Here is a 55,518-nt window from a genome sequence, read left to right as displayed (position 1 = left end):
AAATCGCCGGTCCGGTAATCGATGACGACATCTGCGCCAATGCTCAGCACATCATCGTGGCGGGACGCGGATGCGGTGGCATACACCACCGCTCCCGAACTATGGGCAACCTGTACAGCAGCCGAGCCGATCCCGCCCGCCGCACTATGGACAAGCACCTTTTGGCCGGTGTTGATTTGAGCCAGATTTGAAACCGCCTCGACGGCGGTAACAAAGGATTCCATCACCGCCGCCGCTTCGTGAAAGGGCATACTCTCTGGAATGGGCGCCGCCATGGCGCGATCGACGCGGGCAATCTCGCCGTAACCGCCGCCGCCGACAATCGCCATCACCCGCGCGCCAATCTCGACGTCTGTTACGGCATCGCCGACTGCAATCACCTCGCCCGCCACTTCCAACCCGAGAAGCGGACTCTCGCCGAAGTGTTGCGCGCCGTAAAAGCCGGTGCGCTGCAGGAGATCGGCGCGATTGACACCCGCCGCAGCAACCTTGACCAAAAGATCGGTGGGACGGATGTGGGGTACAGGAACCTCGGCCACATGCAGAACCTCTGCCGCACCGAACTCTTCATAGACGATAGCGCGCATGGCTCTGAACCTTATTTGCGGTTGGCAAGCGCGCGCCGGGCAATGCTGGCGGCAAACATAGGGGTTTCGCGGCTGTTGTGATCGCCACCCGCGTCTTGGCGTGCCTTGGCGGCATCTTCATAGGAGAGGCCATGTTCAGCGAGGAAAGCCATGAACGCATCGGTGGGATGCGCAGTGACGCGATTGGTGTAGCGGGTGCGCCCGTCGTCCATGGCTTCAGCGATCAATTCCCACACCACATTGACCTGGGTGCGGCCATTGGCGGTGAAGACATCGGAGATCGAATTCATCCGGCAATAGTTCTTCTCGGCAACCTCGGCGATATAATGCTGGACGACCAGGCCCGAGCCGATTTGCTCGACATTGATGGACATGCGGCGACCATCATCCGTCGTGGTAACACCGGCCGCGATATGGTCAGGAACGCAGCAGCGCTGGTATTCGGCTTCCGGCAGGGTGAACAGCCAATCGGCGATGTCGATAGCCTCTAGCGGCACATCGATCTCGGCGCTATAGGCAGACCGCGACAGAATACGGTCTTCGAGAACGGCAACCATGTGTTTTTCCTTCGGTTTTGGGGGCGGAAGCATCCCGCCCGACGCGAGAAAATATGCGCTGCCGGTGCGCCGATGATAATGTCCGCTGTCTTTCAAACCGTTTTGCGCTGGCCGCACAAATGACCGATCCTCGTTTCGCCGAGCAGATGGCCATTTTTGTCGATGTCGTCCGCGGCGGCAGCTTCTCCAGTGCAGCGCGGCGCCGGGCGGTGACCCCATCCGCCATCATGCGTCAGATCGGAGCCATGGAGGAGAGCCTGGGCGTACCGCTCCTCATCCGCTCCACTCGCGCCTTGGCGCTGACCGATGCCGGTCAAAGGCTGTTTGAGCGCGCGCAGCATCTTCTGGATGCGCTGGCCGATACACGGGCGGAAATCGCTGCCTTTGATGGCGCAATAGCAGGGGTGGTGCGGATAGCCTGCTTTCCTACATTCGGGAGGCGCTATGTAATTCCGGCCCTTGGATCGTTGATGGCAGAGCACTCCGCTATCACGGCAGAAATTGATCTCACTGAAAAACTCGCCGATCCTGTTGCGGACCGTTTCGATGCCGTGATCCGCATCGGCGAATTATCCGACAGCAGCTTGATCGCCACCAAACTCGCCGACCAGAAGCGGCTTCTGGTCGCTAGTCCTTCTTATTTGGACAGCAAAGGGACGCCTGCGGACGTGGCCTCGCTCTCAAAACATGCGCTCATCGACAAACTGCATGGCGCTGACCTTCTCGGCTGGAGCGATGTGCTGGGCCGCCCTGCGGGTAGCGATGCGCTGGACAGAGTTGCTTTTCGCTCGGACGATTTCGAGGCCATGCGCTTGGCCACACTCGTAGGCATGGGTATTGGCCTATTGGCGGACTGGGTTGTTGGTCCAGACGTGCGAAGCGGAGCGCTGATCCGCCTTGGCCTTGGCGGCGAGAGTTGGAACAGGCGCCCCACCGGCATTTATCTACTGCGGGCACTCGCCAAGCCATCCGCAAAACTTGGTGCGTTCATGACAGCATTGCGCGAACAGATCGGGACGCCGCCGACTTGGGAGCAGTAACGCGCCTGTAGACGCAACACTCTGATTTCAGAACATAGCTTTCGTTCACGTTCCAATCCCGGCCTATCCGGCCAGCCGTTCATGCGGAATTCGCATCGGCTTACAGGAGGGCTATAGCGTAGACGTAGCTCTCATCATCATCCGGCGCGGTGCGCCAAGTTCTTCAAATAGTTACCGAGGCAACCCTTGTCATTGACCAAACGATCTTCACCACGCTGGATGATGTGGTGAAGGCGCTCACATCGGGCATGCCAACGACATTGCCGGACTTTGAGGGCAAGCTGTCGGGAAAGCTTGCGCCCGCCGTGTCCCTTCTACCTCCCGCCCCACCGATCGTGCCGCCAGGATTTACTGAACGCGCCGCGTAGCAGGCATTTGGATTGACGATTTCTTACACAAATCTTTGCACATCGAATGCCGATATGTCGTAAATTGCTGGTAAAACAATCGGATGAGTGAAGGCTATTCGGTCTCCAAAACCGCAGGTTCGAGCCCTGCTGCCCGTGCCATTTTCCAAGATGGCATCACAACGATTTTTGCGGGCGGCCTTTGAAAATCGGCGACCCGCTTGCCATATTAGCCCGATTGGGGCATAAGGGCGCCATAGCCGGGACGGAACGACTGGATGGTTCCGAGGCGGCGTTTGGTCATAAAGCGGACACTTGCCACTTGCGTGGATCAAGAATCGGTTTTATGTAGATGGAACAGACACGCGACGCGTGAAGCTGGGAAGCCGGCTTTACGCGTCTGATTTGCATGGGCGAAATGATTGCGCTGATTCGGCGCGAGATTGGGCTCAGGCGGCACGTCCCGGTCAGCGGGATCATCCAGGGGGCCCGGCCAACGGGTCTTGAAGACAGGCGGCATATGGCTTCGAAAACCACAAATCCTTTCGTCTTTCTCCAGCAGGTGCGCGCGGAGACAGCCAAGGTGACTTGGCCGTCGCGCCGCGAGACGATGATCTCGACGGTCATGGTCCTGGCTTTTGCTGTGATCGCGATGATCTTCTTCTTCACCGCGGATCAGCTCATGGGCCTCGCGGTCGAGCAGATTCTGGGCATTGGACGCTAAGTCCGGCGATTACGGAGAAGTCGTAAAAATGGCTACGCGCTGGTACATCGTCCACGCCTATTCGAACTTCGAGAAGAAGGTCGCCGAGGACATCGAGAACAAGGCCAAGCAGAAGGGCCTGTCCGCCGATATCGAGCAGATCGTGGTGCCGACCGAGAAGGTCGTCGAGGTTCGTCGCGGCCGCAAGGTCGACGCCGAGCGCAAGTTCTTCCCGGGCTATGTGCTCCTGAAGGCCAACCTGACCGACGCCGTGTTCTCGCTGGTCAAGAACACGCCGAAGGTCACCGGGTTCCTCGGGGACTCCAAGCCGGTGCCGATCACCGAGGCGGAAGCGCAGCGCATCCTGAACCAGGTGCAGGAAGGCGTCGAGCGGCCGAAGCCCTCGGTCACCTTCGAGATCGGCGAGGCGATCCGCGTTTCGGATGGTCCCTTCGCGTCGTTCAACGGTTTCGTCCAGGAAGTGGACGAGGAGCGGGCGCGGCTCAAGGTGGAAGTTTCGATCTTCGGGCGCGCCGTGCCTGTAGATCTGGAATTCGGACAGGTCGAAAAGGGCTGATCCGAAATCCCTGGCGTCGGTTCGGCGGTCAGGGGAGGCGGCGCGGAAGCGCGTGGCCTGAGAACGGTGGGAGGCGAAGGCGGCTTTAGCCGGCCGCAAGAACCGCACCACCAGACTGCAACCGCCGGTGTTTCCCATAGTGGGGCCGGCATAGACAAAGGCAGGAAAAGAGATGGCTAAGAAAATTGCAGGCCAGCTCAAGCTCCAGGTCTCCGCGGGATCGGCTACGCCGTCGCCCCCGATCGGCCCGGCGCTTGGTCAGCGCGGCATCAACATCATGGAGTTCTGCAAGGCGTTCAACGCGCAGACCCAGGAAATGGAAAAGGGATCGCCGGTTCCGGTCGTCATCACCTATTACCAGGACAAGTCGTTCACCTTCGTCATGAAGACGCCGCCGGTGAGCTACTTCCTGAAGAAGGCCGCGAACCTGAAGTCGGGCTCGAAGGAGCCGGGCAAGGTCAAGGCCGGCACCGTTTCGCGCGACAAGGTTCGCGAAATCGCGACTGCCAAGATGAAGGATCTGAACGCGAACGACGTCGAAGCGGCCATGCGTATGGTCGAGGGCTCCGCCCGCTCGATGGGTCTGGAAGTGGTGGGCTGAGATCATGGCAAAGATTGCAAAGCGTGTATCGAAGACCCGTGAAGGCATCGATCCCAACAAGGCTTACGCGCTCGCTGACGCGCTGAAGCTGCTCAAGGATCGCTCCTCGGTGAAGTTCGACGAGACCGTCGAAGTCGCCATGAACCTCGGCGTCGACCCGCGTCATGCCGACCAGATGGTCCGCGGCGTGGTCAATCTGCCGAATGGCACCGGCCGCTCGGTCCGTGTCGCCGTGTTCGCCCGTGGCGACAAGGCTGAAGAGGCCAAGGCCGCCGGCGCCGACATCGTCGGTGCCGAGGATCTGGTCGACATCGTCCAGAAGGGCACGATCGATTTCGATCGCTGCATCGCCACGCCGGACATGATGCCGCTCGTCGGCCGCCTCGGTAAGGTGCTCGGCCCGCGCGGCATGATGCCGAACCCGAAGGTCGGCACCGTCACCACCGATGTCGCCGCGGCCGTCAAGGCCTCCAAGGGTGGCGCGGTCGAGTTCCGCGTCGAGAAGGCCGGCATCGTTCATGCCGGCGTCGGCAAGGTCTCGTTCGACGTCAAGGCGCTGGAAGAGAACATCCGTGCCTTCGCCGATGCGGTGACCAAGGCAAAGCCGGCTGGCGCCAAGGGCAACTACGTCAAGAAGGTGTCTGTCACCTCGACGATGGGCCCGGGCCTCAAGCTCGACGTCTCGACGCTCGCCGCGTCCTGATTAGACCATTTGGATCGGCCTCGCGAAGGCTGATCCGTGACTGAATTCCGGGCCTTGGATTTATCCTGGGCCCGGTACCGGAAGCCGGAAGGCTTCCGGACATCCTGTCCGAGATTGCGGGCGGCCCGAGTCTTGATTCAAGAGGAGGGCCTTAATTCATGTGGGCCTGCATGAGACGGGTGAAAACCGGACAACGGAGCGACAAGCTCCAATGAAAGGTTCGAACCGTGTTTGCCTTTTGTCTGCGCATCGCCGGCTTGACCGTCGATGTGGCGAAAGGGGGCAGGATCCTCGAGCGTCGTTCGGGAGATCCGTTACTGGATGGCCCGGCCGGCAAAAAGGCAACCCGACGCCTGTCCTCGCAAATGGGAATGTTCCCATTGACGGGGCAGGGGTCAACTGGAGATAGGCAGTGGACAGAGCGGAAAAACGCGAACTCGTCACGGGCCTGAATGATGCGTTTTCGGGCGCAGGTTCAGTCGTCGTGGCCCACTATGCCGGTATCACCGTCGCGCAAATGAACGACCTTCGGTCGAAAATGCGCGCCGCCGGTGGCACCGTTAAAGTCGCGAAGAACCGTCTCGCCAAAATCGCTCTTCAGGGCACGGACTCCGCATCGATCATCGACCTGTTCAAGGGGCAGACGCTGATCGCCTATTCGGAGGATCCGATTGCGGCGCCGAAGGTCGCGTCCGATTTCGCCAAGGGGAATGACAAGCTCGTCATTCTCGGCGGCGCAATGGGCACCACCTCGCTCAACGCCGACGGTGTGAAGGCACTCGCCACACTTCCGTCGCTCGATGAGCTGCGCGCCAGGCTGGTTGGCATGATCGCCACGCCGGCAACCCGGATCGCCCAGATCGTCAATGCGCCAGCGGCCTCGGTCGCGCGCGTCATCGGCGCTTACGCCCGGAAGGACGAGGCGGCATGAGGCCGTTCCTCGCTATCAAAAACACACGTTCGAACCTAACGAAGGAATACAACAATGGCTGATCTCGCAAAGATCGTAGACGACCTTTCGAAGCTGACCGTCCTCGAGGCGGCTGAGCTGTCGAAGCTTCTGGAAGAAAAGTGGGGCGTTTCGGCTGCTGCTCCGGTCGCGGTTGCCGCTGCTGGCGGCGCTGCCGCTGCTGCTGCCCCCGTCGAGGAAAAGACGGAATTCGACGTCGTCCTCACCGACGCCGGCGCTCAGAAGATCAACGTCATCAAGGAAGTCCGCGCCATCACCGGTCTTGGCCTCAAGGAAGCCAAGGACCTGGTCGAAGCGGCTCCGAAGCCGGTCAAGGAAGGCGTTTCCAAGGCCGACGCCGACAAGTTCAAGGCCCAGCTGGAAGCAGCCGGCGCCAAGGTCGACCTGAAGTAAGCGTAAAAGCGGCGGGCGGCCTCGCGCCGTCCGCCACTCCCTTGGGTGACCAGGGGAGGCTGCGTGACGCGAGATGTACGAAAACCTCTTTCCTGAGGGCCGTAAACCGGCCTTCAGGAAACGGGTTTTCTCCCGTTTTAGCCGGTAGCCGCCAAGTAATTGGAAAAGGCGGCCGGAGAACAGACAGAGAGCCGCCGGCCAGGTGGCTCAGTATGCAAGACGAACCGCGGCGAGGTTCGTCCCGAGTTTAGAGCTAAGGAGCGACGATGGCCCAGACCCAGACTTTCAATGGCCGCAGACGCGTACGCAAGTTTTTCGGAAAGATCCCGGAAGTTGCGGAGATGCCGAACCTCATCGAGGTTCAGAAGGCATCCTATGACCAGTTCCTGATGGTGGACGAGCCCAAGGGCGGACGTCCGGACGAAGGGCTGCAGGCTGTTTTCAAGTCGGTCTTCCCGATCTCCGATTTTTCCGGCTCCTCCATGCTGGAGTTCGTGAAGTACGAGTTCGAAGGACCGAAATTCGACGTTGACGAATGCCGTCAGCGCGACCTGACCTATGCCGCGCCGCTGAAGGTGACGCTGCGCCTCATCGTGTTCGATATCGACGAGGATACCGGTGCCAAGTCGATCAAGGACATCAAGGAGCAGGACGTCTACATGGGCGACATGCCGCTCATGACCTTGAACGGCACCTTCATCGTCAATGGCACCGAGCGCGTCATCGTCTCGCAGATGCATCGCTCGCCGGGCGTCTTCTTCGATCACGACAAGGGCAAGTCGCACTCGTCGGGCAAGCTTCTGTTTGCCGCCCGTGTCATCCCCTATCGTGGCTCGTGGCTTGACATCGAGTTCGATTCCAAGGACGTCGTCCACGCCCGCATCGACCGCCGCCGCAAGATCCCCGTGACGTCGCTGCTGATGGCGCTCGGCATGGACGGCGAGGAGATACTGTCGACCTTCTACAACAAGATCACCTACAAGCGCGCCGGCGACCATTGGCGCATTCCGTTCAACGTCGAGCGTTTCCGCGGCCTCAAGGCCGTCGGCGACCTGGTCGATGCCGACACCGGCGAGATCGTCGTCGAGGCGGGCAAGAAGATCACCGCCCGCCAGGCGCGTCAGCTCGGCGAGAAGGGCCTCAAGGCGATCAAGGCGACCGACGAGGATCTGCTCGGCAACTACCTGGCCGAGGACATCGTCAATTATGCCACCGGTGAGATTTTCCTCGAGGCCGGCGACGAGATCGACGACAAGACGCTCAAGGTGCTGCTCGGCACCGGCGAGCAGGAGATCCAGGTCCTCGACATCGACCATGTCAATGTCGGCGCCTATATCCGCAATACGCTCGCCGTCGACAAGAACGAGAGCCGCCAGGACGCGCTGTTCGACATCTACCGTGTCATGCGCCCGGGCGAGCCGCCGACGCTTGAGACCGCCGAAGCCATGTTCAACTCGCTGTTCTTCGACAGCGAGCGCTACGACCTGTCCGCCGTTGGCCGCGTCAAGATGAACATGCGCCTGGAGCTCAAGGCCGAGGACACCGTGCGCGTGCTGCGCAAGGACGACATCCTGGCCGTGGTCAGGACGCTGGTCGAACTGCGTGACGGCAAGGGCGAGATCGACGACATCGACAATCTCGGCAACCGCCGCGTGCGTTCGGTCGGCGAGCTGATGGAAAACCAGTACCGCGTCGGCCTGCTTCGCATGGAGCGCGCGATCAAGGAACGCATGTCCTCGATCGAGATCGACACCGTCATGCCGCAGGACCTGATCAACGCCAAGCCGGCGGCCGCCGCCGTGCGCGAGTTCTTCGGTTCCTCGCAGCTGTCGCAGTTCATGGACCAGACCAATCCGCTGTCGGAGATCACCCACAAGCGTCGTCTCTCGGCGCTTGGACCGGGCGGTCTGACCCGCGAGCGTGCCGGCTTCGAAGTGCGCGACGTGCACCCGACGCATTACGGCCGCATCTGCCCGATCGAGACGCCGGAAGGCCCGAATATCGGTCTGATCAACTCGCTGGCGACTTTCGCGCGCGTCAACAAGTACGGCTTCATCGAAAGCCCCTACCGCAAGATCGTCGACGGCAAGCTGACCAATGAGGTCGTCTATCTCTCGGCGATGGAAGAGGCCAAGCACCATGTCGCGCAGGCCAATGCCGAGCTCGACAAGAACGGCGGCTTCGTCGACGAGTTCGTCATTTGCCGCAGCGCCGGCGAAGTGATGATGGCGCCGCGCGAAAACGTCGACCTGATGGACGTGTCGCCCAAGCAGATGGTGTCTGTTGCCGCGGCGCTCATCCCGTTCCTCGAGAACGACGACGCCAACCGCGCTCTGATGGGCTCGAACATGCAGCGTCAGGCCGTGCCGCTGGTGCGCGCCGAAGCGCCGTTCGTCGGCACCGGCATGGAGCCGATCGTCGCCCGTGACTCGGGCGCCGCCATCGGCGCCCGCCGCGGCGGCATCGTCGACCAGGTGGACGCGACGCGTATCGTTATCCGCGCCACCGAGGATCTCGACCCGGGCAAGTCCGGCGTCGACATCTACCGGCTGATGAAGTTCCAGCGTTCGAACCAGAACACCTGCATCAATCAGCGTCCGCTGGTGCGCATGGGTGATCGGGTCAACAAGGGCGACATCATCGCCGACGGTCCGTCGACCGAACTCGGTGATCTGGCGCTCGGCCGCAACGTGCTGGTCGCGTTCATGCCTTGGAACGGCTACAACTACGAGGACTCCATCCTCTTGTCCGAGCGCATCGTCGCCGACGACGTCTTCACCTCGATCCACATCGAGGAGTTCGAGGTCATGGCGCGCGATACCAAGCTCGGTCCCGAGGAAATCACGCGCGACATTCCCAACGTCTCGGAAGAAGCGCTGAAGAACCTCGACGAAGCCGGCATCGTCTATATCGGCGCCGAAGTTCAGCCGGGCGACATCCTGGTCGGCAAGATCACGCCGAAGGGTGAAAGCCCGATGACGCCGGAAGAGAAGCTTCTGCGCGCCATCTTCGGCGAAAAGGCTTCCGACGTGCGCGACACTTCCATGCGCATGCCTCCGGGCACCTTCGGCACCGTCGTCGAGGTGCGCGTGTTCAATCGCCACGGTGTGGAGAAGGACGAGCGCGCCATGGCGATCGAGCGCGAGGAGATCGAACGCCTCGCCAAGGACCGTGACGACGAACAGGCGATCCTGGACCGCAACGTCTACGCGCGTCTTTCCGACGTTCTCGTCGGCAAGGAAGCGATTGCTGGACCGAAAGGCTTCAAGAAGGGCTCGACGCTGTCCAAGGACACGCTCGACGAGTACCCGCGTTCGCAGTGGTGGCAGTTTGCGGTGGAGAACGAAAAGCTCCAGAGCGAACTGGAAGCCCTGCGTGGCCAGTACGACGATTCCAAGAAGGCGCTCGAACAGCGTTTCATGGACAAGGTCGAGAAGGTGCAGCGCGGCGACGAAATGCCTCCGGGCGTCATGAAGATGGTCAAGGTCTTCGTGGCGGTGAAGCGCAAGATGCAGCCCGGCGACAAGATGGCCGGCCGTCACGGCAACAAGGGTGTCGTGTCGCGCATCGTTCCGGTCGAGGACATGCCTTTCCTCGAGGACGGCACGCATGCCGATATCGTGCTCAACCCGTTGGGTGTGCCGAGCCGCATGAATGTCGGCCAGATCCTGGAAACGCATCTGGGCTGGGCTTGTGCCGGCATGGGCAGGAAGATCGGCGAGCTGATCGACACGTATAAGGCTGCCGGCGACATCAAGCCGCTGCGCAAGACGTTGGAAAGCTTCATGCCCGCCAACGACCGCAACGAACCGGTCCGCGAGTATGACGACGAGAGCATCGTTCGCCTCAGCGAGCAGATGCGCCGCGGCGTCTCCATCGCGACCCCGGTGTTCGACGGCGCGCATGAGGCTGACATCAACATCATGCTGGAGCAGGCGGGCCTGCACACCAGCGGTCAGTCGCAGCTCTATGACGGCCGCACCGGCGAGCCGTTCGATCGCAAGGTGACGATGGGCTATATCTACATGCTCAAGCTTCACCACCTGGTGGACGACAAGATCCACGCGCGTTCGATCGGTCCGTACTCGCTCGTCACCCAGCAGCCGCTGGGCGGCAAGGCGCAGTTCGGCGGCCAGCGCTTCGGCGAGATGGAGGTCTGGGCGCTGGAAGCCTACGGCGCCGCCTACACGCTGCAGGAAATGCTGACGGTGAAGTCGGACGACGTCGCCGGCCGCACCAAGGTCTACGAGGCGATCGTGCGTGGCGACGACACGTTCGAGGCAGGCATTCCCGAGAGCTTCAACGTGCTCGTCAAGGAAATGCGGTCTCTCGGCCTCAATGTCGAATTGGAGAACACCAAGCTCGACGACAACCCTGTCCGGCTGCCCGACGCGGCCGAGTAAACAAGACATCCGGTCGCGAGAGAGGCTCCCGCGACCGGATGCTTCGATTTCTTCGGCCGGTGGGCCGACCACTCAGCGGGCGTTTGGCCCGCGTTAGATGCAAGGGGTTTTCGAGGACCCCGAAAAGGAGAACGGCATGAACCAAGAGGTCATGAATCTCTTCAATCCGCAGGCGCCGGCGCAGGTGTTCGATTCCATCCGGATATCGCTCGCCAGCCCTGAGAAGATTCTGTCCTGGTCGTTCGGCGAGATCAAGAAGCCGGAGACCATCAACTACCGCACCTTCAAGCCGGAGCGTGACGGTCTGTTCTGCGCGCGCATTTTTGGCCCGATCAAGGACTATGAGTGCCTGTGCGGCAAGTACAAGCGCATGAAGTACAAGGGCGTCATCTGCGAGAAGTGCGGCGTCGAAGTCACGCTGTCGCGCGTCCGCCGCGAGCGCATGGGCCATATCGAGCTGGCGGCACCGGTCGCCCATATCTGGTTCCTGAAGTCGCTGCCCTCGCGCATCGGCACGCTGCTCGACATGACCCTTAAGGACATCGAGCGCGTCCTCTACTTCGAGAACTACATCGTCACCGAACCTGGCCTCACCGCGCTGAAGGAGCACCAGCTGCTCAGCGAGGAAGAGTACATGATCGCCGTCGACGAATATGGCGAGGATTCCTTCACCGCCATGATCGGCGCCGAGGCCATTCATGACCTTCTGGCCGGCATGGATCTGGAGAAGATCGCAGGCGACCTGCGTTCGGAACTGGCTTCGACCACGTCCGAGCTGAAGCAGAAGAAGTATCTGAAGCGTCTCAAGGTCGTCGAGAACTTCATGGAGTCCGGCAATCGTCCGGAATGGATGATCATGAAGGTCGTTCCGGTGATCCCGCCGGACCTGCGCCCGCTGGTTCCCCTGGACGGCGGCCGCTTCGCCACGTCCGACCTGAACGATCTCTATCGCCGCGTGATCAACCGCAACAACCGCCTGAAGCGGCTGATCGAACTGCGCGCCCCCGGCATCATCGTGCGCAATGAAAAGCGCATGCTGCAGGAAGCCGTCGATGCGCTGTTCGACAACGGCCGTCGAGGCCGCGTCATCACCGGTGCCAACAAGCGTCCGCTGAAGTCGCTGTCCGACATGCTCAAGGGCAAGCAGGGCCGGTTCCGTCAGAACCTGCTCGGCAAGCGCGTCGACTATTCCGGCCGTTCGGTCATCGTCACCGGTCCGGAGCTCAAGCTGCATCAGTGCGGCCTGCCGAAGAAGATGGCGCTCGAACTGTTCAAGCCCTTCATCTATGCCCGCCTCGACGCCAAGGGTTACTCCTCGACCGTCAAGCAGGCGAAGAAGCTTGTCGAGAAGGAGCGTCCGGAAGTCTGGGATATCCTCGACGAGGTCATCCGCGAGCATCCGGTCCTGTTGAACCGCGCGCCGACGCTGCACCGCCTCGGCATCCAGGCGTTCGAGCCGATCCTGATCGAAGGCAAGGCGATCCAGCTTCACCCGCTGGTCTGCACGGCCTTCAACGCCGACTTCGACGGCGACCAGATGGCCGTTCACGTGCCGCTGTCGCTGGAAGCGCAGTTGGAAGCCCGCGTGCTGATGATGTCGACCAACAACATCCTGCACCCGGCCTCCGGCGCGCCGATCATCGTGCCGTCCCAGGACATGGTCCTGGGTCTCTACTACCTCTCGATCGTCAACCAGAACGAGCCGGGCGAGGGCATGGTGTTTGCCGATATGGGCGAGCTCCAGCACGCGCTCGAGACCAAGGCCGTGACCTTGCACGCCAAGATCAAGGGTCGCTTCCGCACGGTCGACGCCGAAGGCAAGGTCGTGTCGAAGATCCATGACACCACGCCTGGCCGCATGATCATCGGCGAACTTCTGCCGAAGAACGTCAACGTGCCCTACGAGACCGCCAACCAGGAGATGACCAAGAAGAACATCTCCAAGATGATCGACACCGTCTACCGCCATTGCGGTCAGAAGGAGACGGTCATTTTCTGCGATCGCATCATGGCGCTCGGCTTTGCTCATGCGTGCCGTGCCGGCATCTCGTTCGGCAAGGACGACATGCTGATCCCGGACACCAAGATCAAGCTGGTGTCGGACACCGAGGCTTTGGCCAAGGAGTACGAGCAGCAATACAATGACGGTCTGATCACGCAGGGCGAGAAGTACAACAAGGTCGTCGACGCCTGGGCCAAGTGCTCGGAAAAGGTCGCCGACGAAATGATGGCCCGCATCAAGGCGGTCGAGTTCGAGGACAATGGCCGTCAGAAGCCCATGAACTCGATCTACATGATGTCGCACTCCGGTGCGCGCGGCTCGCCCACCCAGATGCGCCAGCTTGCCGGCATGCGCGGCCTGATGGCCAAGCCCTCGGGTGAAATCATCGAGACGCCGATCATCTCGAACTTCAAGGAAGGCCTGACCGTGCTCGAGTACTTCAACTCGACCCACGGTGCCCGCAAGGGTCTGGCCGACACCGCCTTGAAGACGGCGAACTCGGGTTACCTCACCCGTCGTCTGGTCGACGTGGCGCAGGACTGCATCGTCAACTCCGTGGATTGCGGCACCGACAAGGGCCTCACCATGCAGCCGATCGTCGATGCCGGTCAGGTCGTCGCTTCGGTTGGCCAGCGCGTGCTGGGCCGTACATCGCTCGACGACATCACCCATCCGGTGTCGGGCGAAGTCCTGGTCAAGGCCGGAACGCTGATGGACGAGCGGGACGTGGAACAGATCGAAAAGGCCGGCGTGCAGTCGGTCCGCATCCGCTCGGCCCTGACCTGCGAAGTCAGGATCGGCGTCTGCGCGGTCTGCTACGGACGCGATCTGGCCCGTGGCACCCCGGTCAACCAGGGCGAAGCCGTCGGCGTCATCGCGGCGCAGTCGATCGGCGAGCCGGGTACGCAGCTCACCATGCGTACCTTCCACATGGGCGGTACCGCGCAGGTGGTGGACTCTTCGTTCCTTGAAGCCTCGTATGAGGGCAAGGTCGAGATCCGCAACCGCAACGTGGTGCGCAACTCGGACGGCCAGCAGATGGTCATGGGCCGCAACATGGCGGTGCTGATCCTCGACGAGGCCGGCAAGGAGCGTGCAACGCACCGTGTCACCTATGGTTCGCGCATCTTCGTGGACGATGGCGACAAGGTGAAGCGTGGCCAGCGTATCGCCGAGTGGGATCCCTATACCCGTCCTGTCCTCACTGAAATCGAGGGCAAGGTGTCGTATGAGGATCTGGTCGACGGTATTTCCGTCCAGGAAACGGCCGACGAGTCGACCGGCATCACCAAGCGTGAGGTCATCGACTGGCGATCGACGCCGCGCGGCAACGACCTCAAGCCTGCGATTGCCATCCTGGACACCAAGGGCAAGGTCGGCAAGCTATCGAAGGGCGGCGATGCCCGCTTCCTGCTCTCGGTCGAGGCCATTCTCTCGGTCGAGCCGGGTGCCCAGGTTCGCCCCGGCGACGTGCTGGCGCGTATCCCGATGGAAAGCGCCAAGACCAAGGACATCACCGGCGGTCTGCCGCGTGTTGCCGAACTGTTCGAGGCACGTCGTCCGAAGGATCACGCCATCATCGCCGAGATCGACGGCACGATCCGCTTCGGCCGCGACTACAAGAACAAGCGTCGCATCATTATCGAGCCGCATGACTCGACGCTCGAGCCGGTCGAATACCTGATCCCGAAGGGCAAGCCGTTCCATCTCCAGGACGGCGACGTCATCGAGAAGGGCGACTACATCCTCGACGGCAATCCGGCGCCGCACGACATCCTGGCGATCAAGGGCGTGGAGGCGCTTGCGTCCTACCTCGTCAACGAGATCCAGGAAGTCTACCGTCTGCAGGGCGTGTCGATCAACGACAAGCACATCGAGGTGATCGTTCGCCAGATGCTGCAGAAGGTCGAGATCACCACGCAGGGCGACTCGACCTACATCCCGGGCGACCACGTCGACGTGATCGAACTGGAAGAGGTCAACGAGCGCCTGGTCGAGGACGGCAAGAAGCCGGCTGAAGGCCAGCCGGTGCTCTTGGGCATAACCAAGGCTTCGCTGCAGACGCCGTCCTTCATCTCGGCCGCCTCCTTCCAGGAGACGACCAGGGTGCTGACGGAGGCCGCGGTTGCCGGCAAGACCGACATGCTGCAGGGCTTGAAGGAAAACGTCATCGTCGGCCGGTTGATCCCGGCCGGTACCGGCGGCACGATGAGCCAGATCCGGCGCATTGCCACCTCGCGCGACGAACTCATCATCGACGAGCGCCGCAAGGCCTCCGGTGTTGAAGTGGCCGAGCCGATGCTCGCCGACATGACAACCGCCGCGCAGTAAGCGCGACGGCAAGAAATCTCAGGCAACAGAAGCCGTCGGGGCAACCCGGCGGCTTTTTCGTTTCAACGATCGGAGGAAAGCAGATGAGCACGAAGACCTGGACGGCTGTCGACGACTACATCGTCTCCTCGCTCTTCGAGGCGGATCCCGTTCTCGACGCGGTTCTGGCGGCCAACCGCGACAATGGCCTGCCGGCGATCGATGTCTCGGCGGCGCAAGGAAAACTGCTCTCGCTGCTGGCGCGCATCGGCGGCGCGAAAAAGGCGCTCGAGATCGGCACGCTGGGCGGCTATTCGACCATCTGGATGGCGCGGGGACTGCCCGCCGACGGCAAAGTCGTGACGCTCGAACTCGATCCGCATCATGCCAAGGTCGCACGCTCGAATTTCGAGCGGGCAGGGGTATCGGACCGGGTGGAACTGCGCGTCGGTCCGGCGCTCCAGTCACTTGCCGCACTCGGCAATGAGAATGCCGGCCCGTTCGATCTGATCTTCATTGATGCCGACAAGCCGAACAACCCGAACTATCTGTCCTGGGCCTTGCGGCTGTCACGCTCCGGGACGGTCATCGTCTGCGACAACGTCATCCGTGACGGCGCCGTGCTGGATGAGGATCGCCGCGATGCCAATGTCGAAGGCGCCCGCGCGGCGTTTTCCTTCATCGGCGGCGAAAAACGGCTGGACGGCACAGCCATCCAGACCGGGGGCGCCAAGGGCTATGACGGCTTTGCCATCGCGATTGTCGACTGACGTCAGGGCGCACCTGGCGATCTTCAGTCGAAAAACGCCTCGACCACATTGCGCTTGCCGAGCATGAAGGCGTCGGCGACGTGCTGCAGCGGTGCAAGGTCCACATCGGATACGCCGGCATGCACAATCTCGGCAAATCGCCGGTAGAGCATCGGATATTCCGCTTCCGGTTCCTCATGGACGACACGGCCGTCGACGGCGAGCTTCGAGCCGCCACCCGAGAGCACCATCTGCCCGGCATCCGTGTCGGCCAAAATGTCCCAGCTCTGCGGTCCGGTCTGCAACCAGTCGAGATCCATGGTCACATCGGATCCGTTCGCCGCGTGGAACGCGACCTGGGCCGCGATCGGTGCGTCGCGATTCTCCGGAAAATCGAGTACGGCCGAAGTGATGTACATGGCCGGCAGGATATAGGTTGCAATCGACAGCGCGTTGATGCCGGGATCGAAGACGCCGAAGCCGCCAGGCTGCCAGATCCAGTCCTGGTTCGGATGCCAGCGGCGCACATCTTCCTTCCAGACGATCGCCGCCGATTTGATTTTGGTCGAAGCCAGGAATGTCCGTGCCGCTTCGACAGCCGGCGCGTAGCGCGAGTGCCAGCTTGCGAACAAGGAGACGCCTTGTTTCGCCGCGAACGCCTTCAGGTCCTCGACTTCGCTGACCGTGGCACCCGGCGGTTTTTCCAGGAAGACGTGCTTCCCGGCCTCGAGCGCCTTGCGCGCGGCGTCATAGCGGAACTGCGGCGGCATGCACAGCGACACCGCGTCGAGTTCGGCAACCGCGCCAAGCATCGTCTCTATATCGGGGAAATTCGCGATGCCGTCGACCTTGCCGTGCCGGCTGGCCGCTGCGATCAGCTGGTAGTCTCGATCCTTGGCCAGTGCCGGAAGGTGCTGGTCGCGGACGATCTTGCCGACACCGACAATGCCGATTCTTATGGGCGAGATGGATGAGGACATGAGGCTCCGCCGGGTTGGGACGTCTGCGCGTCTCTTAGCAGATCGGCCATGACGGGCAAGCGTCGGCCATGCCAGCTATTCGAACGAATCGGCATCATGACGCTGGGCAGGCGAGGGGCGCCACGCTGCGATCAGATCGGCACGTCGAAGGTCACGATCGACACTTCGCCTTCAAGCGCGCCCTGGAAGGCCGAAAGATGCGGCTCATCGTCGGGCTCGCCCTCCATGTCGCCGATCTGGTCGAGTTCGGCCTCGGCGTAGCCTTCGGCAGCCAGCGATTCGAGCGCACGGCGCACCGCCGAATCGTCATCGGGCGCCACCAGCATGACATGCACGCCTTCCGGCTTGCCGCCTTTCTTCTTCCACACCCGGCCGGTGATGATGGTGACCGGGCGTTCTTCATTGTCGTTCACGGGCCGATTCCTTCGCGGCGAGGGATTGTCAGTGTTCATGCGGCCTTTTCGCATGAAGCAAGGCCCCGCAACAGCCAAAACTCGGTCACTTTCTTCCTCGCCCTTGCCAAACGGCGAAAGAAAATTACATGCGGTTTTCGCATGGCTGCCAAGCCCCGGCTTCAATGCAATATTTGCCGCTGCGGGGTTGACGGTTCGCGGGCTTACGAGTAGAAGCCGCCCAGTCAGAACCGATGTGAGGCTCTCCCTTCCGAAGCGACACGCTTTGGAGTTTGCCTCAAACAGGGTTCGTTTTACGAGCGAAAAGACATTTCCGGCGTGCACGAAGCGGCTTCCGCTTCCTCTGCGATTTGTTCGGGCAAGACCGCGAGGCGCGGTTTGTGGCCCGAATTTGCGTATGGAAATGACGCTTTGAGCGAGCCTTGACCGGCACGAGACACGGAATTGAGAGACAAGAGGGTTTAATGCCTACCGTCAACCAGCTGATCCGCAAGCCGCGCATTGCGCCGGTGAAGCGCAACAAGGTCCCGGCCATGCAGCAGAACCCGCAGAAGCGGGGCGTCTGCACGCGCGTCTATACGACGACGCCGAAGAAGCCGAACTCGGCGCTGCGCAAGGTGGCCAAGATCCGCCTGACCAATGGTTTTGAAGTGATCGGTTACATTCCCGGCGAAGGTCACAACCTTCAGGAACACTCCGTGGTCATGATCCGCGGCGGCCGCGTCAAGGATCTTCCGGGCGTGCGCTACCACATCATCCGCGGCGTGCTCGACACGCAGGGCGTGAAGAACCGCAAGCAGCGCCGTTCGAAGTACGGCGCCAAGCGTCCGAAGTAAGATTTTCCGGCCTTGGCGCTGCTTGAACGCGCCGGGCTACGAGATTGAGAGACAAAAGCCATGTCGCGTCGTCACAGTGCAGAAAAGCGTGAGATCAACCCGGATCCCAAGTTCGGCGATCTGATCGTCACCAAGTTCATGAACGCCGTCATGTATGACGGCAAGAAGTCGGTTGCCGAGACCATCGTCTACGGCGCGCTGGACCAGGTCCAGTCGAAGACCAAGCAGGAGCCGGTCACCGTCTTCCACCAGGCGCTCGACAATGTCGCGCCGCATGTGGAAGTGCGTTCGCGCCGCGTCGGCGGCGCCACCTACCAGGTTCCGGTCGACGTTCGTCCCGAGCGTCGCCAGGCATTGGCGATCCGCTGGCTGATCGCCGCGGCCCGCAACCGCAACGAGACCACCATGGTCGACCGCCTCTCCGGCGAGCTGATGGACGCGGCCAACAACCGCGGCACCGCCGTGAAGAAGCGGGAAGACACCCACAAGATGGCTGAAGCCAACCGCGCTTTCGCGCACTATCGCTGGTAAAGCGCGAACAGGACTGAGAGGCAGCTACGATGGCCCGCGAATACAAAATCGAAGACTACCGCAATTTCGGTATCATGGCGCATATCGACGCCGGCAAGACGACGACCACCGAGCGCGTCCTCTATTACACGGGCAAGTCGCACAAGATCGGCGAAGTGCACGACGGCGCTGCCACCATGGACTGGATGGAGCAGGAGCAGGAACGCGGCATCACCATCACGTCCGCCGCGACCACGACCTTCTGGAAGGGCCGTGACGGCAAGATGCACCGCTTCAACATCATCGACACCCCCGGACACGTCGACTTCACCATCGAGGTCGAGCGTTCGCTGCGCGTGCTCGACGGCGCCATCGCGCTGCTCGATGCCAATGCCGGTGTCGAGCCGCAGACGGAAACCGTCTGGCGCCAGGCCGACAAGTATCGCGTGCCGCGCATGATCTTCTGCAACAAGATGGACAAGATCGGCGCCGACTTCTACCGCTCGGTCGAGATGATCGGCTCGCGCCTCGGTGCGCAGGCTGTCGTCATGCAGCTGCCGATCGGCGCCGAGACCGAATTCAAGGGTGTCGTCGACCTCGTCGAGATGAATGCGCTGGTCTGGCGCGACGAGACGCTGGGCGCTGCCTGGGACGTCGTCGAGATCCCGGCCGACCTCAAGGCGCGTGCCGAGGAATACCGCGAGAAGATGATCGAAGCCGCCGTCGAAATGGACGAGACGGCGCTGGAAAACTACCTCGAAGGCAAGATGCCGTCGAATGACGAGATCCGTTCGTTGATCCGCAAGGGTACGATCGCGGTCAAGTTCTACCCGATGTTCTGCGGCTCGGCCTTCAAGAACAAGGGCGTGCAGCCGTTGCTCGACGCCGTTGTCGAATACCTGCCGTCGCCGGCCGATGTTCCGGCCATCAAGGGTGTCGATGCCAAGACCGACGCCGAGATCGAGCGTCATGCGGACGACAACGAGCCGCTGTCGATGCTCGCCTTCAAGATCATGAACGACCCGTTCGTCGGTTCGCTGACCTTTGCCCGCATCTATTCGGGCAAGCTCACCAAGGGCGTCTCTGTCGACAACACCGTGAAGGGCAAGAAGGAGCGCATCGGCCGCATGCTGCAGATGCATGCGAATTCGCGCGCCGACGTCGAAGAAGCTTTTGCGGGCGACATTGTCGCCTTGGCCGGCCTCAAGGACACCACCACCGGCGACACGCTGTGCGATCCGCTGCACCCGGTCATCCTCGAGCGCATGGAATTCCCCGATCCGGTCATCCAGATCGCCATCGAGCCGAAGACCAAGAACGACCAGGAAAAGATGGGCCTCGCGCTTCACCGCCTGGCTGCCGAGGATCCGTCCTTCCGCGTCAAGACCGACGAGGAAAGCGGCCAGACCATCATCTCCGGCATGGGCGAACTGCACCTCGACATCATCGTCGACCGCATGCGTCGCGAGTTCAAGGTCGAAGCCAATGTCGGCGCGCCGCAGGTGGCTTATCGCGAGACGATCACCCGCAAGCACGAGCAGGACTACACGCACAAGAAGCAGACCGGCGGTACCGGCCAGTTCGCGCGCGTCAAGGTTGTGTTCGAGCCGAATTCCGAGAGCGAGGACTTCGTGTTCGAGTCCAAGATCGTCGGCGGCGCGGTGCCGAAGGAATACATTCCGGGCGTCGAAAAGGGCATCCAGAGCGTCATGGGCGCTGGTCCGTTCGCCGGCTTCCCGATGATCGGCGTCAGGGCGACGCTCATCGACGGTGCCTACCATGATGTCGACTCCTCGGTCCTGGCCTTCGAAATCGCGTCCCGTGCGTGCTTCCGTGAAGCTGCTCCCAAGCTTGGCGTGCAGTTGCTCGAGCCGATCATGAAGGTCGAGGTGGTGACGCCGGAAGACTACGTCGGCAGCGTCATCGGTGACCTGAACGGCCGTCGCGGCCAGATCCAGGGCCAGGAAGCGCGCGGCGTGGCCGTCGTCATCAACGCGATGGTGCCGCTCGCCAACATGTTCAAGTACGTCGACAACCTGCGCTCGATGAGCCAGGGCCGCGCGGCTTACACGATGCAGTTCGATCACTATGAGCCGGTCCCGACCGCGGTCGCTCAGGAAGTCCAGAAGAAATACGCGTAACTCGAAAGAGCTGCCGCGGTAACGCAATTCAAAGCCCGCATGGGCGAGCAGGAAATGGAGACATCACATGGCAAAAGGTAAATTCGAGCGCACTAAGCCTCATGTGAACATCGGCACGATTGGTCACGTCGATCACGGCAAGACGTCGCTGACGGCTGCGATCACCAAGTATTTTGGCGAATACAAGCGCTATGACCAGATCGACGCGGCGCCGGAAGAGAAGGCGCGCGGCATCACGATCTCGACGGCTCACGTCGAATACGAGACCGAGAACCGCCACTACGCGCATGTCGACTGCCCCGGCCACGCCGATTATGTGAAGAACATGATCACCGGCGCCGCGCAGATGGACGGCGCGATCCTGGTCGTGTCTGCCGCCGACGGCCCGATGCCGCAGACCCGCGAGCACATCCTGCTTGCCCGTCAGGTCGGCGTGCCGTCGATCGTGGTATTCCTGAACAAGGTCGACCAGGTCGACGACGCCGAGCTGCTCGAACTGGTCGAGCTCGAGGTTCGCGAGTTGCTGTCGAAGAACGAATTCCCCGGCGACGACATTCCGATCGTCAAGGGTTCGGCGCTTGCCGCACTCGAAGATTCGAACAAGACGATCGGCGAGGACGCGATCCGCGAGCTGATGGCTCAGGTCGACGCCTACATCCCGACGCCGGTTCGTCCGCTCGACAAGCCGTTCCTGATGCCGATCGAGGACGTGTTCTCGATCTCGGGCCGTGGCACGGTCGTGACCGGCCGCGTCGAGCGCGGCGTGGTCAAGGTCGGCGAGGAACTGGAAATCATCGACATCCGTCCGACGACCAAGACGACCTGCACGGGCGTGGAAATGTTCCGCAAGCTGCTCGATCAGGGCCAGGCTGGCGACAACATCGGCGCGCTGCTGCGCGGCGTTGATCGTGAAGGTGTCGAGCGCGGCCAGGTTCTGGCCAAGCCGGGCACGGTGAAGCCGCACAAGAAGTTCGTGGCCGAAGCCTACATCCTGACCAAGGACGAAGGTGGCCGTCACACGCCGTTCTTCACCAACTACCGTCCGCAGTTCTACTTCCGCACGACCGACGTGACCGGCATCGTGTCGCTGCCGGAAGGCACCGAGATGGTGATGCCCGGCGACAACATCACGGTCGATGTCGAGCTGATCGTGCCGATCGCCATGGAAGAGAAGCTGCGCTTCGCCATCCGTGAAGGCGGCCGCACCGTCGGTGCCGGCATCGTCGTCACCATCAAAGAGTAATTTGGACTTAAACCGATCTGTCGCGGGCGCCGGAGTTGCCCGCGCCGCGCCAGAACAAGGAAGTGACGCATGAACGGACAGAATATCCGCATCCGCCTGAAGGCGTTTGATCACCGCGTGCTCGACGCCTCGACGAAGGAAATCGTGTCGACGGCCAAGCGCACCGGTGCAAACGTCCGCGGCCCCATTCCGCTGCCGACGCGGATCGAAAAGTTCACGGTCAACCGGTCGCCTCACGTCGACAAGAAGAGCCGCGAGCAGTTCGAGATGCGCACGCACAAGCGTCTGCTCGACATCGTCGATCCGACCCCGCAGACCGTCGATGCTTTGATGAAGCTCGATCTGGCCGCCGGCGTCGACGTCGAGATCAAGCTCTAAGGGAATGAGAGCGCGGTAAGGGGCGGTGTCCCTGGCCCGGAACTCTAAAGGAATTGAACCGATGCGTTCAGGTGTGATTGCAAAGAAGGTGGGAATGACCCGCATCTATAATGATGCGGGGGAACATGTTCCCGTCACCGTTCTCCAGATGGAGAACTGCCAGGTCGTGGCACAGCGCACGCAGGAGAAGAATGGCTACACCGCCGTTCAGCTCGGCGTTGGCCTCGCCAAGGTGAAGAACACGTCGAAGGCGATGCGCGGCCATTTCGCGACCGCTTCCGTCGAGCCTAAGGCGAAGGTCGCCGAGTTCCGCGTCTCCGCCGACAACATGATCGATGTTGGCGCCGAGATCACCGTCGAGCACTTTGTCGCCGGCCAGAAGGTCGATGTGACGGGCACGACGATCGGCAAGGGTTTCCAGGGCGTCATCAAGCGTCACCACATGGGTGGTGGTCGCGCGACGCACGGTAACTCGGTATCGCACCGTACACACGGTTCGACCGGCCAGCGTCAGGACCCGGGCAAGGTGTTCAAGGGCAAGCACATGGCTGGCCACATGGGCGACACCAGGGTCACCACGCAGAATGTCGAGATCGTCTCGACCGACGCCGACCGCGGCCTGATCCTGATCCGCGGTGCGGTTCCCGGATCGAAGGGCGCCTGGATCCTGGTCCGCGACGCGGCCAAGGTGGCGCTGCCGGCCAATGCGCCGAAGCCCGCCGCGATCCGTGCTGTTGCGGCAGCTGCGAAGAACGAGGCTCCGGCCACAGAGGGAGCGGAATAATGGATCTCAAGATCACAACGCTCGGCGGTAAAGACGCCGGCAAGGTGGAACTTTCCGACGGAATTTTCGGCCTTGATCCGCGCGAGGACATCCTGCAGCGCGTCGTGCGCTGGCAGCTTGCCAAGAAGCAGCAGGGCACGCACAAGGCCAAGGGCCGCGCCGAAATCGCGCGCACCGGCGCCAAGATGTACAAGCAGAAGGGTACGGGCCGCGCCCGTCACCACTCGGCACGCGCTCCGCAGTTCCGCGGCGGCGGCAAGGCCCACGGCCCGGTCGTTCGCAGCCATGAGCATGAACTGCCCAAGAAGGTTCGTGCGCTTGGCCTCAAGCATGCTCTCTCGGCCAAGGCCAAGAGCGCGTCGATCATCATCATCGACGAGCTGAAGCTGACCGAGGCCAAGACGAAGGCGCTGATCGCGAATTTCGCGACGCTGGGCCTGACCAACGCCCTGGTGATTGGCGGCGCCGAGCTTGACAAGAACTTCAAGCTGGCAGCCACCAACATCCCCAACATCGACGTGCTGCCCATCCAGGGCATCAACGTCTACGACATTCTGCGCCGCGGCACGCTGGTCCTTTCGAAGGCCGCCGTCGAGGCTCTCGAGGAGCGCTTTAAATGACCGACCTTCGTCACTACGACGTGATCGTCTCGCCGGCGATCACCGAAAAGTCGACCATGGCCTCCGAGCAGAACCAGGTCGTCTTCAACGTCGCCAAGAAGGCGTCGAAGCCGGAAATCAAGGCCGCCGTCGAAGCGCTGTTCGGCGTCAAGGTGATGGCCGTGAACACGCTTGTCCGCAAGGGCAAGATCAAGCGCTTCCGCGGCACGATCGGCCGCCAGAGCGACGTCAAGAAGGCGATCGTGACGCTGGCCGACGGCCAGTCGATCGACGTCGCGACGGGTCTCTGAGCAAGGCCGCGAGGACAGGACAATGGCACTCAAGAAATTCAACCCGATAACGCCGAGCACCCGCCAGCTGGTCATCGTCGACCGCTCGGGCCTCTACAAGGGCAAGCCCGTCAAGGGCCTGACCGAAGGCCTGACCAAGTCGGGCGGCCGCAACAATTACGGCCGCATCACGGCCCGCTTCATCGGCGGCGGTCACAAGCGTTCGTACCGCATCATCGACTTCAAGCGCCGCAAGTTCGACGTCGTCGGCACGGTCGAGCGCATCGAATACGATCCGAACCGCACCGCCTTCATCGCGCTGATCAAGTATGATGATGGTGAGCTGTCCTACATCATCGCTCCGCAGCGCCTGGCTCCCGGCGACAAGATCGTGGCGGGCGAAGCCGTCGACGTGAAGCCGGGCAACGCGATGCCGCTGGCCTCGATGCCGGTTGGCACCATCGTCCACAACATCGAGCTGAAGCCGGGCAAGGGCGCCCAGGTTGCCCGCTCCGCGGGTGGTTACGGCCAGCTGGTCGGCCGTGACCAGGGCATGGCGATCCTGCGCCTCAACTCGGGTGAGCAGCGTGTCGTTCACGGCTCCTGCATGGCCACCGTCGGTGCCGTGTCCAATCCGGACCACGGCAACATCAACGACGGCAAGGCCGGCCGCACGGTTTGGCGCGGCAAGCGTCCGCACAATCGCGGCGTGACCATGAACCCGGTCGACCATCCGCACGGCGGCGGCGAAGGCCGCACCTCCGGTGGCCGTCATCCGGTCAGCCCGTGGGGCAAGCCGACCAAAGGCAAGAAGACGCGGTCCAACAAGGCGACCGACAAGTTCATCCTGCGCTCGCGCCATCAGCGCAAGAGCTAAGAAGAGGTAACGCCAAGTGACTCGTTCTATTTGGAAAGGCCCCTTCATCGACGGCTACCTTCTCAAGAAGGTGGATAAGGTTCGTGAAGGTGGTCGCAATGAGGTGATCAAGATGTGGAGCCGTCGCTCCACCATCCTGCCGCAGTTCGTCGGCTTCACCTTCGGTGTCTACAACGGCCAGAAGCACGTTCCCGTCGCGGTGAACGAGGACATGGTCGGTCACAAGTTCGGTGAATTCGCTCCGACGCGGACCTATTACGGTCACGGCGCGGATAAGAAGGCGAAGAGGAAATAATCATGGGCAAGGCCAAAGCTCCGCGCAGGCTTGCTGACAACGAAGCGCGCGCCGTGTTGCGCACGATCCGTATCAGCCCGCAGAAGCTGAACCTGGTTGCCGCGCTGATCCGCGGCAAGAAGGTCGCGACAGCGCTTTCCGATCTCGAATTTTCGGCCAAGCGGATTTCCGGCACGGTCAAGAAGACGCTGGAATCGGCAATCGCCAACGCGGAAAACAACCACGACCTCGACGTCGATGCGCTGATCGTGGCGGAAGCCTATGTCGGCAAGTCGATCGTCATGAAGCGGTTCCACGCTCGTGGCCGCGGTCGCGCCAGCCGTATCGAGAAGCCGTTCTCGCACCTCACGATCGTCGTTCGTGAAGTCGAAGAAAAAGGGGAGGCCGCATAATGGGCCAGAAAGTCAATCCGATCGGTCTTCGCCTCGGCATCAACCGCACCTGGGATTCGCGCTGGTTCGCGAACACCGGCGAGTACGGCAAGCTGCTGCATGAGGACATCAAGATCCGCAAGTATCTTGAGAAGGAACTCAAGCAGGCCGCGATCTCCAAGGTCGTGATCGAGCGCCCGCACAAGAAGTGCCGCGTCACCATCCATGCCGCGCGCCCGGGTCTGATCATTGGCAAGAAGGGCGCCGACATCGAGAAGCTTCGCAAGAAGCTGATGGAGATGACGAAGTCCGAGACGCACCTCAACATCGTCGAAGTGCGCAAGCCGGAAATCGACGCGACCCTGGTCGCCCAGTCGATCGCCCAGCAGCTCGAGCGCCGCATCGCGTTCCGCCGCGCCATGAAGCGTGCCGTGCAGTCGGCCATGCGCCTCGGTGCCGAAGGCATCCGCATCAACTGCGCCGGCCGTCTTGGCGGCGCCGAGATCGCGCGCATGGAATGGTACCGTGAAGGTCGCGTTCCGCTGCATACGCTGCGCGCCGATGTCGACTACGGCACGGCCGAGGCGAATACGGCCTACGGCATTTGCGGCGTCAAGGTCTGGGTATTCAAGGGCGAGATCCTCGAGCACGATCCGATGGCTTCGGAGCGTCGTGCGACCGAGGGTGATGCCGCGCATGGCGGTGGTGGTGATCGCGAACGCGGTCGTCGTCGCGAAAACGCCTGAGACATTTAGGAATTTGGAGTTAGAACGATGCTGCAGCCAAAGCGCACAAAGTTCCGCAAGCAGTTCAAGGGCCGTATCCATGGTACCGCAAAGGGCGGCACCAACCTGGATTTCGGTGGTTTCGGGCTGAAGGCGCTTGAGCCGAACCGCGTCACCGCGCGTGAGATCGAGGCGGCCCGCCGCGCGATCACTCGCGAAATGAAGCGCGCTGGCCGCGTCTGGATCCGTATTTTCCCGGACGTGCCGGTCACGTCGAAGCCGACCGAAGTCCGCATGGGCAAGGGCAAGGGCGCTGTCGACTACTGGGCGGCGCGCGTCAAGCCGGGCCGCATCATGTTCGAGATCGACGGCGTCAATGAAGAAACCGCCCGTGAGGCGCTGCGTCTCGGCGCGGCCAAGCTCTCGGTCAGGACGCGCTTCGTACAGCGCATCGCAGAATAAGGACGGGCTGATCATGAAAGCCGAAGACATCCGGACCAAGACCCAGGACCAGCTGACCGACGACCTGGCCAGCCTGAAGAAGGAGCAGTTCAACCTGCGCTTCCAGAAGGCCACCGGCCAGCTCGAGAAGACCGCGCGCGTGAGGCAGGTTCGTAAGGACATTGCGCGTATCAAGACCATCGCTGCGGAAAAGTCCGCGGCCAAGAAGGCTTAAGGACGAAAACCATGCCAAAGCGCATTCTGCAGGGCACCGTCGTCAGCGACAAGAACGAGAAGACGGTTGTCGTCAAGGTCGAACGGCGCTTCACGCATCCCGTGATGAAGAAGACCGTGCGCATGACCAAGAAGTACAAGGCGCACGACGAGAACAACGCCCACAAGGTCGGCGATCAGGTGTTCATCCAGGAATCGAAGCCGATTTCCAAGGATAAGCGCTGGATCGTCGTGTCCTCGGACCAGGCGTAAACAAACGAATTTTGGACAGACCGGGGAGGGGCTTCGAGCCCGTCCCGTTAGAAAAGAAGAAGGCGGCCAGTCATGATTCAGATGCAAACAAACCTCGACGTGGCGGATAATTCCGGTGCGCGTCGTGTCATGTGCATCAAGGTGCTGGGCGGCTCGAAGCGGAAATACGCTTCCGTGGGCGACATCATCGTGGTGTCGATCAAGGAAGCCATTCCGCGCGGCCGCGTTAAGAAGGGCGACGTGATGAAGGCGGTCGTGGTTCGCACGGCCAAGGACATCCGCCGCCCGGACGGCAGCGTGATCCGTTTCGACAAGAACGCGGCCGTTCTCGTCGACAACAAGAAAGAGCCGATCGGCACGCGTATCTTCGGACCGGTTCCGCGCGAACTTCGCGCCAAGAACCACATGAAGATCATCTCGCTCGCGCCTGAAGTGCTGTAAGGAGCCGGACCAATGCAAAAGATTAGAAAAGGCGACAAGGTCGTCGTGCTGGCCGGCAAGGACAAGGGCCGTTCGGGCGAAGTCCTCTCGGTTCAGCCGAAGGATGACACCGCGCTGGTGCGCGGCGTCAACATGATCCGTCGTCACCAGAAGCAGTCCCAGTCCCAAGAGGGCGGGATCATTACCAAGGAAGCGCCGATCCAGCTGTCGAACATCGCGCTGGCCGACCCGAAGGATGGCAAGCCGACCCGCGTCGGTTTCATCTTCCAGAAGGACGGCAAGAAGGTGCGCGTCGCCAAGCGCTCGGGAGAAGTCATCAATGGCTAAGGCTCAAACCAAGCAGGCGACTGCCAACAACACGCCGCGCCTCAAGCAGGTCTACAACGAGACCATTCGCAAGGCGCTGCAGGAGCAGTTCGGCTACGACAACGACATGCAGGTTCCGCGCCTCGACAAGATCGTGCTGAACATGGGTGTCGGCGAAGCGACCGCAGATTCGAAGAAGCCTTCGGTCGCGGCCGAAGATCTGGCGATGATCGCCGGCCAGAAGGCCGTCGTCACCCGCGCCCGCAATTCGATCGCTGGCTTCAAGGTCCGCGAGAACATGCCGATCGGCGCCAAGGTCACGCTGCGCAAGGAACGTATGTACGAGTTCCTCGACCGCCTCGTGAACATCGCGCTGCCGCGCGTCCGCGACTTCCGCGGACTGAACCCCAAGAGCTTCGATGGCCGTGGCAACTACGCCATGGGCATCAAGGAGCACATCGTGTTCCCGGAGATCAACTACGACAAGGTTGATCAGATCTGGGGCATGGACGTCATCGTTTGTACGACTGCGAAGACGGACGACGAAGCCAGGGCTTTGCTCAAGGCTTTCAACTTCCCCTTCCGCCAGTAACGGCAGCGAGAAAAGGAAAAATCTGAAATGGCAAAGACCAGCTCAGTCGAGAAGAACAACAGGCGCCGCAAGCTTGCCGACCAGTACGGTCCCAAGCGCGCTGCGCTGAAGGCGATCATCATGGATCAGTCCAAGCCCATGGAAGAGCGCTTCCGCGCTCAGCTGAAGCTTGCTGCCCTGCCGCGCAACTCGGCCAAGATCCGCATCCGCAACCGCTGCGAAGTCACCGGCCGTCCGCGGGCCTATTATCGCAAGCTCAAAGTATCGCGCATCGCGCTTCGGGATCTCGGCAACAACGGCCAGATTCCGGGCCTGGTCAAGTCGAGCTGGTAAGGAGGACATAACATGTCATTGAGCGATCCTCTCGGCGATATGCTGACCCGCATCCGCAACGCCTATGGCCGCAAGAAGTCGAGTGTCTCGACGCCGGCCTCGCGTCTGCGCACCCGCGTCCTCGACGTGCTGAAGGCTGAAGGCTATATCCGCGATTACAGCCAGACCGACTTCGACAACGGCAAGTCCGAGATCGAAATCGAGCTGAAGTATTTCGACGGTGCTCCGGTCGTGCGCGAAATCGCCCGCGTTTCGAAGCCCGGCCGCCGCGTTTACGTTTCGGCCAAGTCGATCCCGCACGTCGCCAACGGCCTCGGCATCGCCATCCTTTCGACACCGAAGGGCGTGATGGCCGACCACGAAGCACGCGAGCAGAACGTCGGCGGCGAGATCCTCTGCCAGATCTTCTGATCTGGCAGCTCACCGCAAATTGGAATCCGGTCTTCGGATCGTTCCGAAGACAGAGACCTGAAACAAGAGAAGTGACGAGGACAACAAAATGTCTCGTATTGGAAAGAAACCCGTTTCGCTGCCGCAGGGCGTGACCGCGACCGTCAACGGCCAGACCGTGACGGCGAAGGGCCCCAAGGGCGAGCTGAAGTTCGTGGTGAACGACGAAGTGCTGGTCAAGATGGAAGGCAGCGAGATCGCTGTCCAGCCGCGCGACCAGACCAAGACCGCCCGCTCCAAGTGGGGCATGTCGCGCACGCAGATCGTCAACATCCTGCAGGGTGTGAAGGACGGCTTCGAGAAGAAGCTCGAGATCACCGGCGTCGGCTATCGCGCCGCTTTGCAGGGTAAGAACCTGCAGCTGGCTCTTGGCTTCAGCCATGATGTCGTCTACGAGACGCCGGCCGGCATCACGATCACCGTGCCGAAGCCGACCGAAATCACCGTGGCCGGCATCGACAAGCAGCAGGTGGGCCAGGTTGCCGCGGAGATCCGCGAATACCGCGGTCCCGAGCCTTACAAGGGCAAGGGCGTCCGTTACGCTGGCGAGAAGATCGTCCGCAAGGAAGGCAAGAAGAAGTAATCGGCTTGGCTTGGAAAAGTCGCGGACTTTTCGGACAGGACCAAGCCACGGAAGTGTAACGCCGCGGGGAGCGGTCGCGGGAGGCGCTTCGCCTACCGCATATGACGGCCCCCGTTTTTTGAAGGCAAGGAAGACATCATGGGTACCAAGGAAGCCATCCAGCGCCGTGCGCAACGCGTCCGTCGCCAGATCAAGAAAGTTGCCGGCGAACGTCCGCGTCTTTCGGTGCACCGCACGTCGAAGAACATCTACGTTCAGGTGATCGATGACGCCAAGGGCCACACCATCGCTGCCGCCTCGACGCTCGAGAAGGACCTCAAGGGGTCGCTCAAGACCGGCGCCGATACCGCCGCCGCCGCCGCAATCGGCAAGCTGATCGCCGAGCGCGCCACCAAGGCCGGCATCAAGGAAGTCGTTTTCGACCGTGGCCCGTACATCTATCACGGCCGCGTCAAGGCGCTGGCCGAGGCTGCCCGCGAAGGCGGTCTCAGCTTCTGATTTTTCACCGTCGGCGACCCAAAGTGGCGCCGGCAATCAGCAACCCGTGCTTCCGGAAAAGAACAAGGAACAGGATATGGCACAGGAACGTAGGGAAGGCGGCCGCGGCCGCGAGCGTGAAGAGCGCGATGACGGCATGGTGGACAAGCTCGTCCACATCAATCGCGTCGCCAAGGTCGTCAAGGGTGGCCGCCGCTTCGGCTTCGCCGCGCTCGTCGTCGTCGGCGACCAGAAGGGCCGCGTCGGCTTCGGTCATGGCAAGGCGCGCGAAGTGCCGGAAGCCATCCGCAAGGCGACTGAATCGGCCAAGCGCGACATGATCTTCGTGCCGCTGCGCTCGGGCCGCACGCTGCATCACGACGTCGAAGGGCGCTGGGGTGCGGGCCGCGTTCTGCTGCGCGCCGCCAAGCAGGGTACCGGCATCATCGCCGGCGGCCCGATGCGCGCTGTCTTCGAGACGCTCGGCATGCATGACGTGGTCGCCAAGTCGATGGGGTCGTCGAACCCCTACAACATGGTTCGCGCCACCTTCGACGCGCTGAAGAGCCAGATGCATCCCAAGGATGTGGCTGCCGCGCGCGGCATCAAGTATTCGACCCTTCAGGCCCGCCGCGGCACCGCCGTTGCGGCTGAAGAATAGTCGATCTGACCAGGGATTTTGACCATGGCCAAGAAAGCAACCAAGACCATCACCGTTGAGCAGATCGGTTCGCCGATCCGCCGCCCGAAGGAACAGCGCGCGACGCTGGTCGGCCTCGGCCTCAACAAGATGCACAAGCAGCGCACGCTGGAAGATACGCCCTCCGTGCGCGGCATGATCGCCGCCGTCCAGCATCTCGTCCGCGTTGTGGACGAGGGCTGAGCCAAAGCGCAGGAGAAGCAAGATGAAACTCAACGATCTGCGTGACAAGGACGGCGCGACGCATTCCAAGAAGCGTCTCGGCCGCGGTATCGGCTCCGGTTCGGGCAAGACCGCCGGTCGCGGCGTCAAGGGCCAGAAGGCGCGCTCGGGCGTTGCCGTCAACGGCTTCGAGGGTGGCCAGATGCCGCTTTACAGGCGCCTGCCGAAGCGTGGCTTCAACAACATCTTCGCCAAGAGCTTCGTTGTCGTCTCGCTGGCCCGCATCCAGGAAGCCGTCGATGCCAAGAAGCTCGACGCCAAGGCGACCGTGACGGCCGAGGCGCTTGTCGCCGCCGGCGTCATCCGTCGCGTCAAGGATGGCGTGCGCGTGCTGTCCGATGGCGAACTCAAGGCCAAGCTCGCCTTCGACGTCGCTGGCGCCTCCAAGGCCGCGATCGAGAAGATCGAAAAGGCCGGTGGGTCGGTCAAGCTGCCGGAAAAGGCAGCTGCCGAGTAACGGCAATTTGAAGCGCGGTCGGCAAGAGTGGCATCCGTTTTTGCTTTCGATCGCGCTTTGATCTGCTCAATTTAGCGGCCGCGTCAACGCGGCCGCTTGCATGTTTACAGCCCGGAGCTTATCTCGTGAGCTTCGGTGAAACGCACCGCCTGACCTCACGGGCCATCAAGCGTTACCAAGCGGAGAATCAGGCATGGCTTCGGCTGCTGAACAACTAGCCTCGAATCTGAATTTCTCGGCCTTCGCCAAGGCGGAGGACCTGAAGAAACGCATCTGGTTCACCATCGGCGCGTTGCTCGTCTATCGCCTCGGCACCTACATCCCGCTTCCCGGCATCAATCCCGATGCCTTCGCCCAGGCCTTCTCCTCGCAGAGCAAGGGCGTGCTCGGCATGTTCAACATGTTCGCCGGCGGCGCCGTGCAGCGCATGGCGATCTTTGCGCTCGGCATCATGCCCTACATCTCCGCCTCCATCATCATGCAGTTGATGACATCGGTCATTCCCTCGCTGGAAGCGCTGAAGAAGGAAGGCGAGCAGGGCCGCAAGGTCATCAACCAGTACACGCGCTACGGCACCGTGCTGCTGGCGCTGGTGCAGGCCTACGGCATTTCGGTGGGGCTGGAGAACGGCAACGGCATCGTCAGCGATCCCGGCATGTTCTTCCGCATCTCCACCGTCGTCACGCTGGTCGGCGGCACCATGTTCCTGATGTGGCTCGGCGAGCAGATCACCGCGCGCGGCATCGGTAACGGCATCTCGCTGATCATCTTCTCCGGCATCGTCGCGGGTCTTCCGCACGCCATTTCCGGCACGCTGGAACTCGGCCGCACCGGCGCCCTGTCGACCGGCCTGATCCTGGCGATCATCGTGCTGGCCATCGTCGTCATCGCGCTCATCGTCTTTTTCGAGCGCGCCCAGCGCCGCCTGCTGATCCAGTATCCGAAGCGCCAGGTAGGCAACCGCATGTTCCAGGGCGATACCTCGCATTTGCCGCTCAAGCTCAACACGTCGGGCGTCATTCCGCCGATCTTCGCGTCGTCGCTGCTGCTGCTGCCGGCCACCGTCGCCGGCTTCTCGCAGACGACCAACATGCCGGCCTGGGCGAGCACCATCCTGGCCTCGCTCGGCCACGGCCAGCCGCTCTACATGGCATTCTACGCGGCGATGATCGTGTTCTTCGCCTTCTTCTACACTGCGATTGTCTTCAACCCGAAGGACACCGCCGACCAGCTCAAGAAGCATTCGGGCTTCATCCCGGGCTATCGCCCGGGCGAGCGCACCGCCGATTATATCGATTACGTTCTCACCCGCATCACCGTCGTCGGCGCCATCTATCTGGTGCTGGTGTGCCTGCTGCCGGAGTTCCTGATCTCGGCGACTGGCGTACCATTCTACCTTGGTGGCACATCGCTTCTGATCGTGGTCAGTGTCACGCTCGATACGGTTGCGCAGATTCAGGGTCATCTGATCGCGCACCAGTATGAAGGCCTGATCAAGAAGTCGAAGCTGCGCGGGGGGAAGAAAGCCAGATGAGGTTGATTTTGCTTGGGCCGCCGGGGGCGGGCAAGGGGACACAAGCACAAAGACTGGTAGAAAAACACGGCATTCCCCAGCTCTCGACGGGTGACATGCTGCGTGCCGCCGTCCAGGCGGGTACCGAGGTCGGCAAGCGCGCCAAGGCGGTGATGGATGCTGGAGAACTGGTATCCGACGCCATCGTCAACGCCATCGTCGCAGAACGTATCGATCAGGCCGACTGCGCCAAGGGGTTCATACTCGACGGCTACCCGCGTACGCTTGTGCAGGCCGATGCGGTTGAATCGATGCTCTCGGAGCGCAGCATTGGTCTCGATACGGTTATCGAACTGGTCGTCGATGACAGGGCTTTGGTCGGCCGCATCGTCAAGCGCGCCGATGATGCCAAGGCCGCCGGCCAGCCGGTGCGCAAGGACGACAATCCCGCTGTGTTCGAAGAGCGCCTGCGGGAGTACTACAAGAAGACCGCTCCGCTGACCGGCTACTACTATGCCAAGGGCAAGCTCAAGACTGTGGACGGCATGGCCAGTATCGACGCGGTGACCGCCGAGATCGAGACCGTGCTGGCAGCGGCCGCGAAGGCGCGGTAAGGGAATTTAAAGATTAAGCTTGACGGAGACGGTTCGCTGCGGTATGGCGGCCCGTCTTCCTATCAGGTGCGCACTTTGCTTGTCCGCAAGGGCAAGGCAGTCGCTTTGAACTGGAAACTCCCGCAAGGGCCGGCCTCCACCGGACGCGGGGAAATTTGAACAGCGCCGGGATCTACCTTGTTGAAGGTTGTCCGGTCCACATGGAGAAGAGAAGAACATGGCTCGTATAGCCGGCGTCAACATTCCGACCAACAAGCGCGTCGTCATCGCGCTTCAGTACATTCACGGCATTGGCAAGAAGTTCGCCCAGGAGATCGTCGACAAGGTCGGCATCCCGGCCGAGCGCCGCGTCAACCAGCTGACCGACGCGGAAGTGCTGCAGATCCGCGAGACCATCGACCGCGATTACCAGGTCGAAGGCGACCTGCGTCGCGAAGTGTCGATGAACATCAAGCGTCTGATGGATCTCGGCTGCTACCGCGGCCTGCGTCACCGCCGCTCGCTGCCGGTTCGCGGTCAGCGCACCCATACCAATGCACGTACCCGCAAGGGCCCGGCCAAGTCGATTGCCGGCAAGAAGAAGTAATTTTTTAGGGGAATAAGGGAGTAGGGGAGTAAGGCAGTAGGGAATGCCCGTCGATCGGGTCGCATTTTTCCCTACTCCCTTACTGCCCTATTCCCCTACTCCCTTAGTAAGGTGGAGCCGCTGGCATTACGGCGGTGTAGAGATCAACTGAAAGGACTACCATGGCCAAGGAAGCCGCACGTGTTCGCCGCCGCGAACGCAAGAACATCTCGTCGGGCGTTGCCCACGTCAATTCGACCTTCAACAACACGATGATCACCATCACCGACGCGCAGGGCAATTCGATCGCCTGGTCGTCGGCCGGTGCCCAGGGCTTCAAGGGTTCGCGCAAGTCGACCCCGTTCGCCGCCCAGATGGCTGCCGAGGACGTTGCCAAGAAGGCCCAGGAACACGGCATGCGCATGCTCGAAGTCGAGGTCTGCGGACCGGGCTCGGGTCGTGAATCGGCGCTGCGCGCCCTGCAGGCGGCCGGTTTCACCATCACCTCGATCCGTGATGTGACGCCGATCCCGCACAATGGCTGCCGCCCGCGCAAGAAGCGCCGCGTCTAACATTATTGAACGCCGCGCGAACGCTTACGAAAGCGTTCCTCCACGGTATTCCAGGTCGCCCGCCACGATTGGATGGTGGCGGGTCAACGGAAGGAAAGCATCATGATCCAGAAAAATTGGCAGGAACTGATCAAGCCGAACAAGATCGAGTTCTCGTCGAAGAAGAAGACGCTGACCACGCTGGTCGCCGAACCGCTCGAGCGTGGCTTTGGTCTTACCCTCGGCAACGCGCTGCGCCGCGTGCTTCTGTCTTCGCTGCGCGGTGCGGCTGTCACCGCCGTGCAGATCGACGGCGTCCTGCATGAATTCTCGTCCATCGCCGGTGTGCGCGAGGACGTGACCGACATCGTCTTGAACATCAAGGAAATCGCCATCCGCATGGAAGGCGACGGCCCCAAGCGCATGGTCGTGCGCAAGCAGGGCCCGGGTGCGGTTCTTGCCGGCGACATCCAGACGGTTGGCGACGTCGAGATCCTCAACCCCGACCACGTCATCTGCACGCTGGACGAAGGCGCTGAAATCCGCATGGAATTCACCGTCGACACCGGCAAGGGTTACGTGCCGGCCGAGCGCAATCGCGCCGAGGACGCGCCGATTGGCCTGATCCCGGTCGACAGCCTCTATTCGCCGGTCAAGAAGGTCTCCTACAAGGTCGAGAACACCCGTGAGGGCCAGGTTCTCGACTATGACAAGCTGACCATGACCATCGAGACCGATGGCTCGATCTCGGGCGAGGACGCGGTGGCTTTCGCCGCCCGCATCCTGCAGGACCAGCTTGGCCTGTTCGTCAACTTCGACGAGCCGCAGAAGGAAGTCGCCGCCGAAGCCGTCACCGAGCTCGCCTTCAACCCGGCGCTGCTCAAGAAGGTCGACGAACTCGAGCTTTCGGTGCGTTCGGCCAACTGCCTGAAGAACGACAACATCGTCTATATCGGCGATCTCATCCAGAAGACCGAAGCCGAGATGCTGCGCACCCCGAACTTCGGCCGCAAGTCGCTGAACGAGATCAAGGAAGTGCTGGCGGCTATGGGCCTGCACCTCGGTATGGAAGTGCCGGACTGGCCGCCGGAAAACATCGAAGACCTCGCCAAGCGTTACGAAGACCAATATTGAGCATGAACTCCAAGGATCGGCGGCGTGAGCCGCTCGATCCGACGGTCATGCGGAAAGCCATCAGAGGCCGTGGCCTCTTGAACAACTGAAGAAGGAAAAGAGCCATGCGCCACGGTTTCAAAGGCCGCCGCTTCGCCCGCAGCATAAGCCACCGCAAGTCGATGTTCGCCAACCTGGCGGTGTCACTGCTCGAGCACGAGCAGATCGTCACCACCTTGCCGAAGGCGAAGGACCTGCGTCCGATCGTCGAGAAGCTGGTGACGCTCGGCAAGCGCGGCGACCTGCACGCCCGCCGCCAGGTGATCGCGCAGATCGGCAATGAAGGCGTCGTCAAGCGCCTGTTCGACACCATCGCCCCGCGCTATGCCACCCGCAACGGCGGCTACCTGCGCATCATGAAGGCGGGCTTCCGTCACGGCGACAATGCCGCGATGGCCGTCATCGAGTTCGTCGACCGCGACACCGACGCCAAGGGCGCCGGCGACCGCGCCCGCCTTGAGGCGGAAGGCACGGACGAAGCCGCGGCCGCATAAGGCTTCGTCCTTTCCAGATTGAATTAAAGGGGCCTGCGGGCCCCTTTTTCATATTCTGTGCGCGCCAAGCCGTGCCCAAAACTATTGATTGGCGCGAAAATAATCGGATTTCAGCGGCTTAGCCTTTCATTTTGCACATTCGTCGGGACAATGCGCCCGAACTCGCCTTGGAGGATTCGCGAATGCTCGCCAAAAGACTGTCCCTTGTTCTGCTTTGCGCCTTCATGGTGTTCGCAGCCGCACCGGCAGTCCGGCAGGCGCTGGCCGAGGACGCCGCCAAGCCCGCCGATCCGGGGCTCTCCGATGTGCTGACCGACCTGCTGCATGGCGTTGAAGGCGAGAATGCCACTTCAGGCCCGGACAAGCGCGTGCCGTTCGGTCGTGAGGAAGTGCAATTGTCGTTCGCGCCTCTGGTCAAGCAGACCGCGCCGGCCGTGGTCAATGTCTATGCCTCGCAGACAGCCAAGGTGACATCGCCTTTCGAAGGCGATCCGTTCTTCGAGGAGTTTTTCGGCCGCGCCCAGCCGCGTGCTCAGTCTTCCCTGGGCTCGGGTGTGCTCGTTGATCCGAGCGGTGTCATCGTCACCAATTTCCACGTCATCAAGGACGCCGACGAGGTCAAGGTGGCGACCGCCGATGGCCGTGAATTCGCCAGCAAGGTGATGCTGAAGGACGAAACGCTCGACCTTGCCGTGCTCAAGATTGAGTCCGACAAGCCGTTCCCGGTGATCGCCATCGGCGATTCCGACGCGCTCGAAGTCGGCGACCTGGTGCTGGCCATCGGCAATCCCTTCGGCGTCGGCCAGACCACCACCAGCGGCATCGTTTCCGCCCTTGCGCGCAGCCATATAGGCGTCTCGGACTCGGGCTATTTCATCCAGACCGACGCCGCCATCAATCCCGGTAATTCCGGCGGCGCGCTGATCAACATGGGCGGCCAACTGGTCGGCATCAACACCGCCATCTACAGCCGCAGCGGCGGCTCGATCGGTATCGGCTTTGCGATCCCAGCCAACATGGTGCGGGCTTTCGCCGATGCCGCCAAGGCCGGCCTCGATTTCTTCGAACGGCCCTATATCGGCGCCGAGTTCGAAGCGGTGACGCCGCAGATCGCCGAATCGCTCGGCATGGAAAAGCCGACCGGGGCGCTGGTCTCGTCCGTCGACGCGACAGGCCCCGCCGGCAAGGCAGGACTGAAGCCGGGCGATGTCGTGCTGCAGATCAATGGCAAGCCGGTCGAGAGCATCGAGGCGCTCGACTATCGCATGGCGACGCTGTCGATCGGCGCCAAGGCGAATTTCGCGATCCTGACCAAGGGCCAGCAGGCAGCGATGGATATCGCGTTGGAGCGGGCGCCGGAGGGTGCGAAAGCCTCGGAAGTGACGCTGCATGGCCGCAGCCCGTTCTCGGGCGCCAAGGTCTCGGAACTGTCGCCGCGGCTTGCCCAGAAGCTCGGCCTGCGCACGGACCTCAAGGGCGTGACGGTGATCGACATCAACCGTGATTCGCCGGCCGCCGATTTCGGTTTCCAGCCGGGCGACATCGTGCGCGAGGTCAACGGCACCAGCATCGACACCGCCGCAACGCTGGCGCAGGTAGCCCAGCAGGATACGCGCTGGTGGCGCTTTACCGTCGAGCGCGGCGGGCAGATACTGCGCCAGGTGTTGCGTTACTGAGTTCGATCTGAAGGGATCGCGCTCCAAACCAAAAGAAGTGCATGGCCGATCTGTTCAGTGTCGATGAACCGGAAAAGGTGCCGCCCGGGCGGCCGCTGGCAGACAGGTTGCGTCCGAAAAACCTCGGCGAGGTCGTTGGCCAGGAGCATCTGACGGGTCCCGATGGCGCGCTGACCCGGCTGATCGGTTCCGGTTCGCTGGGATCGATGATCTTCTGGGGTCCGCCCGGCACCGGCAAGACCACGGTGGCAAGGCTGCTTGCCGGCGAAACCAGTCTTGCGTTCGAGCAGATATCGGCCGTGTTTTCCGGCGTCGCCGATCTGAAGAAAGTGTTCGAGGCGGCCAAGCTGCGCCGCGCCAACGGGCGCCAGACGCTGCTCTTCGTTGACGAGATTCACCGCTTCAACCGCGCCCAGCAGGATTCTTTCCTCCCCGTCATGGAGGATGGGACGGTGGTCCTGGTTGGCGCCACCACCGAAAATCCATCCTTCGAACTCAACGCGGCCTTGTTGTCGCGCGCACGGGTCATGGTCTTCCATTCGCTCGGCGAAGACAGCATCGCCAAGCTGATGATAAGGGCGGAGGAGACGGAGGGTAGGGCGCTGCCGCTCGATGACGAGGCGCGGGCGATGCTGATCCGCATGAGCGATGGCGACGGACGCGCATCGCTGACATTGGCCGAGGAAGTCTGGCGTGCAGCCAAGCCTGGCGAGATATTCGATCCCGAAGGGCTACAGCGCATCGTCCAGCGCCGTGCGCCGATCTACGACAAGGGCCAGGATGGCCATTACAATCTGATCTCGGCGCTGCACAAGTCGGTGCGCGGCTCGGATCCGGATGCCGCGCTCTACTATCTGGCGCGCATGTTCGATGCCGGCGAGGATCCGCTCTATCTTGGCCGCCGGCTGGTGCGTATGGCGATGGAGGACATCGGGCTGGCCGATCCGCAGGCACTGGTCGTCGCCAACGCCGCCAAGGATGCCTATGACTATCTCGGCTCTCCCGAGGGCGAGCTCGCTTTCGCCGAGGCCACCGTCTATCTCGCCACCGCGCCGAAATCCAACGCCGTCTATACAGCCTTCAAGGCAGCCACGCGGGCCGCGAAGGAACATGGCTCGCTGCTGCCGCCCAAGCATATCCTCAACGCGCCGACCAAGCTGATGAAAGAGGAGGATTACGGCGCCGGCTACCGTTACGACCATGATGAGCCGGACGCCTTTTCAGGCCAGGACTATTTTCCCGAAAAAATGGGTCGACAGACCTTCTACGATCCGCCCGAACGTGGTTTCGAGCGCGATATCAGGAAGCGGCTCGACTACTGGGCAAAGCTGCGCAAAGAGCGGGAATAGCTGGCTTGCGGAGTCCGGTGGCCTTGGCGGTGCGAAACGAGGCCTCGCCTTGGGGGATTTCCACTTCGGTTCTCCTGCACGCGCTGCTCGCCGCCACGGTTATGTTGATACCACTGCAGAAGCCCCCGAACCGGCGTGAGGAGGAGGAGCGCGTGTCGGTCGCCATCCTGACGCCACAGCAGTTCGAGGCTTCGACAAGACCCCCTTCACCGCCCGCCGAGGCGCCCGGCGCGCCCATACCCGCGGCCCCTGCGCCGACGCCAAGCGCTCCCCGGTCTCCCGTCGCGCCGGCCATGATTCACCCGACGCGGATGCTGTCGGCCAAGACGCTCGCCGATCCGCGCAGCAAGCAGGCCCGCGCCGATCTCGAGACCTTCGCGTCCGACGAGCGCATGGTGCAGCTTTGCAATCTGGAGGCCATGGATCAGATCCGCCAATGGCGCGCGGATTTCCAGCCGGAGCGGGTGGTGCCCTATGCAACCGCCGAGGAAAAGATCACCGGCACGACGATCGCCGCCGATGGTGCGGCTTTTCGCAGCGGTAAAAACTGGTACGGCCTGAAGTTCAAATGCCAACTCGCGCAGGACGGCGAAAGCGTCATCGGCTTTGAGTTTCTGGTCGGCGATCCCGTGGCCAGGGATAGATGGAACGAGCTTGGCTTGCCGGCGGTGCATTGACAGCCCGGCATGCTCCACCAGGCAGCCAGCCCGGCCGGATACCATGGCCGTTGTGCGGTGACCCAAAAAACCTTATCAAGGCGCACGGTCGGGCGGTGGCCGTTGCCATGATTTGGGCACCTCATTCGCAACAGGATCGCGCGTCGCGCGTGGAAAAATGACAAAAACCCTTCGCAAATCCCTTCGCAAATTCGCCATTGCCATCCCGCTTCTCGCCCTTGGCTTCTATTTCATCCCGATGCTGACGACGATCTTCATCGTCTGTGGCCTGATCGACGTACTGCGCAACAGCAGGAAGGATCTGGCGCTGTTCAGCGGCTACTTCCTTGGCAACGGGCTCTTCACCTGGTTGCTCTCACCCTTCAACCTGCTGGTCGATCTTCTGTGCTACAGAAATCCGGGCGTGTGGAAGCTGGAGCAGTTTCCCGCCGACTATCAGCGTGAGGTCAACGAGGTCCTTGATGTCTTCAAGGCGCGCAAGGACGAGATCATCGCCGACATCGACGCCAATTTCGGCACCGGCCGGCGTGGCATGTATGTCTATCAATGGTACGGCAAGCACCGGATCGACAACGTCGCTGAATTCAACAAGGATTTCAAATACATCAAGACCATTGCCGTTTCGGTCTTCAGGGGCAAGGAATCGACCTCCTGGCATTTCGGGCCGCTGCGGCTCAGCCTGCGCATTCTCTACAATCTGCTGCCGGTAAAGGCGGAGGTTTTCGTCGAGTGCAACAACGCCAGGAACTACTGGCATGACAATCCGCTCTACATTTTCGACGACACGCTGCTGCATCGTTCGGTCAACGAATATGACGGCCGCCGCTACTGCGTGTTCATGGACATTGTCAGGCCGTCGCCATTCCCGGGCCTCATCGCGGGGCTTCTCGCCATCGTCTCGGTGAGCGTCGAGCGCATCAATTCGATGTTCTACAAGAACTGGAAGATGATTGGCTCCACAAAGCCGAAGAAGGTCGAAACCACCTGAGTTGAAGATCCATCGATGCTGCCGGCTCTGCCGGCAGCATCCTGAATGCGTTAGGGCAGTTCCAGGAAACGCAGACGGCTTTCCGTCGCGAATTGCGTCAAACCAAGAGCCGCTGCCGGCGCTCCTGCATTGGTTTGAGCACCGCCAGGCAATGCTCTGACAAGCCATGCTCTGACAAGACGGGCAGCTTTAGCGTTACGTCGGTTCAGACCTCGGCCTCTTTGGGCCGTCGCCAATTCATTATATGACCTATGTCGCAGGATTCGCATTTGCCCGCACGGCTCCGGCTGCGTCAGGGTATCTCGATTCTGCCCTCGGCAGTTCTGTCTCTTCCTTCCTTGGCGGATCCAAGTGTCAAAGCACAAAGCCTTCGGAGTCTGGGCGGGAACCTACATATGCACCGTGATGCTAGGCATTGCCATCAGCGCCGCGTACATAAATCTTGAAGAACCGGTCTACTATTGGGACTACGCTGCTTATTTCAATGTGTTCAACCAGCAGGGCGCGCTCCTGGTCGAGGACCCCTTCAACTGGCTGAACCAGGTGGGTACTTCCATTGCCACGCAAGATTATGGTGTGGCTATCCTGGTGCCGTTGATGCCCTTTCACATCGTCTTCGGTGGTTCGAGGCTTTCCTTCGTCGCTGGAATAGTCTCGGTCTACCTGGATCCAGCGGTTCTTTTCATAGGTAGAATAAGTTATCTCGAGGCGGTCTCCGAGGCACCTTCTCGCAGCTGGCCAGCCGTTTGGATCGCGGCCTTGCTCTACACGCCGTTCTGGGCGCCGACACTGCGTGGAATGCCTGATGTTGCCGGTTGTCTCGCTCTCACCGCGGCAACCTATGTCCTGTGGAAGTCAAAATTCCTGACCCGCGAACCGGTGGTGAGCGGAATATCGGTCGGCGCCAGCCTATGGTTGGCCTTCATGCTGCGGCGCTGGTACGCCTACGCTGCTATCGGGGTCACCCTTTCCGCGGCGTTCCTGGGCCTGCTGCAGATCGCAAGGGATCGGGACCTTCCGGCATTCCGCGCTGCGGCAGGGGGTGGCCTGTGTGCGATCTTCGTTGTCACCGCAACCGCATTGAACTTCCAGCTGCCGCTGATCGCCAGAATTCTGGGAACGAGCTACGGCGACCTCTACAGCGGATACAAGACGACCTTTGGCACTGAACTCGGTGAAATGGGGAGCCGGCTCAGCTATGTGAATTGGCTGCTGATCATTGCCGGGCTTTACATCTCCATTGCTCGCCGCAACAGGTTCTCCCTGTTCTGCGCCATCGCCTCGCTGCTGACATTTTTGATTTTCACCCGGACGCAGGATCCGGAACCCCATCATTCACTGCCGATGTTCCTTTGGCTTTTCCCTGCATACGTCCAAGCCATCGTCGCGATCGTTTCCGTGCCGGCGCTGAAATCGCGATGGTGGACCGCAGGCATGGCGGTTGCCGCTGGCCTCGCTTTCCTGGGCACATTTTTCCCGACAGGTCGTCAGCTCCTGTCTCCGATCGATTTCGTTTTTGCGCGGGAGGCCACACTCCCCCTCCACCTCGACAATCTCCCCGAATACAGGCGCATGATCGATGATCTGGCCGGCAGAATGGGGCCACAGGATCGCTTTTCGGTTTTTGCCTCGGGGGCAGTCATGAGCGACGCGCTGTTGTTCGGGATGGATCGGGACCTCGTTCCCCATATCGGCTGGATTTGCCAGGTGGATAGTCGTGATCGGTTTCAGCCGGACGCATTGAAATCCAGATTTGTGATTGTGACCGACCCGCCGGTTACTCATCTGCAACCGGGCGCGCAGATTTGCGTCACGCTTCCGAACCAATATATTCTTGACGGGCAAGGCATCGGTGCCGCGTACAAGCGCATTGCGCGGTACCAATTGTCCGGCGGCGTTACCGGCTATCTCTATGAGCAGATGCGTCCAGTCACGCAGCAGGAACTCAATGCGCTGTACGGCGAATTCAAGAAGAGATATCCGGACTGGACAACACCTGTCTGGTGAACCACGACAGGCGGATCTGGCGCTGACCGAGCCCAAGGGATTGACGCCGGCGCCCTCTCAGGGGCAGTAACGGCTATGCTCAATCTGCTTCTTGTTGCCGTTGGCGGCGGCATCGGTGCCGGCATCCGCCATTTGACCAGTATGGGCGCGCTGCGCCTCGTCGGCCCCAACTATCCCTGGGGCACGATGGCGATCAACATCATCGGCTCCTTTGCTATGGGGCTGTTCATCGCCGTTCTGGTGCGCCGCGGCGGATCGAACGAGCTCAGGCTATTCGTCGCCACCGGCATCCTTGGCGGCTTCACCACCTTTTCCGCTTTTTCGCTCGATTTCGCGACGCTGTGGGAGCGGGGCGCCACGTTGCCGGCGTTTGGTTACGCGCTTGCAAGCGTCATTGGCGCGATCATTGCCCTGTTTCTGGGACTTTGGCTTGCAAGAAGCCTGCCATAAGCATGCCATGGCGTGCTTTATGGTTTTGGGCGGCGTGCATTAATGCTATTGCCGCGCCAAACGCAGGCCAAGAGCCCTGCTCGGGAAACGGATAAGCGAAAAAGACATGGCAGGCGTTGAACAGATCACGGTGGAGGCCGGCGAGGCGGGCATGCGGCTCGATCGCTGGTTCAAGACCCATTTCCCGGGTCTTGGCTTCGGCCATCTGCAGAAGCTGTTGCGCTCCGGCCAGATCCGCGTCGATGGCGGTCGGGTCAAGGCCGACACCCGCGTCGAGCCGGGCCAGATGGTGCGTGTGCCGCCGCTCGAGGTGGACAAGAAGGGCGAGAGCGCGCTCACAGGCCACTCGATCCGCAACCAGGGTGACGCCGATGTGCTCGCCAAGATGCTGATCCATGAGGATCCGAAGGTCTTCGTCTTCAACAAGCCGGCGGGCCTCGCCGTTCAGGGCGGCTCCGGCGTCACGCGCAATGTCGACGACATGCTGGAAGCCTGGCGCAACCAGAAGGGCGAGAAGCCGCGGCTGGTGCATCGGCTCGACCGCGATACGTCGGGCGTGCTGGTCGTCGCCCGTACCAGGCTGGCCGCCATGAAGCTCTCCGAGGCGTTCCGGGCACGGGAAACCAAGAAGACCTACTGGGCGCTGGTCAAGGGCGTGCCGCCCAAGCGCGAGGACAAGATCTCGACCTGGCTGATCAAGGAGGCGACGCCGGACGGCGACCGCGTGCGCATCGCCGCGCATGGCGAAAAGGGCGCCGACCACGCCGTGTCCTATTACCGCATCATCGAGCAGGCGGCGCAGACCATGACCTGGCTGGAGATGGAGCCTTATACGGGCCGCACGCACCAGCTCCGCGTCCACGCCGCCTATATCGGCTGTCCGATCATCGGCGACCCGAAATACTTCGAAGCCGACACCAACTGGGATTTTCCCGGCGGCATTCAAAACCGCCTGCACCTGCACGCGCGCCGCATCATTATTCCGCACCCGGACAAGGGCGTCATCGATGTCACCGCGCCGATGCCGCCGCACATGCGCCAAAGCTGGAACCTGATCGGCTTCGACGACGCCAGCGCGGAGGATTGACCGTGAGCGGCGCCACCGACGCGCTCGATCGGCGCGACGCTGTCGATATGGCCGCCGCCGCCATCATGGTCGGCCTGACCTTTTCCTGGGGGCTGAACTACGTCGCCGCCAAAATCTCCTATGCCGGCTACGACCCGGTCTTCCTGTCGATCGCGCGTTCGGTCATTGGTGGTTTCTGCGTTTTCCTCTGGTGCCGATGGCGCGGCATCGCGCTGTTCGCCAGGGATGGGACATTGCTGGCCGGCATCGCGGTCGGCGTGCTTTTCGGCGTCGAGTTCCTTTGCCTCTATGTCGGCCTGGAGCATACGACCGTTGCCCGCAACACGCTGCTGGTCAACTCGATGCCGTTCTGGATGCTGATCGGCGGCCACTTGCTGCTCGGCGAACGGATCACCACGCGCAAATTCCTTGGCCTGCTGTTGGCCTTTGCGGGTCTCGCCACCGTTTTTTCCGACAAGCTCGGCGGTAGCGGAGACATGCTGTTCGGCGATCTCCTGAGCCTTGGTTCCGGGTTTTTCTGGGCTCTGACCAACATCCTCATCAAGCGATCGAAACTGGTCGAGGCAACCGCGGAGAAGCTGCTGCTCTATCAACTCGCCGGCGCGGCGGTCGTTGGCGTGTTGGTGATGCCTCTCGCAGGCCCGCCGGTTCGCGATCCAGCCTTGCTGCCGACATTGGCGCTGCTTTTCCAGGCGATCTATATCGTCGCCTTTACCTATGTGCTGTGGTTCTGGCTGCTGCGCCGCTATCCGGCCTCCGGCCTGTCGAGCTTCACCTTCCTCTCGCCGGTTTTCGGTGTTTTATGCGGCGCGATGTTCTTGAATGAGCCGCTGACCATTCGCATCTTCCTGGCACTTGGTCTCATCGCGGCGGGCCTGATCATCGTCAACCGGCCGGCGCGCAAGCTGACGCCGGTGTGAAAGAGATTTTCATGCGCGATATCCTCAACGACCTCGAAGCGGGCAAGTATCTTTCCGATCCGGATCCGGTGCGTCGCGCCCAGATCCAGATGAAGACGCCGCTGCCCAAGCGCTTCTACAAGGAGGTTTCGGTCGTGCCGGTGGAAGCTGGCTTTGCCGTGCAACTCGACGGCAGGCCGGTGCGCACCCCGGGCAAGGCGTTGCTGGCGCTGCCGACCGAGGCGGCCGCGGCGCTGGTTGCCGACGAGTTCGCGGAACAGGGCGAGACGATCAATCCGGTGACGATGCCGGTGATGCGGCTTGTCAACACCGCCATCGATGGCGTGGCCAGCGATCCGCAGGCGGTGCTGGAAGACATTCTGCGTTTCGCCTCGTCGGATCTGCTCTGCTATCGCGCCGACGCCCCACAAGGGCTGGTCGAGCGGCAGAACGAGCAGTGGGATCCCGTCATCGACTGGGCACGCGCTTCGCTCGGGGTTCGCTTCAACCTTGCCGAGGGCATCATCCATGTCGAGCAGCCGCGCGAAACCATTGCCGTGCTGGGCAGCCATCTGGCGCAGCGCGCCCAACCGCTGCGCCTTGCCGCCATTCATGTCATGACGTCGCTGACCGGCTCGGCACTGCTGGCGCTGGCGGTCGATTTCGGCGAGCTCGACGGCGAGGAAGCCTGGGCCGCCGGCCATGTCGACGAAGACTGGCAGATCGCGCAGTGGGGACAGGACGCCGAAGCCGTCGCGCGCCGCACCGCGCGCAAACGAGATATGATGGCCGCCGCCAGCCTGCTCGAAGCGCTGCAGGCCTGAGCGCTTCGCTCCGCCTTCGCACTGCACCTAATACGAAAGTCATAATCCCATCGTCGCGGTGCCTTTCCCCGGCGCTTTCTGCCATTTTTCCTGTGTTGGCTGCGTCTTGTGAGTCCGCGTTCCGAGGAGAACGCGGACGTTGGCGCACAGCATCGAGGACTGGGTCTCACGGGAGGATAACTCAATGGCAATGGCATCGACCGCCGGCGGAACGAGCCGCGGCATGACGCGAGAGGAGAAGAAAGTCATCTTCGCTTCCTCGCTCGGCACCGTTTTCGAATGGTACGATTTCTATCTCTACGGCTCGCTGGCGGCTTTCATCGGCTCGACCTTTTTCAGCCCGACCATTCCCGAGGCAACGCGCAACATCTTCGCGCTGCTTGCCTTTGCCGCGGGCTTCCTGGTGCGCCCGTTCGGCGCGCTGCTGTTCGGTCGCATCGGCGACCTCGTCGGCCGCAAATACACATTCCTGGTCACCATGACGATCATGGGTCTCTCGACCTTCCTGGTCGGCCTGCTGCCCGGCTATGCGACCTTGGGCATCGCGGCTCCGGTGATCCTGATCGCCCTGCGCATGCTGCAGGGCTTGGCGCTGGGCGGCGAATATGGTGGTGCGGCCACCTACGTCGCCGAGCACGCGCCCGATGACCGCCGCGGCTTCTACACCTCATGGATCCAGACGACCGCGACGCTAGGCCTGTTCCTGTCGCTGATCATCATCCTGATCGTGCAGGGATCGCTGAGCAAGGAGACCTACGCCGCCTGGGGCTGGCGCATTCCTTTCATCGTCTCTTTCCTGCTGCTCGCCGTTTCTATCTGGATCCGGTTGTCTCTGTCGGAGTCCCCGACCTTCCAGAAGATGAAGGAAGAAGGCAAGGGCTCCAAGGCGCCGCTCTCGGAAGCCTTTGGTCAGTGGAAGAACGCCAAGATCGCGCTCCTGGCGCTGCTCGGCCTCACCGCCGGTCAGGCCGTCGTCTGGTACAACGGCCAGTTCTACGCGCTGTTCTTCCTGCAGAACGTGCTGAAAGTCGACGCGCAGTCGGTCAACATCATGATCGCCATCGCGCTGGCGCTCGGCTCGATCTTCTTTGTCGTGTTCGGCTGGCTGTCCGACAAGATCGGCCGCAAGCCGATCATCATGGCTGGCCTTGCGCTGGCCATCGTCTGCACCTTCCCGCTGTTCAAGGCGTTGACCTGGGCCGCCAATCCGGCGCTCGCCAAGGCACAGCAGAGCACCCGGGCAACGGTGACGGCGGCACCCGGCGACTGCAGGTTCCAGTTCAATCCGGTCGGCACGGCGAAGTTCACGACATCCTGCGACATCGCGACTTCGTTCCTGACCAAGAACTCGGTTCCGTACGATGTGGTGTCGACGGCGGCGGCCGGGACGGCTGCGTCAGTCAAGATTGGTACAGAGACGGTGCCGTCCTACGATGCGGTCGCGGCCGGCGATCAGGCCAAGGCCAAGGACGCGGTCTTCGTCAAGGCCGTCAACATGTCCCTGCGGGACAGCGGTTATCCGCTGAAGCGTGCGGCAATTAAGGTTGCGGACCAGAAACTCGATGCCTTCATCGCAGCCAATCCTGAACTCAAGCTCGACGCAGCCGCGATCCGCGGCGGCGAGAAGGCAGCGGTGCCGACCGATCAGGCGGTCAAGGACAAGCTCTTGACCGCCGATGAGGCCGCGGGCGCACCCGAGGTCACCGTCTACAACATACCGGACGGCGGTGCCTTTGCCATGTTCGCCGATCCGGCGGCGGTGAACTGGCCGATGACAATCGGTATCCTGTTCATCCTGGTGCTGTTCGTGACCATGGTTTACGGGCCGATCGCGGCGATCCTTGTCGAGATGTTCCCGACCCGCATCCGCTACACCGGCATGTCATTGCCCTACCACATCGGCAATGGCTGGTTCGGCGGCCTGCTGCCGGCGACGGTGTTCGCGCTCAGCGCCTACAAGGGCGACATCTACTATGGCCTTTGGTACCCGGTGGTCATCGCGGCGATGACGCTGATCATCGGCATGATCTTCGTCAAGGATACGCTGGGAACCGACCTGCACGCCAAGGAGTAGTCGCTAGGCTCTTACGAACGAAAAGCCCGGCGCGAGCGATCGCGCCGGGCTTTTTCATGCGAGATCGACGTGGAGCGGCTTCAGCTTTTCCGTTGCGGGCTTTCTTCCTCGACGGCGGCCTCGTGGTACCAGCCATCGAAATCGGCGTGCTCGCCGCGAAGCGCGGCAAGCTCTGCCGCGAATTTGGCCTTGGCGCCTAAATTTAAGGCAGGCCTGCGCGCTGCCGGTGGGAACATCAGGATTTTCGCCGACGGACGCGATTGCGTGACTTGCATTGCCGGTCTCCCTTGTTTTTCAGAAGCTCGTCGATTCAGTTCTCATCAAAATAGGTTCTGCGAGTCATTTAGGCAATATGCCTACGAAAAGATCATGATTTGCCTATGATTTAAGCAGTATTGCGGCTTGGGCGATCTGCACGCATTGCTGGGACGGCCCAGCAAAATCAAAGCCTTGGCATGACCATTTTGCCGCACCCGTCGGAGGCCGAGTGGCATACGAATTGCTTTTTAATCATCGGCAGGCCGGCCTGTTTCGGCCATGCATCGACATCGCCTGCTTGCGGTGTCCAAGCAACGAGAGGCTCTAGAATGACCAAATACAAGCTCGAGTATATCTGGCTCGATGGATACACCCCGGTCCCCAATCTTCGCGGCAAGACGCAGATCAAGGAATTCGCCGAGTTCCCGACGCTCGAGCAGCTGCCGCTGTGGGGCTTCGACGGGTCATCGACGCAGCAGGCCGAAGGGCATAGCTCCGACTGCGTGCTGAAGCCGGTCGCGGTCTACCCGGATCCGGCCCGCACCAACGGCGCGCTCGTCATGTGCGAAGTCATGATGCCCGATGGCGTTACGCCGCACGCTTCCAACAAGCGCGCCACCATCCTCGACGACGAAGGCGCCTGGTTCGGCTTCGAGCAGGAGTATTTCTTCTACAAGGACGGCCGTCCGCTCGGCTTCCCCGAGAGTGGCTATCCCGCACCGCAGGGTCCGTACTATACCGGCGTCGGCTATTCGAATGTCGGCTCCGTTGCGCGCCAGATCGTCGAGGAACATCTTGATCTCTGCCTCGCGGCCGGCATCAACCACGAAGGCATCAACGCCGAAGTGGCCAAGGGCCAGTGGGAATTCCAGATTTTCGGCAAGGGCTCCAAAAAGGCCGCCGACCAGATGTGGATGGCCCGCTATCTGATGCAGCGCCTGACCGAGAAGTACGGCATCGACATCGAATACCATTGCAAGCCGCTCGGCGACACCGACTGGAACGGCTCGGGCATGCATGCCAATTTCTCGACCGCCTATATGCGTGAAGTCGGCGGCAAGGCCTATTTCGAAGCGCTGATGGCGGCTTTCGACAAGAATCTGATGGACCACATCGCCGTCTACGGCCCGGACAACGACAAGCGTTTGACCGGCAAGCATGAGACCGCGCCGTGGAACAGGTTCAGCTATGGCATCGCCGATCGCGGCGCGTCGATCCGCGTCCCGCATTCGTTCGTCAAGAACGACTACAAGGGCTATCTGGAAGACCGCCGTCCGAACTCGCAGGGCGACCCCTACCAGATCGCCTCGCAGATCCTGAAGACGATCGCTTCGGTGCCGGCCAGCGCAGAGGTTTCGGCCGCCGCCTGATCCTCTTTGCGGCGCACCAACTCTGCGCCGCGAACGGATGCTCATTATGGAAAAGGCCCGGGCTGAAAACGCCCGGGCCCTTTTTTTGTCAAGCAGTTTGCCGGATTGGCCTTCGTTATTGTCGATCAGCCATGACCCCACGCGCGTTCAGAGCCGTCACCACCTTGGCATGCGGCAGGGCGGGGGTCCGATTGCCGTCGCGGCCGATCATGTCGCTGTTGGCGACAAGCGCGTTGAGCACCGCCTCTTCGGCTGCTTGCACGACGGCTGCGTAGAAATCATCCATGCGACCCCACGGGATGAAATCCATGTGCCCATAGCTGTGTTCGGTCGCCGGTCCCCGCGGGAAGCGGCCGTTGAGGGCGTCGCGGTTGGCGGTCGAGAAAGCGAGAAAGATATCGCCGGAGAAATGCGAGCCGGTGGTGCCTGTCCGTGCGAGGCCGAGCGGCACGCGCCTGGCCAGCGCCTTGCACTGGCCAGGCAGCAGCGGCGCATCGGTGGCGACGATGCCGATGCAGGAGCCGGCGCCCGTCGGGCCGCCGCTGAAATAGTGCTCCATCGGGTTGTCGTCGGCGAGTTCGTTGCCGAGCGGCGCGCCGGCAATGGTGAGTTCACGGCGCGAGCCGAAATTGGCTTGCAGGAAGACGCCGACCGTGTAGGAGCGATGGCCGTAGTCGACGACCCTTGAAGCCGTGCCCGAGCCGCCCTTGAAGGCGTAGCAGTTCATGCCCGTGCCGCCGCCGACCGAGCCTTCCTCGATGTGGCCGCTCGTCGCATTGTCGATCGCCGCGATCGCATGGTCGACCGTGACATGCGAGCCGTTGATATCGTTGAGATAGCCATCCCAGGTTTCGGCCACCACCGGCAGCAGCCACTGATCGGCGACGTCGGGCTTGTGGCGCGCGACCCAGTCGATGATGCCGCGATGACAGGGGCCGACCGCATGGGTGTTGGTGATCAGGATCGGCAGGCTGATGCTGCCGGCTTCCTCTATCCACGAGGCGCCGGTCATTTCGCCATTGCCGTTGAAGGAGTGATAGCCGGCGGCGCAGGCCACACCGACGCCGTCATGGCCGAACGGCAGTATCGCCGTCACGCCGGTGCGCACCGGTCCCTGTCCGAGTGAGAGCCTGCCTTCGCCCTTGATGATCGTGGAGTAGCCGACCAGGACGCCTCCGACATCGGTGATGGCATTGGCGGGGCCGGGCGTGCCCTGCAAGGGAATGGCGAGCGCCCGGGCGCGGGCCTTGCCGGCTGGCGTGGTGGTATGGGTCGGCAGTTGGTCCATGCTGGGGTTCCGCTCCGTTGATTGATATTCTGGCTCAGCGAAGGCTGCAGCCCGTCGCAAGCTCGGCATAGCTGGTCAGGATCGCCATCGCCGAAGGTTGATCGACCGCGGGCACGACATTGACGAGATGCAGCCCCAGGCCATCCTCGAGCACGACCAGGCTGCGCGCGATCGTCTCGCTGGTCGCCCGTAGTTTAAAGATGCCGGTGGCGGCGCCCGCCTCCAGTATGCCGACATAGATCGACACCTGCCGCTCGAACAAAGTGATGTGGCGGGCCGCGTAGTTCGCATCCGAGCGCGAATAGGCGCCAAGTTCGAGCAGCAGCCGGCAGAGCTGGTCGTCCGCGTCCGTCGGCAGTCCGCTTTCGATCATCGTTTTCAGCCGCAGCCGCGGATCGGCGATCTCGGCAACCGACGCCGCGCGTATGGTGCAGAACCGCTCGACGGCCTTGCGTTGCACATCGTCCAGCAGGTCCTTCAGGCCAGGATAATAGTAGAGCAGGGCGCTCGAACTCATCCCTGCTTCATTGGCGACGTCGCGCAACGTGACGCCGGCAAGGCCGCGCTTGGCGATCATCGATTCCGCTGCCGCGACGAGCGTGAGGCGACGATCGGCCTGGGTTTTGGGTCGTCCCATCTTCGTTTCCTGAATTTGATTCAGTTTAAAACAGCCTCATGAAATTTCGCAAGCACCAATGCACCATATTTATTGACGATATCTGACTCCGTCGCTAGGGTCCCCATCGGAGGAAATTTTTATCTTATTAAAAAAAGGGGAGGAAGATGTCTACAAACGAAGCAACGACAGGGTCAACTGCGAAGGCCGCGCCCGCCGCCAAGGGACTGGATCGGGCGCTGAATGCGCTCGGCACACTGATGATCGTGCTGTCGGCAGTGACGCCGGCATCCTCGGTGTTCATCATCGTGCCGGGCGTCATCGCGCTGGCCGGCACCGGTTCATTTCTCAGTTTCGTCATTGCCGCGGTCATCGGGCTGTTCATGGCCTTCGTGTATGCCGAGCTCTCATCGGCCTATCCGATGGCCGGCGGCGAATACACCATGATCGGCCGCACGCTCGGCCGCTTCTGGGGCTTCGTCACGCGGGTGCTGGTGTTCGTCTCGATCGTGCTGATCGTCGCCGTCATCGCGCTTGGTGTCGGCACCTATCTCGGTGTGCTCATCCCCAACCTCAGTCCGCAATGGGTCGGCGTGGTGACGATCGGGCTGGCCGGCACGGTCGCGGCGATGCGCATCAAGCTCAATGCCTTCGTCACCGGCATTTTCCTCGGCATCGAGATGCTGGCGCTGCTGATCCTGACCGGTCTCGGCTTTGCCCATGTCGAGCGGCCGCTCTCCAGCCTGTTCACCTCGCCGCAATTGCTCGACGCCACCACGAACACGCTTGTTCCGGCCTCGGCCGGCCTCATCCTGGCCTCCACTGCCGTCTCGCTGTTTGCCTATAACGGCTATGGCGCGGCCGCCTATTTCGGCGAGGAGACACAGGATGCCAGGCGCAACATCGGCAAGGTGGTTCTCTGGGCATTGGTGATTACCGTCGCGGCCGAACTCATTCCGCTGACGGCGGTGTTGCTGGGGTCTCCGGATCTTCCCGGCCTGCTCGCGGCACCCCAAAAGATCGAGTATTTTCTGGAAGCGCGCGGCGGCCATGCGCTGACGGTTCTGATCAGCCTTGCCATCGTCGTTGCCATCTTCAACGCCGTCATCGCAATCATCCTGCAGGCCGCCAGGCTGCTGTTCAGCTCCGGCCGCGACAAGACCTGGTTCGGCCCAATCAACGCCGCCGTCGCCTCGGTCCATGGCAGCTACGCATCGCCCTGGATCGCCACCATCGTCGTGGCGGTGCTGGCTGCGCTCGCCTGCTTCATCGATCTCAATCTGCTGCTGGTGGTCAGCGGCACGTCGCTGGTGGTGATCTACGCGCTTTTGTGCGTGGCGGTGTTTGCCGGCCGCCGCAATGGCACCACGGCTGGCGGACACTACCGCATGCCGCTGTTCCCGGTGCCGGCCGTCCTTGCCTTTGTGGCGCTGGTCTATGTCGCCTACCAGAACCTGCTCGATGCTGCTTTCGGGCGCCCGAGCCTGATCGCGACGCTGCTGATCATGGCAGTGGCGGCAATCTACTATCTGCTGATCCTGGCCAGGCGAACGGACTGGAACCTGCACGGTCCCGACGAGCTTGCTGGATAGGCGTTACCCTCCGACGCTCTGTCCTTGCGAGAACCCCGGCCGTCGCCGGGGTTCTCTTTTGTGGCGGCCCGTCCATTCCGGAGAGACTCGCTCCGGGATGCCACGTTAGCAGCGAGTGGGCGGAACAGGCGCTGAACGTCCATCAAAACCGATCGAACGGCTGCGACTTGAATACACCCAAAAAAAGTCAGGCTGAAAAGGTCGGGTCAGCTTCAGCGAATGAGGAGGCTTTTGGCCGGCATGCCATACCCTTCATCGACGGCTTGCGTTTCTGTATTTGGTGAAAAAGCCCGGAAAACTGCCTGTTTCCGGCTCGTCCGTACACCAACGAACCCTTGTATAAGCCACTGTTCATGCAAGGAAATCGCCAGTTGGTGCCATACCTCCGTGGCGTTGACATATGACGCCGCGGCATGCGTATTCACGGCTACGGGTTACGCCAAGCGATGCTGTTCGAACGGGGCGGGGGTTTCGTGAACGACTGCATTGGCGGGGGCGCCGGACGAGCGGGCATTGCAGCCTGAGGCAGTGCGCCGCTCGCTCCTGGCGTTCGATTGCGCTCGAAAGGCTACGGCTACTTGCTCGAATGGGCACTGGCTGGGTCCTGCCGCCCGTGACCTGAGGTCTTTCGCCGGCGGCCGCCGCGAGGCCCGGCAGCTCCAGCTGCGATCCGTCCTTCAAAACCTAAGCAAGTTGACCATCGTGCGTGGCTGTCCGCAAACAATCCATCGACAGAGCCCTTTGGATCAGCAAAAAGCCCTTGAAGGGGGAAATCCTTCAAGGGCTTTGAAACATTATCCGAACGGAATCCTAGACCGAATAGTACATGTCGTATTCGACCGGATGCGGGGTCATTTCGAAGCGCATCACTTCCGCCATTTTCAGTTCGATGTAGCTATCGATCTGGTCGTCATCGAAGACGCCGCCGGCCTTCAGGAAGCCGCGATCCTTGTCGAGGCTTTGCAGCGCTTCACGCAGCGAGCCGCAGACGGTCGGGATCTTCTTCAGCTCCTTCGGCGGCAGGTCGTAGAGATCCTTGTCCATTGGCTGTCCCGGATGGATCTTGTTCTTGATGCCGTCGAGGCCGGCCATCAGCATGGCGGCGAAAGCGAGATAGGGGTTCGCGCCCGGATCGGGGAAGCGAACCTCGACGCGCTTGGCCTTTGGCGACGAGCCGAATGGGATGCGGCAGGAGGCCGAGCGGTTGCGCGCCGAATAGGCGAGCAGCACCGGCGCTTCGTAGCCAGGCACCAGACGCTTGTAGGAGTTGGTCAGCGGGTTGGTGAAGGCATTGATCGCCTTGGCATGCTTGATGATGCCGCCGATATAGAACAGGCAGCTCTCCGACAGACCGGCATATTCATTGCCGGCGAAGGTCGGCTTGCCGCCCTTCCAAATCGACTGGTGGACGTGCATGCCCGAGCCGTTGTCGCCGAAGATCGGCTTCGGCATGAAGGTGGCGGTCTTGCCATAGGCGTTGGCGACCTGGTGCACGACATACTTGTAGATCAGCATCTTGTCGGCGTTGCGGACCAGCGTGTCGAACTTGATGCCCAGTTCGTGCTGGGCGGCGGCCACCTC

The 55,518-nt window shown here is 61.9% G+C and carries 61 protein-coding genes (2 of these 61 only partly in view); 53 read left to right on the top strand and 8 right to left on the bottom strand.

Going from position 1 to position 55,518, the window contains the following annotated elements:
• Together EN824_RS08205 and EN824_RS08200 are read right to left on the bottom strand one after the other, a co-directional pair.
• On the bottom strand, positions 1-587 hold the 5' portion of the coding sequence (locus EN824_RS08205; RefSeq protein WP_135915578.1) for an NAD(P)H-quinone oxidoreductase. Its footprint begins 394 nt before the window's first position; 587 of the gene's 981 nt are visible here — the first part of the coding sequence; it begins with the start codon at positions 585-587; its stop codon lies off the left edge, out of view.
• An 11-nt stretch (positions 588-598) separates the two neighbouring features.
• Complete coding sequence (locus EN824_RS08200; RefSeq protein ID WP_135915624.1) at positions 599-1,144, bottom strand: hypothetical protein; 546 nt, start codon at positions 1,142-1,144, stop codon at positions 599-601.
• A 119-nt stretch (positions 1,145-1,263) separates the two neighbouring features.
• On the opposite strand from EN824_RS08200, the gene EN824_RS08195 reads away from it, so the two are divergent.
• The 10 genes from EN824_RS08195 to EN824_RS08150 all read left to right on the top strand — a co-directional run bounded on the left by EN824_RS08195 (position 1,264) and on the right by EN824_RS08150 (position 15,963).
• Positions 1,264-2,184 carry a LysR family transcriptional regulator gene (locus tag EN824_RS08195; RefSeq protein WP_127279518.1) on the top strand — a complete coding sequence of 307 codons (921 nt, stop codon included), beginning with the start codon at positions 1,264-1,266 and terminating at the stop codon, positions 2,182-2,184.
• Between the two features lie 867 nt (positions 2,185-3,051).
• Positions 3,052-3,255 carry a preprotein translocase subunit SecE gene (gene secE, locus EN824_RS08190; RefSeq protein WP_013531408.1) on the top strand — a complete coding sequence of 68 codons (204 nt, stop codon included), beginning with the start codon at positions 3,052-3,054 and terminating at the stop codon, positions 3,253-3,255.
• A gap of 28 nt (positions 3,256-3,283) precedes the next feature.
• Entirely contained in the window at positions 3,284-3,811 is a 528-nt protein-coding gene (nusG, locus tag EN824_RS08185; protein ID WP_015317996.1) for a transcription termination/antitermination protein NusG, read from the top strand.
• A gap of 172 nt (positions 3,812-3,983) precedes the next feature.
• On the top strand, positions 3,984-4,412 hold the full coding sequence (gene rplK / locus EN824_RS08180; protein WP_010909262.1) for a 50S ribosomal protein L11: 429 nt from the start codon (positions 3,984-3,986) through the stop codon (positions 4,410-4,412).
• A 4-nt stretch (positions 4,413-4,416) separates the two neighbouring features.
• Positions 4,417-5,115: a 50S ribosomal protein L1 gene (gene rplA, locus EN824_RS08175; RefSeq protein WP_127279517.1), complete on the top strand. Its 699-nt coding sequence runs from the start codon at positions 4,417-4,419 to the stop codon at positions 5,113-5,115.
• A 412-nt stretch (positions 5,116-5,527) separates the two neighbouring features.
• On the top strand, positions 5,528-6,046 hold the full coding sequence (rplJ, locus tag EN824_RS08170) for a 50S ribosomal protein L10 (RefSeq protein WP_027146631.1): 519 nt from the start codon (positions 5,528-5,530) through the stop codon (positions 6,044-6,046).
• Positions 6,047-6,100: 54 nt separating this feature from the next.
• Positions 6,101-6,478, top strand: coding sequence for a 50S ribosomal protein L7/L12 (gene rplL / locus EN824_RS08165; protein ID WP_006202136.1), 378 nt, complete (start codon positions 6,101-6,103; stop codon positions 6,476-6,478).
• A 266-nt stretch (positions 6,479-6,744) separates the two neighbouring features.
• Entirely contained in the window at positions 6,745-10,881 is a 4,137-nt protein-coding gene (gene rpoB, locus EN824_RS08160) for a DNA-directed RNA polymerase subunit beta (RefSeq protein ID WP_135867795.1), read from the top strand.
• Between the two features lie 136 nt (positions 10,882-11,017).
• Complete coding sequence (gene rpoC / locus EN824_RS08155) at positions 11,018-15,214, top strand: DNA-directed RNA polymerase subunit beta' (RefSeq protein WP_127277965.1); 4,197 nt, start codon at positions 11,018-11,020, stop codon at positions 15,212-15,214.
• A gap of 83 nt (positions 15,215-15,297) precedes the next feature.
• Complete coding sequence (locus EN824_RS08150; RefSeq protein WP_135932090.1) at positions 15,298-15,963, top strand: O-methyltransferase; 666 nt, start codon at positions 15,298-15,300, stop codon at positions 15,961-15,963.
• Positions 15,964-15,986: 23 nt separating this feature from the next.
• Here the strand turns inward: EN824_RS08150 and EN824_RS08145 are convergent, their stop codons facing one another.
• Positions 15,987-16,910: a Gfo/Idh/MocA family oxidoreductase gene (locus tag EN824_RS08145; protein WP_189343650.1), complete on the bottom strand. Its 924-nt coding sequence runs from the start codon at positions 16,908-16,910 to the stop codon at positions 15,987-15,989.
• 143 nt (positions 16,911-17,053) lie between these two features.
• Positions 17,054-17,335, bottom strand: coding sequence for a transcriptional regulator (locus tag EN824_RS08140; protein ID WP_127277968.1), 282 nt, complete (start codon positions 17,333-17,335; stop codon positions 17,054-17,056).
• 464 nt (positions 17,336-17,799) lie between these two features.
• Between EN824_RS08140 and rpsL the strand changes: the two genes are divergently transcribed.
• From rpsL to EN824_RS07935, 41 genes are all read left to right on the top strand, one after another.
• On the top strand, positions 17,800-18,171 hold the full coding sequence (gene rpsL / locus EN824_RS08135) for a 30S ribosomal protein S12 (protein WP_006333356.1): 372 nt from the start codon (positions 17,800-17,802) through the stop codon (positions 18,169-18,171).
• A gap of 60 nt (positions 18,172-18,231) precedes the next feature.
• Positions 18,232-18,702, top strand: coding sequence for a 30S ribosomal protein S7 (gene rpsG, locus EN824_RS08130; RefSeq protein ID WP_008875664.1), 471 nt, complete (start codon positions 18,232-18,234; stop codon positions 18,700-18,702).
• Between the two features lie 29 nt (positions 18,703-18,731).
• Positions 18,732-20,822, top strand: coding sequence for an elongation factor G (fusA, locus tag EN824_RS08125; RefSeq protein ID WP_127869367.1), 2,091 nt, complete (start codon positions 18,732-18,734; stop codon positions 20,820-20,822).
• A 67-nt stretch (positions 20,823-20,889) separates the two neighbouring features.
• Positions 20,890-22,065, top strand: coding sequence for an elongation factor Tu (tuf, locus tag EN824_RS08120; RefSeq protein WP_135932089.1), 1,176 nt, complete (start codon positions 20,890-20,892; stop codon positions 22,063-22,065).
• A 69-nt stretch (positions 22,066-22,134) separates the two neighbouring features.
• A complete protein-coding gene (gene rpsJ, locus EN824_RS08115; protein ID WP_010909272.1) occupies positions 22,135-22,443 on the top strand; it encodes a 30S ribosomal protein S10 in 309 nt (102 codons plus the stop codon).
• A gap of 61 nt (positions 22,444-22,504) precedes the next feature.
• A complete protein-coding gene (gene rplC / locus EN824_RS08110; RefSeq protein ID WP_023757978.1) occupies positions 22,505-23,227 on the top strand; it encodes a 50S ribosomal protein L3 in 723 nt (240 codons plus the stop codon).
• Positions 23,227-23,847 carry a 50S ribosomal protein L4 gene (gene rplD / locus EN824_RS08105; protein WP_015317984.1) on the top strand — a complete coding sequence of 207 codons (621 nt, stop codon included), beginning with the start codon at positions 23,227-23,229 and terminating at the stop codon, positions 23,845-23,847. Before rplC ends, rplD begins: the two co-directional genes overlap by 1 nt.
• Positions 23,844-24,137, top strand: a complete 294-nt coding sequence (locus EN824_RS08100) for a 50S ribosomal protein L23 (protein WP_010909275.1) — start codon at positions 23,844-23,846, stop codon at positions 24,135-24,137. The genes rplD and EN824_RS08100 overlap by 4 nt, the downstream gene beginning before the upstream one ends.
• A 22-nt stretch (positions 24,138-24,159) precedes the next feature.
• Positions 24,160-24,993, top strand: a complete 834-nt coding sequence (rplB, locus tag EN824_RS08095) for a 50S ribosomal protein L2 (protein ID WP_127278266.1) — start codon at positions 24,160-24,162, stop codon at positions 24,991-24,993.
• A gap of 16 nt (positions 24,994-25,009) precedes the next feature.
• Positions 25,010-25,288 (top strand): 30S ribosomal protein S19, encoded by a 279-nt coding sequence (gene rpsS, locus EN824_RS08090; RefSeq protein ID WP_027044977.1) that lies wholly within the window; start codon positions 25,010-25,012, stop codon positions 25,286-25,288.
• A gap of 2 nt (positions 25,289-25,290) precedes the next feature.
• On the top strand, positions 25,291-25,680 hold the full coding sequence (gene rplV, locus EN824_RS08085) for a 50S ribosomal protein L22 (RefSeq protein ID WP_006205462.1): 390 nt from the start codon (positions 25,291-25,293) through the stop codon (positions 25,678-25,680).
• Positions 25,680-26,405 (top strand): 30S ribosomal protein S3, encoded by a 726-nt coding sequence (gene rpsC / locus EN824_RS08080; protein WP_013895697.1) that lies wholly within the window; start codon positions 25,680-25,682, stop codon positions 26,403-26,405. Before rplV ends, rpsC begins: the two co-directional genes overlap by 1 nt.
• A gap of 27 nt (positions 26,406-26,432) precedes the next feature.
• A complete protein-coding gene (gene rplP, locus EN824_RS08075; protein ID WP_006205460.1) occupies positions 26,433-26,846 on the top strand; it encodes a 50S ribosomal protein L16 in 414 nt (137 codons plus the stop codon).
• A 13-nt stretch (positions 26,847-26,859) separates the two neighbouring features.
• Positions 26,860-27,060 carry a 50S ribosomal protein L29 gene (gene rpmC, locus EN824_RS08070; RefSeq protein ID WP_006205459.1) on the top strand — a complete coding sequence of 67 codons (201 nt, stop codon included), beginning with the start codon at positions 26,860-26,862 and terminating at the stop codon, positions 27,058-27,060.
• Positions 27,061-27,071: 11 nt separating this feature from the next.
• Entirely contained in the window at positions 27,072-27,311 is a 240-nt protein-coding gene (gene rpsQ / locus EN824_RS08065) for a 30S ribosomal protein S17 (protein WP_010909280.1), read from the top strand.
• 72 nt (positions 27,312-27,383) lie between these two features.
• Positions 27,384-27,752, top strand: coding sequence for a 50S ribosomal protein L14 (rplN, locus tag EN824_RS08060; protein WP_006205457.1), 369 nt, complete (start codon positions 27,384-27,386; stop codon positions 27,750-27,752).
• A gap of 12 nt (positions 27,753-27,764) precedes the next feature.
• A complete protein-coding gene (gene rplX / locus EN824_RS08055; protein WP_006205456.1) occupies positions 27,765-28,079 on the top strand; it encodes a 50S ribosomal protein L24 in 315 nt (104 codons plus the stop codon).
• The gene (gene rplE, locus EN824_RS08050) at positions 28,072-28,650 is read left to right on the top strand and encodes a 50S ribosomal protein L5 (RefSeq protein WP_127278265.1); all 579 of its coding nucleotides are present in this window, start codon (positions 28,072-28,074) and stop codon (positions 28,648-28,650) included. The genes rplX and rplE overlap by 8 nt, the downstream gene beginning before the upstream one ends.
• Positions 28,651-28,677: 27 nt before the next feature.
• Positions 28,678-28,983, top strand: a complete 306-nt coding sequence (gene rpsN / locus EN824_RS08045; RefSeq protein WP_010909282.1) for a 30S ribosomal protein S14 — start codon at positions 28,678-28,680, stop codon at positions 28,981-28,983.
• Between the two features lie 12 nt (positions 28,984-28,995).
• Positions 28,996-29,394 carry a 30S ribosomal protein S8 gene (gene rpsH, locus EN824_RS08040; protein WP_006205453.1) on the top strand — a complete coding sequence of 133 codons (399 nt, stop codon included), beginning with the start codon at positions 28,996-28,998 and terminating at the stop codon, positions 29,392-29,394.
• An 88-nt stretch (positions 29,395-29,482) separates the two neighbouring features.
• On the top strand, positions 29,483-30,016 hold the full coding sequence (rplF, locus tag EN824_RS08035) for a 50S ribosomal protein L6 (RefSeq protein WP_013895694.1): 534 nt from the start codon (positions 29,483-29,485) through the stop codon (positions 30,014-30,016).
• Between the two features lie 138 nt (positions 30,017-30,154).
• Positions 30,155-30,514: a 50S ribosomal protein L18 gene (rplR, locus tag EN824_RS08030; protein ID WP_027145576.1), complete on the top strand. Its 360-nt coding sequence runs from the start codon at positions 30,155-30,157 to the stop codon at positions 30,512-30,514.
• 76 nt (positions 30,515-30,590) lie between these two features.
• On the top strand, positions 30,591-31,154 hold the full coding sequence (gene rpsE, locus EN824_RS08025; protein ID WP_032933400.1) for a 30S ribosomal protein S5: 564 nt from the start codon (positions 30,591-30,593) through the stop codon (positions 31,152-31,154).
• A 24-nt stretch (positions 31,155-31,178) separates the two neighbouring features.
• Positions 31,179-31,376 (top strand): 50S ribosomal protein L30, encoded by a 198-nt coding sequence (gene rpmD / locus EN824_RS08020; protein WP_006205449.1) that lies wholly within the window; start codon positions 31,179-31,181, stop codon positions 31,374-31,376.
• Between the two features lie 22 nt (positions 31,377-31,398).
• On the top strand, positions 31,399-31,872 hold the full coding sequence (gene rplO, locus EN824_RS08015) for a 50S ribosomal protein L15 (protein ID WP_095775807.1): 474 nt from the start codon (positions 31,399-31,401) through the stop codon (positions 31,870-31,872).
• 193 nt (positions 31,873-32,065) lie between these two features.
• Positions 32,066-33,406, top strand: a complete 1,341-nt coding sequence (secY, locus tag EN824_RS08010) for a preprotein translocase subunit SecY (RefSeq protein ID WP_015317976.1) — start codon at positions 32,066-32,068, stop codon at positions 33,404-33,406.
• On the top strand, positions 33,403-33,999 hold the full coding sequence (locus EN824_RS08005) for an adenylate kinase (RefSeq protein WP_127281107.1): 597 nt from the start codon (positions 33,403-33,405) through the stop codon (positions 33,997-33,999). Before secY ends, EN824_RS08005 begins: the two co-directional genes overlap by 4 nt.
• 217 nt (positions 34,000-34,216) lie before the next feature.
• Entirely contained in the window at positions 34,217-34,585 is a 369-nt protein-coding gene (gene rpsM, locus EN824_RS08000) for a 30S ribosomal protein S13 (RefSeq protein ID WP_006205445.1), read from the top strand.
• Between the two features lie 161 nt (positions 34,586-34,746).
• A complete protein-coding gene (gene rpsK / locus EN824_RS07995) occupies positions 34,747-35,136 on the top strand; it encodes a 30S ribosomal protein S11 (protein ID WP_006205444.1) in 390 nt (129 codons plus the stop codon).
• 102 nt (positions 35,137-35,238) lie between these two features.
• On the top strand, positions 35,239-36,249 hold the full coding sequence (locus tag EN824_RS07990; protein ID WP_006205443.1) for a DNA-directed RNA polymerase subunit alpha: 1,011 nt from the start codon (positions 35,239-35,241) through the stop codon (positions 36,247-36,249).
• A 104-nt stretch (positions 36,250-36,353) separates the two neighbouring features.
• Positions 36,354-36,782, top strand: a complete 429-nt coding sequence (gene rplQ / locus EN824_RS07985) for a 50S ribosomal protein L17 (protein ID WP_127279754.1) — start codon at positions 36,354-36,356, stop codon at positions 36,780-36,782.
• A 182-nt stretch (positions 36,783-36,964) separates the two neighbouring features.
• Positions 36,965-38,458, top strand: a complete 1,494-nt coding sequence (locus EN824_RS07980; protein ID WP_127869364.1) for a DegQ family serine endoprotease — start codon at positions 36,965-36,967, stop codon at positions 38,456-38,458.
• Positions 38,459-38,499: 41 nt separating this feature from the next.
• Positions 38,500-39,807, top strand: coding sequence for a replication-associated recombination protein A (locus EN824_RS07975; protein ID WP_127279756.1), 1,308 nt, complete (start codon positions 38,500-38,502; stop codon positions 39,805-39,807).
• Between the two features lie 152 nt (positions 39,808-39,959).
• Positions 39,960-40,484, top strand: coding sequence for a DUF930 domain-containing protein (locus EN824_RS07970; RefSeq protein WP_245520958.1), 525 nt, complete (start codon positions 39,960-39,962; stop codon positions 40,482-40,484).
• Positions 40,485-40,641: 157 nt separating this feature from the next.
• Positions 40,642-41,472 carry an aspartyl/asparaginyl beta-hydroxylase domain-containing protein gene (locus tag EN824_RS07965; protein ID WP_127869363.1) on the top strand — a complete coding sequence of 277 codons (831 nt, stop codon included), beginning with the start codon at positions 40,642-40,644 and terminating at the stop codon, positions 41,470-41,472.
• 351 nt (positions 41,473-41,823) lie between these two features.
• Positions 41,824-43,479, top strand: a complete 1,656-nt coding sequence (locus tag EN824_RS07960) for a hypothetical protein (protein ID WP_135932088.1) — start codon at positions 41,824-41,826, stop codon at positions 43,477-43,479.
• Positions 43,480-43,554: 75 nt separating this feature from the next.
• Complete coding sequence (gene crcB, locus EN824_RS07955; RefSeq protein ID WP_135932087.1) at positions 43,555-43,929, top strand: fluoride efflux transporter CrcB; 375 nt, start codon at positions 43,555-43,557, stop codon at positions 43,927-43,929.
• Positions 43,930-44,035: 106 nt separating this feature from the next.
• A complete protein-coding gene (locus EN824_RS07950) occupies positions 44,036-45,016 on the top strand; it encodes an RluA family pseudouridine synthase (protein ID WP_135880295.1) in 981 nt (326 codons plus the stop codon).
• 47 nt (positions 45,017-45,063) lie between these two features.
• A complete protein-coding gene (locus EN824_RS07945) occupies positions 45,064-45,936 on the top strand; it encodes a DMT family transporter (RefSeq protein ID WP_189522140.1) in 873 nt (290 codons plus the stop codon).
• Between the two features lie 11 nt (positions 45,937-45,947).
• Complete coding sequence (locus EN824_RS07940; RefSeq protein ID WP_135932085.1) at positions 45,948-46,739, top strand: ATP12 family chaperone protein; 792 nt, start codon at positions 45,948-45,950, stop codon at positions 46,737-46,739.
• A 184-nt stretch (positions 46,740-46,923) separates the two neighbouring features.
• Entirely contained in the window at positions 46,924-48,813 is a 1,890-nt protein-coding gene (locus EN824_RS07935) for an MFS transporter (protein WP_135915586.1), read from the top strand.
• 80 nt (positions 48,814-48,893) lie between these two features.
• Here the strand turns inward: EN824_RS07935 and EN824_RS07930 are convergent, their stop codons facing one another.
• The gene (locus tag EN824_RS07930; RefSeq protein ID WP_135932084.1) at positions 48,894-49,088 is read right to left on the bottom strand and encodes a DUF2735 domain-containing protein; all 195 of its coding nucleotides are present in this window, start codon (positions 49,086-49,088) and stop codon (positions 48,894-48,896) included.
• Positions 49,089-49,400: 312 nt separating this feature from the next.
• Here EN824_RS07930 and EN824_RS07925 point away from each other — a divergent pair, with 312 nt between their 5' ends.
• A complete protein-coding gene (locus EN824_RS07925) occupies positions 49,401-50,441 on the top strand; it encodes a glutamine synthetase beta-grasp domain-containing protein (RefSeq protein ID WP_135915587.1) in 1,041 nt (346 codons plus the stop codon).
• Positions 50,442-50,556: 115 nt separating this feature from the next.
• Here the strand turns inward: EN824_RS07925 and EN824_RS07920 are convergent, their stop codons facing one another.
• Positions 50,557-51,729 (bottom strand): P1 family peptidase, encoded by a 1,173-nt coding sequence (locus EN824_RS07920; RefSeq protein WP_135932083.1) that lies wholly within the window; start codon positions 51,727-51,729, stop codon positions 50,557-50,559.
• A 34-nt stretch (positions 51,730-51,763) separates the two neighbouring features.
• Positions 51,764-52,366 (bottom strand): TetR/AcrR family transcriptional regulator, encoded by a 603-nt coding sequence (locus tag EN824_RS07915; protein WP_135867744.1) that lies wholly within the window; start codon positions 52,364-52,366, stop codon positions 51,764-51,766.
• A gap of 146 nt (positions 52,367-52,512) precedes the next feature.
• On the opposite strand from EN824_RS07915, the gene EN824_RS07910 reads away from it, so the two are divergent.
• The gene (locus tag EN824_RS07910; protein WP_135932082.1) at positions 52,513-53,937 is read left to right on the top strand and encodes an APC family permease; all 1,425 of its coding nucleotides are present in this window, start codon (positions 52,513-52,515) and stop codon (positions 53,935-53,937) included.
• A gap of 810 nt (positions 53,938-54,747) precedes the next feature.
• On the opposite strand, the gene glnA is transcribed toward EN824_RS07910, so the two are convergent.
• A protein-coding gene (gene glnA, locus EN824_RS07905; RefSeq protein ID WP_127279623.1) for a type I glutamate--ammonia ligase crosses the window boundary here: on the bottom strand, positions 54,748-55,518 show its 3' portion. Its footprint extends 639 nt past the window's final position; the window shows 771 of its 1,410 coding nt (coding positions 640-1,410); its start codon lies off the right edge, out of view; it ends in the stop codon at positions 54,748-54,750.

Source organism: Mesorhizobium sp. M8A.F.Ca.ET.181.01.1.1 (assembly GCF_004792025.1).
GTDB lineage: Bacteria > Pseudomonadota > Alphaproteobacteria > Rhizobiales > Rhizobiaceae > Mesorhizobium.
This window is presented reverse-complemented; position numbering and strand designations above follow the sequence as displayed.

Excerpts from the sequence above, each read along its gene's own strand:
- rplO (WP_095775807.1), top strand. The coding sequence starts at position 31,399 with ATGAAACTCAACGATCTGCGTGACAAGGACGGCGCGACGCATTCCAAG.
- rplE (WP_127278265.1), top strand. The coding sequence starts at position 28,072 with ATGGCTAAGGCTCAAACCAAGCAGGCGACTGCCAACAACACGCCGCGC.
- secY (WP_015317976.1), top strand. The coding sequence starts at position 32,066 with ATGGCTTCGGCTGCTGAACAACTAGCCTCGAATCTGAATTTCTCGGCC.
- rpsK (WP_006205444.1), top strand. The coding sequence starts at position 34,747 with ATGGCCAAGGAAGCCGCACGTGTTCGCCGCCGCGAACGCAAGAACATC.
- EN824_RS08005 (WP_127281107.1), top strand. The coding sequence starts at position 33,403 with ATGAGGTTGATTTTGCTTGGGCCGCCGGGGGCGGGCAAGGGGACACAA.
- EN824_RS07915 (WP_135867744.1), bottom strand. The coding sequence starts at position 52,366 with ATGGGACGACCCAAAACCCAGGCCGATCGTCGCCTCACGCTCGTCGCG.
- rpoC (WP_127277965.1), top strand. The coding sequence starts at position 11,018 with ATGAACCAAGAGGTCATGAATCTCTTCAATCCGCAGGCGCCGGCGCAG.
- EN824_RS07990 (WP_006205443.1), top strand. The coding sequence starts at position 35,239 with ATGATCCAGAAAAATTGGCAGGAACTGATCAAGCCGAACAAGATCGAG.
- rpsJ (WP_010909272.1), top strand. The coding sequence starts at position 22,135 with ATGAACGGACAGAATATCCGCATCCGCCTGAAGGCGTTTGATCACCGC.
- EN824_RS07965 (WP_127869363.1), top strand. The coding sequence starts at position 40,642 with ATGACAAAAACCCTTCGCAAATCCCTTCGCAAATTCGCCATTGCCATC.
- rpmC (WP_006205459.1), top strand. The coding sequence starts at position 26,860 with ATGAAAGCCGAAGACATCCGGACCAAGACCCAGGACCAGCTGACCGAC.
- rplP (WP_006205460.1), top strand. The coding sequence starts at position 26,433 with ATGCTGCAGCCAAAGCGCACAAAGTTCCGCAAGCAGTTCAAGGGCCGT.
- EN824_RS07950 (WP_135880295.1), top strand. The coding sequence starts at position 44,036 with ATGGCAGGCGTTGAACAGATCACGGTGGAGGCCGGCGAGGCGGGCATG.
- rpsE (WP_032933400.1), top strand. The coding sequence starts at position 30,591 with ATGGCACAGGAACGTAGGGAAGGCGGCCGCGGCCGCGAGCGTGAAGAG.
- rplR (WP_027145576.1), top strand. The coding sequence starts at position 30,155 with ATGGGTACCAAGGAAGCCATCCAGCGCCGTGCGCAACGCGTCCGTCGC.
- nusG (WP_015317996.1), top strand. The coding sequence starts at position 3,284 with ATGGCTACGCGCTGGTACATCGTCCACGCCTATTCGAACTTCGAGAAG.
- rpmD (WP_006205449.1), top strand. The coding sequence starts at position 31,179 with ATGGCCAAGAAAGCAACCAAGACCATCACCGTTGAGCAGATCGGTTCG.
- crcB (WP_135932087.1), top strand. The coding sequence starts at position 43,555 with ATGCTCAATCTGCTTCTTGTTGCCGTTGGCGGCGGCATCGGTGCCGGC.
- EN824_RS07925 (WP_135915587.1), top strand. The coding sequence starts at position 49,401 with ATGACCAAATACAAGCTCGAGTATATCTGGCTCGATGGATACACCCCG.
- rplN (WP_006205457.1), top strand. The coding sequence starts at position 27,384 with ATGATTCAGATGCAAACAAACCTCGACGTGGCGGATAATTCCGGTGCG.
- rpsQ (WP_010909280.1), top strand. The coding sequence starts at position 27,072 with ATGCCAAAGCGCATTCTGCAGGGCACCGTCGTCAGCGACAAGAACGAG.
- EN824_RS08150 (WP_135932090.1), top strand. The coding sequence starts at position 15,298 with ATGAGCACGAAGACCTGGACGGCTGTCGACGACTACATCGTCTCCTCG.
- rplX (WP_006205456.1), top strand. The coding sequence starts at position 27,765 with ATGCAAAAGATTAGAAAAGGCGACAAGGTCGTCGTGCTGGCCGGCAAG.
- rpsL (WP_006333356.1), top strand. The coding sequence starts at position 17,800 with ATGCCTACCGTCAACCAGCTGATCCGCAAGCCGCGCATTGCGCCGGTG.
- EN824_RS08100 (WP_010909275.1), top strand. The coding sequence starts at position 23,844 with ATGACCGACCTTCGTCACTACGACGTGATCGTCTCGCCGGCGATCACC.
- rpsG (WP_008875664.1), top strand. The coding sequence starts at position 18,232 with ATGTCGCGTCGTCACAGTGCAGAAAAGCGTGAGATCAACCCGGATCCC.
- EN824_RS07930 (WP_135932084.1), bottom strand. The coding sequence starts at position 49,088 with ATGCAAGTCACGCAATCGCGTCCGTCGGCGAAAATCCTGATGTTCCCA.
- EN824_RS07940 (WP_135932085.1), top strand. The coding sequence starts at position 45,948 with ATGCGCGATATCCTCAACGACCTCGAAGCGGGCAAGTATCTTTCCGAT.
- rplK (WP_010909262.1), top strand. The coding sequence starts at position 3,984 with ATGGCTAAGAAAATTGCAGGCCAGCTCAAGCTCCAGGTCTCCGCGGGA.
- rplD (WP_015317984.1), top strand. The coding sequence starts at position 23,227 with ATGGATCTCAAGATCACAACGCTCGGCGGTAAAGACGCCGGCAAGGTG.
- rplA (WP_127279517.1), top strand. The coding sequence starts at position 4,417 with ATGGCAAAGATTGCAAAGCGTGTATCGAAGACCCGTGAAGGCATCGAT.
- EN824_RS07935 (WP_135915586.1), top strand. The coding sequence starts at position 46,924 with ATGGCAATGGCATCGACCGCCGGCGGAACGAGCCGCGGCATGACGCGA.
- EN824_RS07910 (WP_135932082.1), top strand. The coding sequence starts at position 52,513 with ATGTCTACAAACGAAGCAACGACAGGGTCAACTGCGAAGGCCGCGCCC.
- rplV (WP_006205462.1), top strand. The coding sequence starts at position 25,291 with ATGGGCAAGGCCAAAGCTCCGCGCAGGCTTGCTGACAACGAAGCGCGC.
- rpsN (WP_010909282.1), top strand. The coding sequence starts at position 28,678 with ATGGCAAAGACCAGCTCAGTCGAGAAGAACAACAGGCGCCGCAAGCTT.
- EN824_RS08195 (WP_127279518.1), top strand. The coding sequence starts at position 1,264 with ATGACCGATCCTCGTTTCGCCGAGCAGATGGCCATTTTTGTCGATGTC.
- fusA (WP_127869367.1), top strand. The coding sequence starts at position 18,732 with ATGGCCCGCGAATACAAAATCGAAGACTACCGCAATTTCGGTATCATG.
- rpsH (WP_006205453.1), top strand. The coding sequence starts at position 28,996 with ATGTCATTGAGCGATCCTCTCGGCGATATGCTGACCCGCATCCGCAAC.
- rplC (WP_023757978.1), top strand. The coding sequence starts at position 22,505 with ATGCGTTCAGGTGTGATTGCAAAGAAGGTGGGAATGACCCGCATCTAT.
- EN824_RS07920 (WP_135932083.1), bottom strand. The coding sequence starts at position 51,729 with ATGGACCAACTGCCGACCCATACCACCACGCCAGCCGGCAAGGCCCGC.
- tuf (WP_135932089.1), top strand. The coding sequence starts at position 20,890 with ATGGCAAAAGGTAAATTCGAGCGCACTAAGCCTCATGTGAACATCGGC.
- rplB (WP_127278266.1), top strand. The coding sequence starts at position 24,160 with ATGGCACTCAAGAAATTCAACCCGATAACGCCGAGCACCCGCCAGCTG.
- EN824_RS07980 (WP_127869364.1), top strand. The coding sequence starts at position 36,965 with ATGCTCGCCAAAAGACTGTCCCTTGTTCTGCTTTGCGCCTTCATGGTG.
- EN824_RS08200 (WP_135915624.1), bottom strand. The coding sequence starts at position 1,144 with ATGGTTGCCGTTCTCGAAGACCGTATTCTGTCGCGGTCTGCCTATAGC.
- rpsM (WP_006205445.1), top strand. The coding sequence starts at position 34,217 with ATGGCTCGTATAGCCGGCGTCAACATTCCGACCAACAAGCGCGTCGTC.
- rplQ (WP_127279754.1), top strand. The coding sequence starts at position 36,354 with ATGCGCCACGGTTTCAAAGGCCGCCGCTTCGCCCGCAGCATAAGCCAC.
- secE (WP_013531408.1), top strand. The coding sequence starts at position 3,052 with ATGGCTTCGAAAACCACAAATCCTTTCGTCTTTCTCCAGCAGGTGCGC.
- EN824_RS07945 (WP_189522140.1), top strand. The coding sequence starts at position 45,064 with ATGGCCGCCGCCGCCATCATGGTCGGCCTGACCTTTTCCTGGGGGCTG.
- EN824_RS07975 (WP_127279756.1), top strand. The coding sequence starts at position 38,500 with ATGGCCGATCTGTTCAGTGTCGATGAACCGGAAAAGGTGCCGCCCGGG.
- rpsC (WP_013895697.1), top strand. The coding sequence starts at position 25,680 with ATGGGCCAGAAAGTCAATCCGATCGGTCTTCGCCTCGGCATCAACCGC.
- rplF (WP_013895694.1), top strand. The coding sequence starts at position 29,483 with ATGTCTCGTATTGGAAAGAAACCCGTTTCGCTGCCGCAGGGCGTGACC.
- rpoB (WP_135867795.1), top strand. The coding sequence starts at position 6,745 with ATGGCCCAGACCCAGACTTTCAATGGCCGCAGACGCGTACGCAAGTTT.
- rplL (WP_006202136.1), top strand. The coding sequence starts at position 6,101 with ATGGCTGATCTCGCAAAGATCGTAGACGACCTTTCGAAGCTGACCGTC.